This is a genomic window from Arthrobacter sp. GQ119 (genome assembly GCF_059759125.1).
The window spans coordinates 1-56,407 of the sequence record NZ_JCAXEA010000026.1 but is presented as its reverse complement, the minus strand read 5'-3'; the positions used below and the strand labels follow the sequence as shown (position 1 = coordinate 56,407).

The following is a 56,407-nucleotide window of genomic DNA, read 5'->3' as shown; positions in this document are numbered from 1 at the left end:
GGCGCGCGAGACGCCAACGCTGTTGAGGACATGGACCGGGCCGACTGCGATCCGGAGCGCCTCGACCGCACCTATCGCCAGTTCGCACTGGTCAACCGTGCCATTTCCGGCTGGCAGGGCCTCTACCGCAGCAGGCTCAGGCCGCTGCTGTCGCCTGCCGTCCCGGCCACGCTGCTGGACATCGGCTGCGGCGGCGGGGACCTGGCCCTGATGCTCGCCCACTGGGCGGCCCGGGACGGCTTCCGGCTCGACATCACGGGCATCGACCCCGATCCCCGCGCATACCGTTTCGCCGAGCACAGGATGCCCGTGCAGGGGGTGCGGTTCCGGCAGGCCACCAGTGCAGAGCTCGTCGCGGACGGCGAGACCTTCGACTTCGTGATTTCCAACCACGTGCTGCACCACCTGACCGACGGCGAACTCCAGGGCCTGCTCACCGATTCCGTGAAGCTAGCCCGGCGCCTGGCTGTCCACAACGACCTACGGCGCAACGCCCTCGCCTACGCGCTTTTTGCCGCCGGCGCACTGCCGATGACCGGATCGTACATCCGCCGCGACGGGCTGACCTCCATCAGGCGCAGCTACACCGTTGCGGAACTTGCCGCCGTCGTTCCGGCGGGATGGCGGGCTGAACGCCACTCCCCCTTCCACTGCGTGCTCACCCACAGCCCGGACGCCGACCGTGACTGACGTCCTCATCGTCGGCGGCGGTCCCGTGGGGCTGTACCTCGGCGCGCTGCTGCTGCAGGAAGGCGCAGAGGTCCGGATCCTTGAAAAGCGCACCGGCCGGAACGCACACACGAGGGCCATCGGAATCCATCCGCCGGCCCTTGCCGCACTGGACCGCGTCGGCGCCTCGGCTCCCCTGGTCGCCCGCGGGGTCTGCATCCGCCGCGGCCTTGCCGTCTGGGCCGGCCGGGAGATTGCTCACATGCACTTCGCGCCGGTATCGGACCGCTTTCCGTTTGTTCTGGCCGTACCCCAGCCCGTTACGGAGGCGGTCCTTGAGGCCCGGCTGCTGGAGCTGGACGGCAAGGCCCTGCTTCGCGGCGCTGAGGTGACGGACATGTACGACGACGGCGCCCGGGTGACCGTCGACGCCACCGTCGCGGGGACCCGGCAACGGATGTCCGCTGCGATTGCCGTGGGTGCCGACGGCGCCAATTCGATGGTGAGGCGGCTGCTGGGGCTGAGCGCCCTGGAGACACGCTACCCGGACCACTACCTGATGGGTGATTTTCCTGATTCCAGTCCATACGGCGAGGACGCTGCCCTGTTCCTCGAAGCCGGCGGGATTGTTGAGTCCTTTCCCCTGCCGGGAGGTGTGCGCCGCTGGGTGGTGAGGCTGTCCGGCCCGCCGCTCCGTCCCGACGCGCGCCTGCTGGCAGGCCTGGTGAAAGAACGGACGGGCATCACCGTGGACGCCGGCGCCAACACGATGCTGAGCAACTTCGGAGTCCGCTCACGCCTGGCCAGCCGCATGGTCGACGGAAGAACTGCCCTCATCGGGGACGCAGCCCACGAAATCAGCCCCATCGGCGGGCAGGGCATGAACCTTGGCTGGCTGGATGCCGAATCCTTGCTGCCCGTCATCATGGCCGCCCTGCGGGGGCGGCCATGCGGAAGCGACCTTCGCCGGTTCGATGCCTCACGGCGACGGGCGGCGGCTGGGGCGAAACGCCAGGCCGAGGTGAACATGGCCCTGGGCAGGCCCCTGTCCGGCGCCCGGCTTCGCGCACGGAACGCGGCCATCGCCCGGGCGGCTGCGGTGCCGGCCCTTAATGCCCTGGTGGCCAGGCGGTTCACCATGCAGTTGCCCCGTTAGGCTGGCTTCATGAGCCACGCATCCCCGCCCACGTCCTACAGTCCTGCCCGTATCCGGGAGACCGTGCAGGAACTGCTGGCGATGGACGCACTGCCGCCCATCGTCCAGGCCGGCCACCCGGTCCTGAGGCAGCGCTCCGCTCCCTTCGAGGGGCAACTGAACGCGACGGAGCTGTCCGAACTGGTCGGCCTGATGAGGAAGGTCATGCACGAGGCTCCCGGAGTCGGTCTGGCAGCGCCCCAACTGGGGATTCCGCTGCAGCTCGCCGTCCTCGAGGACCAGTTTGACATCGACAGGGATGCCGCGGCGGCACGGAGCCGGACGCCCCTCGAATTCTTCGCCATGTTGAATCCCTCGTACAGCCCACAGTCGTCCGGGACAGCCGCCTTCTTCGAAGGCTGCCTGTCCCTCTCCGGGCTGCAGGCCGTGGTGGAGCGTCCGGAAAGCGTCCGGCTCGAGTATCAGACGCCGTCGGGAGAAAGCATGACCCGGGAGTTCACCGGCTGGCAGGCGAGGATCGTCCAGCACGAAACAGACCACCTGCACGGAACGCTGTACATCGACAGGGCCGAGCTCCGGTCCCTCAGCACCAACAGCGAATATGCGGCGCGCTGGACTGAACCGGGAATCGACCGGGCACGCCGGGAGCTGGGGTTCCTGACGTAACCCCGCTAGTTCCCGGCGCCCGGATTCTGCCCGCCGCCGTTGGCCGCCGTCGGCAGGTACCGCGCCCACCACGCCAGGATGTTTTCGAACCGCTGGCGGCGGTGGTGCGGCGTGCCTGACCTGGACAACTCGTGGTTCTCGCCAGGGAAAACCAGGAAGGCAGAGTCGACGCCCTGCAGCTTAAGGGCGGTGAAGTACCGCTGACCCTGCTCCACCGGGCAGCGTAGATCGTCCTCGCTGTGGATCACCAGCGCGGGCGTCCTCACCTGGGTGATGGTGGCCATGGGGCTTTGAGCCGCCACCTGCTCAGGCAACGTGCCAGTGTATTCGCCGCCGAAGAACCAGCCGATGTCGGAGGAGCCGGCAAAGCTGACCGGATCCAGGAAGCCCCGCTCGACGATCGCGGCCCTGAAACGGTGGTCCTGGCTTATGGTCCAGGCGGTGAGGTACCCGCCGTAGGAACCACCCATTATCCCCAGGGCCCCGGCGTCCAGCGCAGAGAACTTCTCCAGGGCGCCCTCCAGGAAAGCGAGCACGTCCTGCATGTCCACAGTGCCCATCCGCTCCTTGATGGCCCTGCCATGAGCCTGGCCGTAGCCTGACGAGCCGCGGGGGTTGCACATCACCACCGCGTAGCCGGCCTCCGCATAGACCTGCGCCTCGTCAAAGAGCGCCACCGTGTACTGCGAAAACGGACCCCCGTGGATGTTCAGCAGCACCGGATGCGGGCCCTTCCCGGACGGCATCAGCACCCATCCGTGGACCTCGTAGCCATCGGGGGACGGGACAACCAGCGCCTGCGGCTCAATGATCCCGGCTTCCGTCCGGAGGGCCGCCGAAAAATCAGTCAGGAGCCGCAGCTGGCCGTCGTTGAGGCAGGCCACATCGCCGGCGGTCGCGGCGTCCGAGAAGCTGATGAACAAGGATTCCTCGGCTGCTCCGGCTCCGGTAACCACCCTGTCTCCGTGAACCAGGAGGGCATGGCTGCCGGTGGCACTGAACTCGAGCAGTTCCACCGTCCCCTGGGCGTTGTTCAGCACCAGGGCTGCATCCTTGCCCCGCAGGCCGATGAGGCTGCCCGGCGCGGCGACGTCCATGTTCTCTGCGTCACTGAGCGCCCGTGCCTCTCCGCCTGAAGCCGGCATGACGTGCAGAACCGTGTTTTTTGCGACGAAATCCAGGCCGGAGTCGCCCAGGTCCTGTGCGGTGAAGAACAGCCACTTCCCGTCCCGCGACTCCCGGACGCCACTGACAGTCTGGGGCCCCGTGTTGGACGCCTGCACCGGCACGGGCTCGCCGCCGCCGGCGGCGACCCGGTAGATCCCGCTGGCCAGATCCTCGTCGCTCGCGTCATGGAGCGCGGCCACGAAGTACACCCACCGGCCGTCGCTGCTGAAGGATTCACCGGTGTGGTCTGTGGCTGCAGAGGTGAGCTGCCTCGTCTCCGGCAGGCCGGCGGCCCCTGCTGCCTGGCCACCCGCGGCGCCGGACGGGTCGCTGTCCCCGGAGTCACTTCCGGTATTCCTGACCTGGCTGTCCTTTACCGCACGTCCTGCAGGCTGTACCTTCGGCTCGTCGCCCAGGTCGGGAACGTCCAGGACGAACAGCTGGAGCGGCTTGTCCTGCGTGTATCCCACGCCGTTCATCCGGTACTTGAAGCTCGTGATGAAGCGCGCATCCTCACCGCCGGCGGGTACACCGTCGAGGGTGCCGTACCGGCCGGCCTCGGGCTGCCGCGAGCCAAACACGAGGCGCTGCGAATCAGGAGACCAGGCGAAAGACGATACCCCCAGGGGCCGGTCCGTCAGCACCTGGGGTTCCCCGCCGGCCGCCTCCACGACATACAGCTGTGGCTTACCGCCAGGCACGGTCCGGAGGAAGGCGAGGACCCGGCCGTCCGGCGAAAAAGCCGGCGCCATGTCCCGGTATCCGCGGGTCACCCGACGTGCCGGTTTCTCGGGGTCCTGCGGAACGGTCCATAGCTGGCCCACGTAGTCATCGGCATCAAAATCGGGGCGGGTCACCGAGACGACGGCGCGCGTACCGTCCGGGTGGACGGCAGGGGCGGAGACGGATTTGAGCAGCGGCAGGTGTTCTGGCTTCACCCACGTGAGCCTAGCGCCTCGCCGCAGGCGTGTGAAACACCTCTCACCCAAGGCGCGGCGGGCGCCGGCAGTGACGGGCGCCAGAACTGACGCGCACCAGCATGTCAGGGCCGGCCGGCACACCCTAGGATTGTCAGCATGCCTTTCCGCCTGCCACCCCTGCTCTGTCCGGTATGCCGGGATCCGCTGTCACCTGTGCCTGCATCCGCGCCGGAAACCCGCAGCAAGGCACTCGCCTGCGGCAACGGACACAGCTTCGACGCCGCCAAACAGGGCTACTTCAACCTGCTGGTCGGCAAAGGAACCGCATTTGAGGCGGATACCGCCGAGATGGTGGCGGCCCGCACGGCATTTCTCGACGCCGGCCACTACCGCCTACTGGCAGCGGCAGTCGCCGCGGCGGCGGAGCCCGCGCTGCTGGGGCCGGAGCCGGCCGTGCTCGATTCCGGGACCGGCACAGGCCACTACCTCCGCGCGATACTTGACCTTCCGGGGCACGAGGACGGCATGGCCGCCGTCGGGCTGGACATCTCAAAGTTCGCCCTGCGCCGGGCCGCGCGGCTCAACGCCGAGGCCGTGAACCTGGTCGGTGATGTGTGGCAGCCGATCCCGCTGGCGGACGCCGCCGTCGACGTCGTGACGGTCGTCTTCGCGCCCCGCAACGCCGGCGAATTCGCCCGGGTACTTCGGCCGTCGGGGCGGCTGGTCGTAGTGACGCCCCGGCCAGGCCACCTCGCTGAGATCGCCAGCCAGGCCGGAATGCTCGGGATAGAGCCGGCCAAGGACGAACGGCTGGCCGGCTCGCTGTCGGGCCACTTTGAACTGTCGTCCACCCAGGACCTGGACCTTGGCCTGGAACTCTCTCCCGCCGATGTGGCCAATCTGGCCCTCATGGGTCCGGCCGGCCACCACACCGACCGCGCTGCACTGGCTAAGCGGCTGGCGGACTTTCCGGCCGTGACCGCCGTCAGTGCCAGGTTCCGCATCAGCGTCTTCCTCCCCCGCGATGGAGCCGCCGAATAACGTCTTGGCCACGTTCTGGTCCCGGGCGCCCCTCACCTGCCCAGGGCCGCTCCACCGGTCTAGGATGGAAGAAAGTCACTGAGGGTCTGCCTCGCAGCCCCCGGGATCAAGGGGGAATCGAATGTTCGAATGGCTTGGCCAAAACTGGTGGGCACTGTGGCTCACGGTCTTCCTCGTGTTCGCCGCCGTCGAGATGCTGACCCTCGATCTCTTTTTCATCATGCTGGGCGGCGGTGCACTTGCGGCGGTGGTAGCGGACTTTGCCGGCGCCGATTTCTGGCTGCAGATCGTGGTCTTCTGCGTCGTGTCCCTGCTGATGATCGGTTTCGTGCGGCCCGTCACGCTGAAGCACCTGCATAAAGGGCCGGCTGAACAGCGAACGAACATTGACCGGCTCATCGGTGAGACCGCACTGGTCATGGAACCCGTGACCGCCACCGGCGGTCGGGTGAAGATCGGTGGCGATATCTGGAGTGCACGCTCCGATTCCGGTGTCCTTGCGGAGGGCCAGAGGGTAGTTGTCGCTGCCATTGAAGGCGCGACGGCGGTCGTGGCGCCTCAGTCCGAATCCGCCGTTCAGTAGTTCCGGCAGTCTAGATTTCTGCTGCTGCCGTTCCGGCTGCAGTGGATCCGGCGGCTGAGCCGCCATGTACAGCTTCACTGAAAGTTGGGGACAAGGAGAAGTATGGATAACCCAGGAGGAATCGCCGTCACTCTCGTGATGGTGGTCCTGATTATTTTCGTCATCATCGTGTTGGTCCGTGCAGTGCGAATCGTGCCACAGGCCCGGGCCGGCGTGGTGGAGCGCCTGGGCAAGTACCAGCGGACGCTCAATCCTGGCCTGACCCTCCTGATCCCGTTCGTGGACCGGCTGCTGCCGTTGCTTGACCTCCGTGAGCAGGTGGTTTCGTTCCCGCCGCAGCCCGTTATTACCGAGGACAACCTCGTGGTGTCCATCGATACGGTGGTCTACTTCCAGGTGACCGACCCCCGCGCGGCGACGTACGAAATCGCCAATTACATCCAGGCCGTGGAGCAGCTGACCACCACCACGCTCCGTAACGTGGTTGGCGGACTTAACCTGGAAGAGGCACTGACATCCCGTGACCAGATCAACGGCCAGCTCCGCGGCGTGCTGGACGAAGCCACAGGGCGCTGGGGCATCCGCGTTTCACGCGTGGAGCTGAAGGCGATCGACCCGCCGCACTCCATCCAGGATTCGATGGAGAAGCAGATGAGGGCCGAGCGTGACCGGCGTGCCGCCATCCTCACGGCCGAGGGAACCAAGCAGTCGGCCATTCTGACGGCGGAAGGCCAGCGGCAGGCGGCCATCCTCAAGGCTGAGGGCGACGCCAAGGCTGCCATTCTCCGCGCGGACGGTGAGTCGCAGGCCATCCAAAAGGTGTTTGACGCCATTCACAAGGGCAATCCGGACCAGAAGCTCCTGGCCTACCAGTACCTCCAGACGCTGCCCAAGCTCGCGGAGGGCTCTTCGAACAAGCTGTGGATCATCCCCAGCGAGGTGGGCGAGGCGCTCAAGGGAATCGGCAACGCGCTGGGCGGAACCAATCCCGATCCGCGGTCCGGGGACCTGTTCGGACCGTCCGAGGACACCGAAAAGCAGCCGCAGCCCTAGGACGCTGACGCAAAGGGAGGTGCGCCGTGGGCGCGCCTCCCTTTGCCGCATTGCCGCCGGACCTGTGATTCCGTATAATGGGATATTTGTCCGGCCGGATCACTCCGTCCGGAACAACATTGCTTGGCAAAGCGTTGCATTTAGTGATGCTACGTAGAGCACAACGTAGTCCGGAGGCTGCTTTGAAACCTCCGGCTAGCGCGGAGTCCGCTCCGCGAACCGACCAGAGGGAGAAATCATGAGCGATCGCAGCCTGCGGGGCATGCGTCTTGGCGCCCAAAGCATGGAGACCGAGTCCGGTGTGGAGCCGGCTCCGCGTCAGCGGGTTGAGTACCGGTGCGAGGACGGCGAGCAGGTTTTTGTAACCTTCTCCTCCGAAGCCGAAATTCCCCCTGTCTGGGTTTCCAAGACCGGCAAGGAAGCGCTGCTCGTTGATGGCGAACGCCCCGACACCAGCAATGAAAAGGCTGTCCGCACACACTGGGACATGCTGCTGGAACGCCGGTCGCTGCCAGAGCTTGAGCAGATCCTCGAAGACCGCCTCACCATTCTGCGTGAACGTCGTGGCGAGAGGCGCTCAGCCTAGCCAGCCCAAACCGCAAACAAAAGGCCGGGCCCGCTGCACAGTGCAGCGGGCCCGGCCTTGCTTTGGCCGGCGGCTACTCCCGGCCGGCTGCAGGCTTCCTGCCGGTCAGCTTGTTCCAGCGGGCCGTGAGGCCCCACTTCGTCACGTTGAGCATGGCTTCGACCACGATGTTCCCGCTCATCTTCGAGGCGCCGAGTTCGCGCTCCACGAAGGTGATGGGGCGCTCCACAATCGTCAGGCCCATCTTGGCGACGCGCCAGGCCAGGTCCACCTGAAAGCCATAGCCGACTGACTCGATCTGGTCCAGGTTCAGCTTCTCCAGCGTGGTGCGGCGGAAGGCGCGGTAGCCGCCCGTCACGTCCTTGATCTTGACGCCGAGCATGATCCGGGAGTAGGTGCTGCCGATGCGCGAAATTGCCTGCCGGTACAGCGGCCAGTTCACGACGCTGCCGCCGCGCACCCAGCGGGAGCCCATGGCGAGGTCGGCCCCCTGTTCCACGGCGTCCAGCAGCTGGGGAAGCTGCTCGGGCTGGTGGGATCCGTCGGCGTCCATTTCGACCAGGACGTCGTACCCGGCCGCGAGTCCCCACTTGAAGCCGGCGATGTACGCGGCACCAAGCCCTTCCTTGCCCTTGCGGTGCAGGACGTGAACCTGGCTGTCTTCGGCAGCGATGCTGTCCGCCAGCTGCCCGGTCCCGTCCGGGCTGTTGTCGTCCACAACGAGGACGTCCGAGTCCGGCACCGCCGAACGCAGGCGACCCAGCGTTATGGGGAGCGACTCCAGCTCGTTGTAGGTGGGAATGATGGTGAGGACACGCACAGGGAGAGGCCTTTCCTGGATGGGAGCGGTCAGCACGCGTGGAGTGAGGCGGGACCGCCCGACTCGCAAAGCGCAACTCTCCATTATAGGGACGTTTCGCGGCCCGGTTTTCCGAAATGGTCCCGGCTGCCCGGACGGCCGTCTGCTGGCGCCGCGGAGATGGCCGGGCACGCCACGGGCGGGTCCAGGCGCCTCGGGCCAGTTCCGGATTACGCGGTGCCGGTAGGGGAACTGTTTTCTGTTGCGCCATGGACCCGCCCACGGAATGCCACCACCGCACATGGCCAGATGGCGTCCGCGCTCCGAATGACTCGGGAGTGGCCAGACAGACACCGGTCCAATTGCATCCGTCCGTTGATCCTCAATGCTACGGACGGCCCCTGACCTGTCAACCGCCACCTGACCTGCCGCTACGTGCATCGCCGCAGGTCAAAGACCGGTTTTCGCGGGGCTGCGCGGGGCAAATGAGAAGCTGCGCCGCCGTTTGTTGCGGCGTCCGACGGCGCCGTCAGGAGCGGAAGGCCCCAGCCGAAAACAGTTCCCGGCCGTTCCGCACGGTCTGGAGGCAACGCGGAGCGGTGCCCGTGTCCAGGGCGGGCAGCAGGGGCGTTCGGGCCCGCGGGTCGGTGCTCCAGGACTGCACCCTGCCGTCGGCGACCTGGACCATGAGCTCGTCGACCTCCCAGACCGCAAAGGTGGCGGGCGCACCCGGCACCAGCTGCCCCGCCATCGGGTTGGCGTGCCTGGCAGCGCGCCAACCCGCCCGCGTGTGGCCAAGGAAGGCCGCCCGTGCGGAAATGCGCTGTTCATGGCTGTTGTGCTCCAGGCACGCCTTCATGGCGGCCCAGGGCCGCAGCGGCGTCACCGGGCTGTCGCTGCCGAAGCAGACGGGAACGCCTGCCGAGTACAAGGACGCGAACGGATTCATGTTCCGGCTCCTGGAGCCCAGGCGTTGTTCATACATCTGTCCCGGACCTCCCCAGGCGGCGTCGAAGCCCGGCTGCGCGCTGACGGTCACGGAATACTTCGCGAGCCTGGCGATTGCTTCGGCGTCGGCCATTTCGACGTGTTCGAAGCGGTGCCCGGCGGCACGGATGCGTTGCTCCCCCACTTCGGCGGCGGCTTGCTCCAGGGCGTCCAGCGCGGCGTCCAGTCCGGCGTCGCCGATCACGTGGAAGCCGCCCTGGATGCCGAGGAGCGAACAGGCCGCGAGGTGTGCCGCTGCCTCGTCCGTGGAGAGATAGGCCGTCCCCCTCTCCCCCGGTGCATCAGCGTATGGTTCCCGGAGCGAGGCCGTGCGTGAACCGATGGAGCCGTCAATGTTGAGGTCGCCGGCCAGGCCGCGGACAGGAACACCAAGCTCGCTGAGCAGCGCCTCGGCCTCTGCAGCCGTCGCCGTCAGCTGCCCCCAGTAGGGCAGGACCTCTGGCAATTCCGCGCCGGAGTAATCGTTCCAGCCCGCGGCCAGCCGCAGGTCAAGCACGCTTCCGATATGGGGGGCGCCCATTTCCGCTACCGCGACGTAACCGTTCGCTGCTGCCTCGTCCAGGGCGCGGCGCTGGTACGCCTGGAGCGTGTCTGCCGGCAGGCTGCGGGCCGCCCGCCGGGCCGTGGCGTGCGCCTGGCGCCTGACTTGGCCGCCGGCGGCGAAGCCGTCCAGCCCTTCGACCCGCGCCGCAGTGGCGAGGGATGAGGATATGAGGGCGGAGTGGGCGTCCGCCCGGGAAAGGTAAACCGGCCGGCCGCCGGCTGCCCTGTCCAGCTCTCCTGGCCCCGGCAGAGTGGGGTCTGCCCACCGCGATTCGTCCCAGCCGTGGCCCAGGATGGGACCATCCCCGCCAGCCGCGGCAGCATCCGCAACAGCGTCAAGGAGTTGTCCCGCGGAACGGACTCCGCCCAGCTGCAGCGATTCCAGCGCAATTCCGGTTTCCGTCAGGTGGACGTGCGAATCGACGAAGCCAGGCGCCACGAGCGCTCCGTGGAGGTCGACGACGTTCATGGTGCCGTCCGCGATCGACGCCGCCGCCTGCTCCGACCCCACCCATGCGACGGTGTCACCGTCGACGAGGATGGCCGTGGCAAAGGGGTCAGCGGCGGTGTAGACGGAGCCGTTGCGGTACAGCGTGACTCCGGCTCTGCCGGCACCGGTCTTGCCGCTGGTGGTTGCGTCGGTCATGAGGGGGTGGAACTCCTTGCTGCTGGTTCGTGTCAGGCCGCGGCCTAGACGACGGTGGAATAGGCGACGACGCCGCGCCGGACAATCTTGATGGCCTGGCTGCACAGCCTGGCGAGGCGTGGATCCAGCCCGGGGATCTGGGCCAGCTGGTCGAGCAGGTCAATGACCTGTTTGACCCAACGGACGAAGTCGCCGGCGGCCAGGTCCGTACCACTGAGCACTTCCTGGAGGTGCCGGCCGCGGGCCCACTTGTAGATGGGCCAGACCAGACCCAGTTCCGGCTCGCCGGTCAGGGGGAGCTTGTTCTGCTCTTCCACGTCCTCCAGGGCCGACCATTCGCGGACCACGATGTCCACTGCTGTTTCCAGCGAAACACTGGGCATGCGGGGACGCAGGCCGCGATCCTCACGCTTGGCCTGGTACACCAGCACGCTGGCGAGGGCGGCCACCTCAGCGGCGTCGAGGTCGTCAAAGGCGCCCTGGCGCAGGGCCTGTGAAATCAGCAGGTCCTTTTCGCCGTAGATGCGGCGCAGACGCTGCCCGTCAGCGCTGATTCTGTGCTGCCCCGGTTCCGGTGACTCCAGGTAGCCATAGGCAGAGAGCACATCACAGACACGGTCGAAGGTCTTGGCGATCGTGTTGGTCCGGCCCTGGATCTGCCGGACCAGCCCGTCCGTTTCCTTGCGCAGTTTCCACCATCGTTCGGACCAGCGGGCGTGGTCCTCGCGTTCGCTGCAGCCGTGGCAGGGGTGCGCGCGCAAGGCACGCCGAAGCTCGGCGATCTTCTTTTCCTGATTAGGAGAGCCGGCGCCGAGCCCGAAGTCGGTGTTGCGCGGGTTGCCCGGAGCGGGCGGACGGTTCTCCCGCAGCGCATTGCGGACGGACGAGGCCAGATCACGCCGGGATTTGGGGACCTTGGCGTTGAAGGACTTGGGGATCCTGATCCGGGTCAGCGGGGAGATGGGTCCTTCAAGGTCGTCGATCCCGATTCGGCGCAGTTGGTTTTCGACGGTGAGCACGGCGGGCCGCGGTTCGCGAGAGCTGTGGTCCGAGCTCAGTACCACCGCGTACCCGGGGGCACGGCCGGCCGGGACGTCCACCACATCGCCAGGCAGGAGGCGGCTGAGTGAATCCTCGTTGAGCGACTTCCGCGCCCTGGACTTGGTGCGCGAGGTGAAGTTTTCGGCGTCGGAGAGTTCGCGCCGGAGCCGGGCGTACTCGGTGAAGTCGCCGAGGTGGCAGGTCATGGACTTGGCGTACCCGGCCAGCGATTCCTCCCGGCTGCGCACCTGCTTGGCCAGGCCCACCACTGAGCGGTCAGCCTGGAACTGGGCGAACGAGGATTCAAGGATTTCCCGGGCCCTTGTCCGGCCAAACTGCGCCAGGAGGTTGATGCTCATGTTGTAGGTGGGCCGGAAGCTGGAGTTCAGCGGATACGTCCGCCGGGACGCGAGGCCGGCGACTGCCGCCGGATCGGTACCCGGCTGCCACAAGACCACGGCGTGGCCTTCGACATCGATGCCGCGCCGGCCTGCCCGGCCGGTGAGCTGGGTGTATTCGCCTGCCGTGATGTCCACATGCGCTTCACCGTTGAACTTGTCGAGTTTTTCAAGGACCACGCAGCGTGCCGGCATGTTGATGCCGAGGGCCAGGGTTTCGGTGGCGAAGACAGCCTTGACCAGGCCGTCGGCAAAGAGCTTTTCGACGACTTCCTTGAAGGTGGGCAGCATCCCGGCGTGGTGGGCGGCGATGCCCCGCAGCAGCCCGTCGCGCCAGTTCCAAAACCCGAGCACTTCAAGATCGTCGGACGGGATGTCCTGCCCTGCCTCGTCGACGCGCTGGGCGATGACCCGCTGTTCCTTCTCGGTGGTGAGCCACAGGCCGGCCGATACACACTGGGTCACCGCCGCGTCGCAGCCGGCCCGGGAGAAGATGAAGGTGATGGCGGGCAGCAGGTCCTGCCGGTCCAGGCTGGCTATCACCTGCGGCCTGCTGGCCCTGCGCACGGCAGATCTGATCTCCTGCTGGGGCCTGTCGCCGTTGCGCTGGCGCTGCTGCCGCCGCTGGCTGCGGCCGCCATGGCCGAAGCGGCCCTGGAAGTTCAGCGTGCTTTCCTCCCTGGAAAGCCTCAGCAGCTCAGGGTTGACTTCGAAGCCACGCCGATCCGCGTCGTCGGGGGACGGCGCTGCGGGCACGGCAGAGACGGTGGCGGGATTGCCTGCGGGAGCTATTTCATCGAAGGTGGTTTCTCCGGCAAACAGGTCGACGATTTCCCTGCCCACCATCACGTGCTGATACAGCGGTACGGGACGGTGCTCGGACACGATGACATCGGTGTCGCCCCTGACGGTGTCCAGCCATGCACCGAATTCCTCGGCGTTGGAGACGGTGGCGCTCAATGAGGCCACCTGGACTTCGCTGGGGAGATGGATGATAACTTCCTCCCAGACGGCACCCCGGAAGCGGTCGGCCAGGTAGTGGACCTCGTCCATGACCACGAAGCCGAGGTCGTCCAGGGTAGCGGAATCGGCGTACAGCATGTTCCTGAGCACCTCGGTGGTCATCACCACCACGGGCGCATTGCCGTTGATGCTGGTGTCGCCGGTCAGCAGCCCAACATTGTCCGCACCATACTTGTCGGCCAGCTCGGTGTACTTTTGGTTGCTCAGTGCCTTGATGGGAGTCGTATAGAAGGCCTTCAGCCCGCGTTGCAGGGCAAGGTAGATGGCAAACTCGCCCACAATGGTCTTGCCGGCGCCGGTGGGCGCGGCCACCAGGACGCCCCGGCCGTCCTGCAGCGAACGGCAGGCGTGGCGCTGAAAATCGTCCAGTTCAAAGGCAAGCGTGCGCGTGAACGCTCCGAGGTGGGTTTTGGATTCCGCCGTGCGTTCGGCGCTGGCCCTGTATCGTTCGGCTGGCGACATAGAATCCGGTGATGTGGACATGCCTCAAGCCTAGCCGGGCGGACGCTAGAGATTCTTCAGTTCGCTGCCCGGGGTTGCGATATCGGCCGTGGCCTCGGTCTCAGCTTCGCGCCGGGCAGCCCGGCGGTCGCGCCGGCGGTCGTTGAGGACGCAGAGTCCGATTGCGGCGAAGAACAGGGCAAGCATGGGTCCCGCCAGATAGAACATGCTCATCGCGTCGCCCCCCGGCGCTGCCATCGCGGCGAACAGGCACACGAGAAACACTGTGATGCGCCAGCTCTTTACGAGCTGTTCGCCGCGGAGGATCCCGGCGAGGTTCAGTCCGAACAGAACCACCGGCAGCAGGAAGGCGATGCCGAACGCCAGCAGCAGCCGGAGCACAAACGACAGATAGACCTGGGCGCTGATGAAGTTGGAGCCGCCGGACGGCGTGAAATCCGTCAGGACCCGGACGGCATTAGGCAGGACGAGCCACGCCAGCGTGACGCCGCCGACGAAGAGGGGCACGGCCGCGGCGACGAACGACAGCGCCAGGCGCCGCTCCTTCTTGTGGAGGCCGGGCACGATGAAGGCCCACAGCTGATAAAGCCACACTGGGCTGGCGATGATCACGCCCAGGAATACCGACACCTGGATCATGAGGTCGAATGAACTAGCCACGCCGTCAAAGTTCAGCGTCGCCTGGCGGCCCTCGCTCTCATTGAGGTCGCGGATGGGCTTGATCAGGGCAGCAAGCATCGGCTGGTAGACCAGGAACCCTGCGACTGTGGCAAGGACTACCGCGATGGCGGACTTGAAAAGCCGGTTCCTGAGTTCTTTCAGATGGTCGAGCAACGCCATCCGACCCTCAGGATTGGATCGACGACCCATGGTTACTGCCATGTGTACTTAGGCGCGGTTAGGCGGCTGGGTTTCGTTACCCTCAGACGGATTGCTGTCCGGGGTGGTGGAGCGCGGGTGGTTCACGACTTTGCCTTCAACAGGACCGGAACCGTCCTTCGCATCAGCCGTGTCGTCCTTCTTCATTTCGCGGACTTCCGACTTAAAGATGCGCATCGACTGGCCCAGGCTGCGGGCCATGCCAGGGAGCTTTGGTGCTGCGAAAAGCACCAACGCCAGAACGATGATAATGATGAGATGCCAGCCTTCAAGCCTCATGGCGGGTGGTCCTTTCGTTTAAGTACATCCTACGTTTATCCCAATTCGATGTCGCGCAAGGCCTGGGGCTGTCCCCGCTCCGCCTTGCGCCGGATCCTGCGCTGGCGCCGGATCTCCACTCTGGCCGCCTTGGATGCGTGGTAATCATGGCGCATCTGCCGCGGTGAGGCAAAGACAGCGGCTCCGGGCAGGATGTCCGGCGCCGCCGGCTCGTCGTCCGCTGTGCCTGCCGCGGGGCCGGGGGCCGGCAGGTGGCCCAGCTTGTCGCCAGCGGCGCCAAGTTCCTTTACCGTTGTCATGAATTTCCGGAACAGTTGGATGCCCAGCAGAAGATAGAACAGCAGGGAAAGCGCTATCAGCGCAATCCAGATCAGGATCCATGTCCACCAAGGCATGCTTTGTAGTCTAGCGGGCGTACTGGGCCAGGGCCGCTTCGATCCACTCGCGGGACGCGTCGGCCAGCGCGGCAGGTTCGAGGATCCGTACCGCACCGCCGTGCTGCGCCACGAACATGGGCAGCCATGACGTGCTGCCGAACCGAATCTCGGCCACGATGCCACCGCCGGGCAGGGCGGCCGTCCGTTCCGCGTAGTAGTCGTCCGCCAGCCCGGCGCCCTGGGCGGTGAGCTGAACGCTCACCAGGGTGTCGTCGTCGTTCGGGGTGAAGAGCTTGGCGGGGAACCCGCCGTCGGGCAGTTCCGGCGTCGAAACGGGCCGCCCGTTTGGGCTGAGGTCCTCGATGCGGTCCAGCCTGAAGTTCCTCAGCCCTTTCGCCGAGTGGCAGTACGCCTCGAAGTACCAGGTGTTGTCCATGGAGTAGAGCCGGAGAGGGTCGACGTCCCGCTCAGACCGGGAATCCTTTTGCGCCGACAGGTAGACAAGGTGAAGCTGCCGGCCGGACACGATCGCCTGCCGGATCATCTCCAGATTGGCCGTGTTGCCGGGGCTCACCTCCGGGGACAACGCGCCTGCCCGGAGCCCCTCCTCCCCCGCCGCCGCCATGAGCTTTAGGGTGACGGACTCCAGGGTGCCTCCTTCGGTCAGGCCGGGCAGGCCGTTGAGGGTCTCCAGGCCCGTCAGCAGTGCACAGGCTTCGTCCACGGTGAACCTGACCGGCCTGTTGAGCTCCAGCGACTGGGTGATGAACACGTGGTCGTCCTCCCATTGGATGTCCAGCAGTTCATCGGGATAGCCCTGTGGGAGTCCGGAACAGATGAGGATCAGCAGGTCGCTTTCAAGTTCCTGCCGCGTGATGCCGAACTGGTCCGCCACGTCCTGGATATGGAGACCCTGGTTGTGCACCAGGAAGGGCACCAGTTGGAGCATGCGCTTGAGCTGGTCCTCCGAGGTGCGTTTGCGGGCGCGCTTCCCCCAGGCAGCGCCGGAGAAGGCGTATGAAGGCACTGGCTCTGCCTGGAACATAGCCGCGCCTTCCAGCCGGCGCCGCACGGCGGTGACAAGCTCTTCAGGCCCCACCACCCTGGCGTTCGGCCCGTAAGAGGCAAGTTCCTCGCCAAGCAGCTCGGCGTCCCGATAGGAAACCGCCAGCCGGTCCCACCCGTCGTCGGGCCTTCCGCCCGCTGTTCCAGCGGCGGCCGGCTCGGCCCGTTTCCGCAGCCCCAGCAGGCGGTCGCTTCGGACATCGACGACGGCGGACCGGAGCGGGAGTTCCGGGAGGCTGTCCAGTTCGGCGCGGACATTGAAGCCGGTGGGCGGCGTGAAGGTTTCCTTGGCCAGCACCGATACCGCGGACGTGAATCGTGAGAGCCGGAAGAACCGCTCCGCTCCGCGGCCACGGTCATAGCCCACCAGATACCACTGGCCGAACCGGCTGCCCAGGCCCCAAGGCTCAACCACGCGCTCCTCTTCCTTGCCGGTGCTTCCGGCAAGGTAGCGGAACCGGACCGGGTGCTGGGCGTGCATGGCCGCCACGAGGTCCTCAAAGGCCTGGCCGGCCGGCTTGATCCTGGGCTGCACACCGGCAGGCAAGGCAACGTCCGCCAGGCTGCCCGAGGCCTGCAGCTTGCGCATGGCGTTGGTGGCGGCGGGGCCAAGGGCGGCCTGCTCCCACAGCTGGGAGGCCAGCAGCAGGACCGTCCATTCGTCACGGGTGAGCTCCACGTCCGGCAGACGGTTCGACTCCTTGCCGATCCGGTAGCGCGTGGTCGCGGGATCGTCCGAACTCCATCCGAGGTCGGTCACCGTTTCGACGTCGAAGCCGAAATCCCGGAGGTCGTTCTTGTCCCGCTCAAACATCCGGCCAAAGGCCGCGTCGCTCGCCGCACTGTCATAGATCTTGTCCCGAAGCTCGCTGCGCCTCATCCCGTATCTGGAGTTCAGGAGGGCGATCAGGAGGTTCAGCAGACGTTCAGTTCGTTGCGCGGACACTCTGGCTACGTTACTAAAGCTGTGCTCGGAAAAATGCCAAAGCGCGGCAACAAAGCGGAAATTCCTTCCGATTGTTACCGCGCCTTCGGCTGGTGGGGATTAGCGGACGCCCACGAGATCCACAACGAAGATCAGGGCCTCGTTCGGGCCGATGGCTCCGCCGGCACCGCGTGAGCCGTAAGCGAGTTCCGAAGGAATCTCAAGCCGGCGGCGGCCGCCGACCTTCATGCCCAGCAGACCCTGGTCCCAGCCCTGGATGACCTGGCCGACTCCGACCCTGAAGTCCAGCGGCGCGCCGCGGCCCCAGGAAGCGTCGAACTCCTCGCCGGTGGACCAGGCAACGCCGACGTAGTGGGTGGAGACGGTGTCGCCGGCCTTGGCTTCGGGACCGTCGCCTTCGATGAGGTCCGTGATGACCAGTTCCGTGGGGACGGGGCCCTCAGGGAAGTCAATTTCCGGCTTCTGGCGGTCGAGGTTTCGCTGACCAAATGACATGGTTGCTCCTTCTGCTAAGTAGGTGAACTGCTCGGGAAAACTTACTTGGCGCCGAGAATGTCGACGACGAACACGAGGTCGCCCTTGGCTTCGCCCTGGCCGGCGTCACCGTAGGCGAGGGCCTTGGGGATGACGAGGAGCACGCGGGAACCGACGGTCTTGCCGGTCAGGCCCTGGGTCCAGCCCTTGATGACGTTGTTCAGCGGGAAGGTGGCCTTCTCCTTGCGGTCGAAGCTCGAGTCGAACTTCTTGCCGCTGGCGAGGGCGACGCCCACGTAGTTAACCGTCAGGGTATCCGTCGCCTTGACCTCGGGACCCTTGCCCTTGATCAGGTCCTGGGCGATGAGCTCCTTGGGGGCTGCGACGCCCTTGACGTCCAGCTCAGGCACGCCGTCCTTTTCGGTGACCTTCGGCAGGTCGGCCGGCGGGGTGACACTGTCACCTTCAGGCTTGTCCAGCACCTTCGGCGCGTCCTTGGCGGAAAGCACCTTGATGATGAGGAGCTGCGACGGCTGCGCTTCTCCGCCCTGCGCCGCTGCCTGTCCCGGGGCTGCCAGGGCCAGGTGCGAACCGATCTTCGCGCCCACGAAGGCGTTGTAGATGATCGGGCTCTGGGTTTTGAGCTCGTCGTTCAGCTCAACGGGCTGCGGATCCTTGGGGAAGCTGTCATCAAGGGTGGCACCGTCTTTGCCGTTCAGTGCCAGGACGGAGACCTCGGCGACCTGGTTGGCCTTAACCCGGTCTCCGCTGCCTTCAGTCACCACCTTCACAGTGGGCTCGGTGACATCCAGGGGCTTCGTAAATTCGACCGTGGGAGCCTTCTTGTCTCCGTTTTCAGTCAGCTTCAGGGAGTCCAGCTTTGCTGTCTCACCCGCGGACTGGCTGGTCGGCTCCGGGGCTGCAGGCTCTCCGCCACAGGCGGTCAGCAGCAGCAGTCCGGGAATGAGAATTGCTAATAGTCGGCGCACTTAAGAACTTTCGTCGGGGCAAGATGGATGCTGCCGGGGCGTGGAATGCGCCCGGCAAAGCAGTCGCGACCGCAAAACGGCCTATTCCAGAGTAACGCCTGAACCTGAATATCAGCCCATAGAGTCAAGAAGCGCATCCACACGCTCGTCGACGCTGCGGAAGGGGTCCTTGCACAGGATGGTCTGGTGCGCGCGGTCATTAAGCTTCAAATGGACCCAGTCCACGGTGTAGTCCCGTCCCAGTTCCTGCGCCCGCCGGACAAAGTCACCGCGCAGTTTCGCCCGGGTGGTCTGCGGCGGCGCGTCCACGGCGTCCTTGACGGACGTCTCCTCGGTGACGCGGCGGACGGCCCCGCGCGACTGCAGAAGGTAGAAGAGGCCACGGCTGCGGGAAATGTCATGGTAGGTCAGATCCAGCTGGGCAATGCGGGGGGCGTCAAGCCCCAGACCGTGCCGGTTCCGGTAGCCGTCCATAAGCTTCTTCTTGATGGCCCAGTCGACCTCGGTGTCGATGGTGCTCGTGTCGCCGCTTTCAATGGCTCTCAGGGTCCTGCCCCACAGATCCAGGATCAACGGGACGTGCGGATTGTGCGCGCCGTTCTCCTGCACGAAAGCGGTGACCTTGTTCAGGTACTCCTGCTGGATTTCCAGCGCTGTCAGCTGGCGGCCGTTGGCGAGCCGGACCAGGGCACGCCCGCTCAGGTCATGTGAAATCTCGCGGATGCTTCGGATCGGGTTCTCCATGCGCATGTCACGCATGATGACACCGGCCTCGATCATCCGCAGGATCAGGTCAACCGTGCCGACTTTGAGCAGGGCGGTGGTTTCGGACATGTTCGAATCCCCGACGATAACGTGGAGCCTGCGGTAGAACTCCGCGTCGGCATGCGGTTCGTCGCGGGTGTTGATGATCGGGCGTGACCGCGTGGTGGCCGACGAGACGCCTTCCCAGATATGGTCCGCGCGCTGGGAGAAGGCATAGGTTGCGCCGTGCGGTGTCTTGAGGATCTTGCCGGCGCCGGCAATGAGCTGGCGGGTGACCAGGAACGGGATGAGTATTTCCGCGAGCCTGGTGAATTCGCCGCGCCGGGGAATCAGGTAGTTCTCATGGCTGCCGTAGGAGTTGCCGGCGGAATCGGTGTTGTTCTTGAACAGGTAAACCGTGCCGTTGAAACCTTCGGCCGCGAGCCGGGACTGGGCCTCGTCCACGAGGTCGTCCAGGATAAGTTCTCCGGCGCGGTCGTGGGCGATCAGCTGCGCGAGGTCGTCGCATTCGGCTGTGGCGTACTCCGGATGTGAGCCGACGTCCAGGTAGAGGCGGGAACCGTTGGTGAGGAACACGTTGGACGACCGGCCCCAGCTGACAACCTTGCGGAAGAGGTACCGTGCCACTTCCTCGGGGGCCAGCGGGCGGGAGTCCGGACTCGAATATGAAATGCCGAACTCGGTCTCGATGCCGAATATTCTCTTATCCATCTCAGCTCTCCTCTGCCAGAAGGTCCATGACATCGGCGTCCGTCAGCCGTCGGAAAGCGCGCCGAGTGCCCCTGCTGCTTTCCGACACCCGGTCCAGCACCGCAACTTCGAGGGCTTTCGCAGGAAGGTCGGGCGTCTCATTGTCCGTTGCGAGACCTTTGACGGCGAGCCGGATGGCCCCGGCAAAGGACAGGTCGCGCTGCCACCCCGTCTCCACCGCTCCGGAGACTCTGTCGGCCTGCCCGCCCATCACGATAAAGCCGTGTTCATCCGCGATGGAGCCGTCAAACGTGAGGCGGTACAGATGGTCCCGGTCCTGGGAGGCGCCCACCTCGGCCACGGCCAGCTCCACCTCAAAGGGCTTCTGCTCCGCGGTGAAGACGGCACCCAGGCTCTGCGCGTAGACGCTTGCCAGCCCCCGGGCGGTGACATCCTCGCGGTCATAGGAGTACCCGCGGACATCCGCGTAGCGCACCCCTGCCTGGCGGAGGCTCTCAAACTCGTTGTATTTGCCGACGGCGGCGAAGGCGATTTTGTCGTAAATCTCACCGATTTTGTGAAGGGACGGTGACGGGTTTTCCGCCACGAGGGCAATGCCGTCCTCGCAGCTCACCACCACCACAGACCGTCCCCTGGCAATGCCTTTCCGTGCGAAGTCCGCACGGTCCTTCATCAGCTGCTCGGGGGAAACATAAAACTGCTGGGTCATGTCAGGCCTCCCGCCGGGCAGCAGCCCTGGACTCGATGATGGTGCCGGCGATGTCCGCGAGTTCCCGCTCAGCGACGCGCCGGGCGCCCGCGCGGTTGACGGTGTAGACCACCGGCCACAGCTGCCGGACGGGGTCGGGGCCGCCTGTGGCGGAGTCGTCGTCGGCCGCGTCATAGAGGGACTCGACGGCCACGGCGATTGCCTCGTCTTCGGTCAGGTTTGGCCGCCAAAGCTTTTTCAGCGCGCCGCGGGCGAACATGGAACCGGAGCCCACCGCGTGATGCTCCTGCTCCTCGTACCGTCCGCCGGTCACATCATAGGAGAACAGCCTGCCCAGTCCCGCCGCAGTATCAAACCCCGCGAACAGGGGAACGACGGCGAGACCCTGCATGGCCATGGGCAGGTTTCCGCGGATCATTGCGCCGAGCCTGTTGGCCTTGCCATCCAGGCTCAGCAGCGTCCCTTCTATTTTTTCGTAGTGTTCGAGTTCAACCTGGAACAGCCGCGTCAGATCGATAGCGATTCCGGCCGTCCCGGCGATGCCGAGAACCGAGTACTGGTCCGCCGGAAAGACCTTCTCGATATGGCGGCTGGCGATGATGTTGCCCATCGTGGCCCGGCGGTCACCGGCCATCACGACGCCGCCGGCGTGTGTCATGGCCACGATGGTGGTGGCGTGCGGCACCTGCAGGGGCTGGCCGGCTGGACTACTGCCTGCGAGCTGCCTGTTGAAAGGAAGCAATTCCGGACGGTCGCGTTGGAGATGCTCAGTGAACGATGAGGTCGCGTTGGCGGCTACCTTGTTGGCTGTTGTCTCCTGCACTGGTGCACTCCTTCAACGTGAAATTCAGCGGCGGTCCGGTACCTCAGGCTTCCGTGCCCGGTGCGGGGTGGGGCGGCTGCCGGGTTACTGTCCGCCCTTTTGCACGAACGCCCTGACGAACTCTTCGGCGTTGGATTCCAAAACGCCGTCGATCTCGTCCAGGAGGTCATCGACACCCTGTGTGGATGCAGATGCCTGTCCCTCTGCCGGTGCGGGCGGCGCGGGGACCTCTTCCTCAACCTCGGTGTCGCGTGGCTGCGGCTGCTGTTGCTCCTGCCCTGCCATGTTCATCTCCTTCTTCAGGTCCCGCCGTCTTCGATGGGACATCCTGTATGCCCATATTGCCACGCAAAGCGGCACTTCGGGGGTCTTTATGCCGGGGGCGGAGCCGGTGTCGATCCGAGCAGTTCCGCAAGAAAGGAACCAGCGTCGCGGTGCCGCGCAAACAGGGCCCCGGTCAGTGCTTTCGTGCCCCGCAGCGGCTCCCGGGTCGGAACACGCTGGAGCCTTCCATAGCCGGGAACATCGAAGATGACGGAATCCCAACTGGCCCCCACCACGTCCTTGCTGAAGCTGCTCACGCAGCGTCCGCGGAAGTATGCCCGCGTGTCCGACGGCGGTTCGGTCACCGCGGCGGCGATGTCGGCGTCGTCGACGATGCGTTGCATTCGGTCCCGGGACAGCAGGCGGTAATACAGTCCCTTTTCCGGTCTGATGTCTGCCCACTGCAGATCCACCAGGCCCAAGCGGGCGTCGCCCCACTGGAGACTGTCCCGCTGCCGGTATCCCTCGAGGATGGACAGCTTGGCGAGCCACTCGACCGAGGAGGCCGCGGCGGCGCGGTCGCTGTCCAGCTGGCTCAGGGTGGTTGCCCACCGGTCCAGCACGGCGTGGGTGTGCCCGTCACCGTCCACCGCATCGGCCACGCCAGTGTCCTGGGCGAGCTTTGCGGCGGCCTCGTGATAGATCCACTGGAGGTCCAGTGCAGTGACGCGGCGGCCGTCCACCAGCCTGATTGTCGCGGTAAGCGAAGTGTCGTGGCTGATCGTCTGCAGCGCCGCAATGGGTTCGTGCACCTCAATCCGGGGCGCCAGCCCGGCCTCGATCAGGCTCAGCACCATGGCGGTGGTCCCGAATTTGAGGTAGTTGGACGCCTGGCTGAGGTTGGCGTCGCCGATGATCACGTGGAGCCGGCGGTACTTGTCGGCCGTGGCGTGCGGCTCGTCGCGGGTGTTGATGATGGGCCGGCGGATGGTGGTTTCCAGGCCCACTTCCGCCTCGAAGAAGTCCGCACGCTGGCTGATCTGGTAGCCCGGGCGTGAACTGTCCTGCCCGATCCCCACGCGGCCGGACCCGCAGATGATCTGGCGCGTCACGAAGAACGGCGTCAGCCCCCTGACAATGTCGTTGAAGGGAACCGAACGCGGCATGAGGTAGTTCTCGTGGGAGCCGTAGGAGACGGCCTTGTTGTCCGTGTTGTTCTTGTACAGATTGACCGGGGGAAGGTCGGGGTCGGCGGCCAGCCGCCGGACGGCTGCCAGCGCCACGAGATCGCCGGCAGCGTCCCACGCCACGGCGTCAGCCGGATTGGTTACTTCCGGGCTGGAGTACTCCGGGTGGGCGTGGTCCACGTACAGCCTGGCCCCGTTGCCGAGGACCATGTTCATCAGGAGCGAGCCTGACTCATCCTCGCCGTCCAGTTCCAGCTCTTCCCGTCCGTACGCCAGCGCCACCGCCTCGGCATCCAGCACGGGAGGCTGGTCGGTCAGCTGGCTCGGGTGGGCCTGCCCGCGCTCCAGCGTCCAGCCACGGGCATCGTGGAGCGGCTCCTCGTCCGTGTAGTCCCACCGGGTTTCGGCGCCCCCCGCTGCGCGCAGCCGGGTGACCTGGGCATATGCCTGGACCACCCGCGCGGACATCATGGTGGCGTTGGCCCCCGGGGCCGAGGGAGCATGGATGCCGTACTCGGTTTCGGACCCCATAACGCGCATGGCGCCTCCCTGGGGCAGTGCTCCCCCGGGAGTCGCCTCGGAGCCGGCCGTCACAGGTACTGGCCCGTGTTGGGCATGGTCTCAATGGACTTGCCTGGCTCCTGCCCCGCCTTGCCCTGGACGATCGTGCGGATGTAGGTGATGCGCTCACCCTTCTTACCCGAGATGCGTGCCCAGTCATCGGGATTGGTGGTGTTCGGCATGTCCTCGTGCTCGCGGAACTCGTCGACGACGGCGCGCAGCAGGTGGTCGATGCGCAGGCCCTTCTGCTGCGTGGTCAGGAGGTCCTTGATGGCGTACTTCTTGGCCCGGTCCACGACGTTCTGCACCACAGCCCCGGAGTTGAAGTCCTTGAAGTACAGCATCTCGGTGTCGCCGTTGGCGTAGGTGACTTCCAGGAACTCATTGGATTTCTCCGTCGAGTACATCGACTCCACAGTCCGCTGGACCATGGCGTCGACAGTCTCCTGGACATCGCCGTCGTGCTCCGCCAGGTCGTCCTCATGGAAGGGCAGGTCCGTGGTGATGTACTTCCTGAAGATGTCCGCTGCGGCTTCGGCGTCGGGACGCTGGATCTTGACCTTCACGTCCAGGCGGCCGGGGCGCAGGATGGCGGGGTCGATCATGTCCTCACGGTTGGACGCGCCGATGACAATCACGTTGTCCAGCCGCTCCACGCCGTCGATCTCGCTCAGCAGCTGGGGCACAATCGTGGTTTCGACGTCGGAGGAGATGCCCGTGCCGCGGGTGCGGAAGAGCGAATCCATCTCGTCGAAGAACACGACGACGGGGCTGCCGTCCGAGGCCTTCTCCCGTGCCCGCGAGAAAATCAGCCGGATGTGGCGCTCGGTTTCGCCGACGTACTTGTCGAGGAGCTCTGGCCCCTTGATGTTGAGGAAGTAGCTCTTCAGGTCGATGTTGCCCGAGCGCTCGGCGGCGCGGGCCGCCAGCGAGTTGGCCACCGCCTTGGCGATCAGCGTCTTGCCGCAGCCGGGAGGCCCATAGAGCAGGATGCCCTTGGGCGCCTTAAGACCGTGTTCGCGGTACAGGTCCGGGTGCAGGAACGGCAGTTCGATGGCGTCCCGGATCTGTTCGATTTGCGGGCCAAGGCCGCCGATGTCCTCATAGGTGATGTCCGGCACTTCCTCAAGCACGAGGTTTTCCACCTCGGACCGGGGGACCTTTTCGAGGGCGTAGCCGGTCCGGGAATCGATGGACAGGGCGTCGCCGACACGCAGCTTTTCCGCCAGCAGCGGACCTGCCAGCCGGATGACGCGTTCCTCGTCTGCGCGACCGAGGACCAAGGCGCGGTCAGGGCCGAGCATTTCCTTGAGGGTGACGAGCTCGCCGGCGCGTTCGTAGCCCAGGCCTGCCACGACCAGGAGCGCCTCGTTGAGGAGCACCTCCTGGCCCACCGCAAGCTGGTTCATGTTGACGAGCGGGCTGATGCCCACCCTCATCTTCCGTCCGGCGTTGAAGATGTCCACCGATTCCTCCGTGGCAGCCTGCCCGCTGCTGCCGGCAGTGGGCTGCCGCCGCGGATTCAGCTGGAGGATGGTTCCGAAGCTGTACGGCGGCTGGCCCTCCTGGTCCAGGGCGTTTTTCAGCCGGAGGATTTCGGATTTGGCCGTTTCCAGCATCGCCACGAGCTTGGAGTTATTTTGCGTGGCAGCTGCCAGCTGACGGTCGATGTGCCGTAGCTTATCCCGGAGGATATTGACCTGTCGGTCTGCGACAGACAGCTCATTGGCCGCCTGCTCGGACGGCGTAGGTACAGAGTCGTTGTTCGGCGTCTCCATGATGCATCAGCCCTTCCTGCGCTTCTCTTAAGACCATAGCCCCAAGTTGGCGAGTACTGCTGAAGACATCCGAAATACGGACTAGTTTGTGATCTCCGGATCGTCTTTGACGTTGGTGCCCGCGATCGCGTCCCGGGCGGCACGCCGCAGTTTCTTGTCGGACACCAGCCGCTCCCCCACGGCACCGGGAGTCCAGGCGTTGACGTCTTCCTCGTTGAAGTCGGTCTTTGAAGGCCGGCGCTTCACGGAAATGCCGGTGACGCCGTCGGCGAGCCGACGGGTGACGAGCAGGAAGCCGGTGTGGGCAACCATCCGGTGGTCGGGCCGGACGGCGAGGCCTTCCAGGTGCCAGCCCCGGACGAGGGACTCCCAGGCGTCCGGCTCCGTGAAGCGGCCGTCAGCGCGGATGGCCTCGGCCGTGCGTGAGAGCTGCGTGACGGTGGCGACGTAGTTGATCCACACCCCGCCCGGTGCCAGGACTGTGGCGACGGCGTCCAGGCATTCCCACGGGGCCAGCATGTCCAGCACCACGCGGTCAATGGATCCGGGCTCTTCCGTGCGGACCACTTCATCCTGGAAGTCACCCAGCGAGATCTTCCACGCCGGGTGCGGTCCGCCGAAAATGGTTTCGACGTTGCCGCGGGCAATGGCGGCAAATTCCTCGCGGCGTTCAAAGGAGTGCAGGTAACCCTGGTCGCCGACGGCGCGCAGCAGCGAGATGGACAGGGCGCCGGAGCCCACGCCGGCCTCCACCACCCGTGCCCCGGGGAAAATGTCGGCCATGGTTACGATCTGTGCGGCGTCCTTGGGATAGACGACCGCAGCGCCTCGGGGCATGGAGAGGACAAAGTCGGAGAGAAGGGGCCGCAGGGTCTGATACTGCTGCCCGACGTTGTTGACCACCACGGAGCCGTCGACCTTGCCGATGATGTCGTCGTGGTTAAGGAAACCCCGGTGCGTGTGGAAGGCTCCGCCTGCTTCGAGGCTGATCGTGTTCATGCGCCCGCGTTCGTCGGTGAGCTGCACCCGCTCGCCCTCGCGGAAAGGGCCCCGCCGCCGTGCAGCGCCGACCGGCTGGTCCCTTGTGCCCTGGGCAGTTGTGCCCTGGGCCGTGACGGAAGGGTCCGTGCTGGTTCCGATGGCGGCAGATTCGCTGCTCATGAATGTTCCTCGCTCCTGTAAAGCTGTGTCGTCGTGCTGCATGGCGGTCCGGACAGGCTCACGCTGGGACCTGTCTGCCGATTTCACGACCGGCAGGTAACTCTACCGGTTCTGGCCTTGCGGCCGCCTGTTTTCGGGCGGCCATTTGCCTGTAATGGCGGTCACGACGGCGGACTGCCGCAGCAGGCCTGTCACCCGTCCATTGTGGTCGATCACTGCATAGTCGTGACCCTCCAGCTGGGAGAGATACTGGAGGAGCTCCTGGCCCTTGGACCATTCGGGCACATAGGCCCCGGCCCCCAAGGCGTGGGCTACCGCGCTTGCAGGGGTGACGGCAGCCGCCGAAGCGGGAACCGTAGCCAGGGTTCCCGGGTCAACGACGCTGCCGGGCCGGCCGTCCGGCCCGCAGAGCACGACGGCGGTCCCGCCGCCCGCGGTGAGCTGCAGGACGTCGGCCACTGTGGCGCTGTCAGGGATGCCGACGGCTGGTTCGGCCAGCGCGGCAGCATTCACCAGGTGCAGCCTGCTGCGAAGACGGCCCTGCTGGATCGACGCGGACGCCCCCATCCATAGGAATCCGCACACCAGCACTGTGATGAGCAGCAGGCTCGTGTCCGGGCTGCCCCCGCGCAGCAGCGGCAGGGCGACGAAATAGAGGACCAGTGCGATGACGATGACGCGCCCGCCCCAGCCGGCGGCGATGGTGCCCTTGGCGTGGCTGCCGGTGGCCTTCCAGACGGCCGATTCCACCAGCCTGCCGCCGTCGAGCGGCAGCCCGGGCAGGACGTTGAATATGCCGATCACCAGGTTCGCCCAGAGGAAGATGTTGGTCAGGATGTCCGCCACCCCCGTCGGGTTCACGGCAGACACAACCAGCCAGGTCGCGCCGGCAAGGAGGAAGTTTGACGCAGGACCTGCAAGTGCGACGAGCACGGAACGTCCCGGAGTGGCGGTGAAGCTCTCGAACTGGGTGTGGCCGCCCCAAAGATTGAGGACGATCTTCTCGCTGGGCCAGCCGTACATCTTTGCCGTCAGGGCGTGGGCCAGTTCGTGGATCAGCACGGAGACCAGCAGCAGCAGGGCGTAAGCGAACGCCACAAGATATGCTGCTGGACCGAGGGACGGGTTATTGTACTGCAGGACCGGACCGTAGACGGCCACCGTGAAGGCGGCAATGACGAACCAGGAATACGCGAGGATGACGGGAACGCCGGCGATTCTGCCCAGTGGTATTCCTTCGCGGCGGCTGCGGCCGGTGGGCTCCTGGCCGGTGGAAGCGGGGTCAGACACCTGCGGGGCCCCGTTAATTGGCGCTGTCCAGCGTCGTTGCGGCCGGGGCAAGCCCTTGGCGGGCCGCGACCAGTTCCTCCAGGTCGGCCACCCCCCGGCCTTCCAGCGTGTCCCACATGGCCCGGCGCGGATCCTCGGGAAGCGGCACGATGTGGGGAATGGCGACGGTGACCGCTCCGGACGCTACGGCGGCGGCGACGCCCGGGGCAGAATCCTCCAGGGCGACGCACTGGTCCACCGTGAGTTCCGGGTCTTCGCGGCGGAGCAGTTCGATCGCCTTGATGTAGGCCTCGGGGTCAGGCTTGCCCTTGCTGACGGTGTCGCCCGTGACTAGGAACTCGAAGTAAGGCCGGGGAAGGCTCGCAACAATCTCCCGGGCGAGCGGCGTTTCTGACATTGTCACAAGGGCACAACGCACACCGGCGTTGAAAAGTTCATCCAGCAGTTCACGCGCCCCGGGACGCCACGGGACGTGCTGCCGCACCCTCCTGATGACCTGGGCCGTGAGCGTGTCGATGATGTCCCGGCTTTCGAGTTTTACCCCCGCCCGCTGGAGGATGCCCGCTGAATAGACGAGGGACTGCCCGACCAGCTGCATGGCCTGTTCGTGGGACCATGTCCCGCCGTGCGCGTGCACGAGCTCGTGCTCGGCCTCAATCCAGTAGGGTTCGGTGTCGACTATGGTGCCGTCCATATCCCACAAAACGGCTTTGAGCATGGGCTGGGCGGCTGAAGATTGCATGGTGTCCAGTCTACTGGTCCTGTTCCGCCGCGCCTTCCCGGAGCTGCCTGCTACGCCGTCGGCGAATATCTTGGCCCTGCCGGCAGCGGCAGGGCCGTTATAAGGGGGCCGGACCACATGTGCGGCGGTTCATTGACTGCACTGGGAACGGACTTGGACGTAGGGTGAAGGGATGAATAGCTTCGACGGAGATACCACGGAACCGGCTGCCACCCCTGCAGCCGAGCCGGAGCAGCTGCTGCAGCCCGTTCCGGAGGGACAGCGCATTACCGTGATGCTCGCCGCCTTCGAAGGCTGGAATGATGCGGGGGAAGCAGCCAGCGACGCCTTGCGGTATCTGAACAAGCTGTGGGGCGGCAAGAAGGTCGCCTCCATCGATGCCGACGAATACTACGACTTCCAGTTCACGAGGCCCACCGTGAGGCGCACGGCCTCCGGCGAAGGCAAGATCAAGTGGCCGTCCACCCGCATCTACAAGGCGAGTGCCCCGGGGACGAATGTGGATGTGATCTTCGTCCAGGGAACCGAGCCGTCCTACAAGTGGCGGGCCTACACCGCCGAACTCCTTGTCCATGCGGAGGCGCTCCATGTGGACTATGTGGTGCTGGTGGGAGCATTGCTGGCGGACGTCCCCCACAGCCGCCCCATCCCGGTGAGCACGTCAACGGACGACAGTGCCCTGCGTGAACGGCTGAATCTGGAGGCCTCACAGTATGAGGGGCCCGTGGGCATCGTCGGCGTCCTCGCCGAGGTTGCCATGCTTGCCGGCATTCCCGCCGTGTCCCTGTGGGCCGCCGTTCCGCACTACGTGGCGCAGGCGCCGTCCCCGAAGGCGCAGCTCGCGCTGCTGCACCGCATCGAGGAGCTGCTGCAGGTGCCGCTGGACACGCACGAGCTGGCCGAGGAATCCGACGCCTGGGAACGCGGCGTCAACGAGCTGGCAACCGAAGACCCGGAAATAGCAGCCTACGTCCGGCAGCTGGAGGAGGCGAAGGACACCGCGGAGCTTCCCGAGGCCAGCGGCGAGTCCATAGCCAGGGAGTTCGAGCGGTACCTGAAGCGCAGAGGCAAGGACAAGCAGTAGCCTGGCCTGCCGGGCCTACAGTTCGACGCCGAGCAGCGCCTCGACGGCGTTGCTCACCAGCGTCCGGTCTGCTCCGGACGCTTGACCGCCGCCGCCGGCCAGCGCCAGCTCCGCCCACCGGTCGACGGCGGCCAGGGCCGCGGGCGCGTCCAGGTCGTTCGCCATGGCTGCCCGCATGTCCTCCAAGAGCGTGGCTGCGGAGTTGACCGGTGCAGCGGACAGCGCCGCGCGCCAGCGCTCGAGCCGCTTCTTGGCCTCCGAGAATCCCTCGTCGGTCCAGGACCAGTCGGAGCGGTAGTGGTGGGCAAGGATGGCAAGCCGGATGGCTGCCGGCTCCTCGCCCGAAGCCCGCAGCTTGGACACCAGGACAAGGTTGCCCTTGGACTTGCTCATCTTCTCGCCGTCCAGCCCCACCATTCCGGCATGGGAGAAGTGCTTGGCGAGCGGTAGTCCGGACAGCGAGTAGGCGTGGCCCGCCCCCATCTCGTGGTGCGGGAAGACAAGGTCGGAGCCGCCGCCCTGCACCGTGAACGGCGTGGGAAGGTATTCCTGAGCAATGACCGTGCATTCAATGTGCCAGCCGGGGCGCCCCTCTCCCAGTTCTCCGCCTTCCCAGCTGGGCTCCCCGTCGCGGGCGACGCGCCACAGCAGTGGATCCAGCGCCTGGCGCTTGCCGGCGCGGCCGGGATCCCCGCCCCGCTCGGCGAACAGTTCGAGCATTTCGGGTTCGGGCAGGCCGGACACGGCCCCGAGCGTCCATGCGTCGACGTCGACAGCGTGTTTCCCGGCGGCTTCCACGTCGTAATAGACGTCCCCGTCAGGCTCGCCGGGGGTGCCGTTGACGCGGTAGGCGAGCCCCTGGTGGAGCAGCCGCTCGATGGCCGGCACGATCAACGGCATGGCTTCGACGGCGCCGATGTAGTGGTCAGGGGCCAGCACGTTGAGTGCTGCCATGTCTGTCCGGAAGAGTTCAATCTGGCTGGCGGCCAGGTCGCGCCAGTCGACGCCGGTGGCTGTTGCGCGTTCCAGCAGCGGGTCGTCCACGTCGGTGACGTTCTGGACGTAGGAAACCTGCTGGTCGCCGTCCCGCCAGGCTCGGTTCAGGAGGTCAAAAGCGACGTAGCTGGCGGCATGGCCCATGTGGGTGGCGTCGTACGGGGTGATCCCGCAGACGTACATTGACTGCTCACCGACCGCCTCAAGGGTAACGACTTCGCCGGCTGTTGTATCGAACAGGCGCACGGCGGGCATGGCGCCCGGGAGTTCAGGAACGGGGCGGGATATCCAGGACTTCACAGCCCAAGCCTAGTGCTAGGCGCTGATGACATTGAAACCGAGCAGCAGATAGAGGGCGAGGCCAAGGAAGATGCGGTACCAGACAAAGAGCCGGTAACTGCGGGTGGAAACGAACTTCAGGAACCAGCCGATGATGACGTAACCCACAACGAACGCAATGGCCGTGGCGAGGGCTGTCTCGGGGAGGCCGTACGGCCCGCCGACGCCCTCCTTGGACACCACCTTGTACAGCTGGAAGAGGCCGCTGCCGAACACGGCAGGAATGGCCAGCAGGAATGAATAGCGTGCCGCCGCTTCACGTGTGTACCCCATGAGAAGGCCGGCGGTGATGGTGCCGCCGGAGCGGGACACACCCGGAATCAGTGCCATGGCCTGGGCAAATCCGTACAGGATGCCGTGCTTGTAGGTGAGCCGGGTTAGGTCGCGGTCCTGCTTTCCGACTGCGTCCGCCACGGCCAGGATGAGACCGAAGACAATGAGCATGGTGGCAACAAGCCACAGGCTGCGCAGCACCGACTCGATCTGGTCCTGGAACAGCACCCCCAGAACAACGATGGGCAGGCTGCCGAGGATCACCAACCAGCCCATCCGGACGTCCGGATCCTGCCGCGGGACGCGGCCGGCGAGAGCTCCAAACCACGCCTTGGCGATCCGGACGATGTCCCGCCAGAAGTAGACGATGACGGCGGTTTCGGTGCCGAGCTGCGTGATGGCTGTGAATGCCGCCCCGGGGTCCGCGGCGTTGGGCAGGAAAGAGCCCACAATCCTGAGGTGGGCGCTCGATGAAATCGGGAGGAATTCGGTCAGTCCCTGCACAAGACCCAGCAGGGCCGCTTCAAACCAGTTCACGCTAAGACCCTACGTCATGGCATGGGTGGTTTCCCCGTAAGCTTGCTGCTATGCAGCAGCGTTACGTCGGCAACAGTGGGCTCCGTGCCTCGGCAGTCTCCCTCGGCACCATGTCATGGGCCCGTGAAACTGATGAGCAGGATGCCTCCGAGCTGCTGAGGATGTTCGTCGACGGCGGCGGCACCCTCGTGGACACGGCCGCCTCATACGCGGACGGCCTCGCGGAAGCCATGTTGGGGGAAATGCTGGGCGACGTCGTCTCCCGCGCGGAAGTGGTGATCTCCACGAAAGCCGGCCTGTCGGCGTCGGACAAGCGGCAAAAGGTCGACACATCGCGGAACGCGATGCTGTCCGCCCTTGACGCCAGCCTGGCCCGCCTCGGGACCGACTATGTGGACATCTGGTTCGCCCAGGCGTGGGACCACAACGTTCCCCTGGACGAGACCCTCTCAGCCCTTGACCTTGCAGTGCGCAGCGGACGGGCCCGTTACGCGGGGGTTGCGAACTACAACAGCTGGCAGACCGCTAAGGCAGCCGCCACCGCCGGATTCCCGCTCGTGGCCGTCCAGTCGGAATACTCGCTGCTGCGGCGCAAGCCGGAGGAGGAACTCATCCCCGCGGTCGAGGATGCGGGAATGGGACTGATGGCGTGGGCTCCCCTGGGCCGGGGTGTGCTGACCGGAAAGTACCGTGGGCATGTTCCAGCCGACTCGCGCGCCGCCGGAAGCCGCCTTGCCACGTACGTGGAACCCTATCTGGAACAGTCCGCCGCACAGGTTGTCGAGGCAGTTGCGATGGCGGCACGAGGACTGGGCCGGTCTCCGCTCGATGTTGCACTGAGCTGGCTCCTTGCACAGCACGGCGTGGCCACCGCCGTCGTGGGGCCGCGGACGCCGGTGCAGCTCAAGGAGATCCTGCATTCACAGCTGACGCCGCTGCCGGCGGAAATTGCCCGGGCACTCGAGGACGTCTCAAGCCCGTTGGTCTAGGTTTGCCTCCGCCTGCGCGCGGACGTCAGTCTGGCCTGCGGGCAGAGCCGACGCATGTCACTCGTCGACGATCTCCAGGTCCTCGTCGTCCACCTCGCGGTCTTCGTCTTCGTCGCCCTCCTCGTCGTCGAAAACCTGGAGTGGCGTGACTTCGTTGTACGCCTCGTACAGCGCGTCCTCGTAGACTTCGAAAGCATCAGCAACGGCGAAGAATGCCGCTTCCACCGCGGGGTCGCCATCGCCCCTTCGTGTCGAGGCTGCAACCAGATGTTCTTCCAGGGCGGAGGTCAGGGACTGAAGCGCGACACGCGGATCGATGCTCATGCCTTCACGTTAGCGGGAAAAGGACGAAAATGGAGAGCAATGAAGGAACATTTTCTGACCGGCTCGGTCCTCCGGGAACGGGACTATGTGAGGCAGTACGAGTACCTCGTGCTGACGGTCGGTCCTGACGATTCCCTGCCCGAAGCCCGCCGCCTCCTCGTGGAACACTCCGAGTACGGCAAGTGGGAGCTGGAGCGCAGCCGGCTCTATGTTGGCGGGGGCCGCCGCTTCTGGCTGCGGCGGCGCGTCACGCAGGTCCAGAGGACCGTCTAGGAGTCTTACGTCCAGAGGACCGTTTAGGACTATTCCGTCTCGAGCGGGCCCAGCCAGGCGTTGGCCACCGTGTTGTGGGCGGACTCGTCGTCGGATGGGTGGAACATGCCCGCGAGGACATCACGGTAGAGCCGCTCGAGTTCTGTTCCCCGGAAGTAGCTTGAGCCGCCGGAGACGCGAATGGCCACGTCCACCGCCGTCCGGGCCGTTTCCGTGGCATGCACCTTGAGCCCCACGAGTTTGGGGAACCACTGGCTGCCGTGGTCGGCCAGCAGGTCCACGTCCCTGGCCACCTGCGCCAGGTGAGGGTAGAGGGCGTCCATGGCCATCGCCGCTTCCGCGACCTTCCAGCGGATGTCAGGGTCCTGGGCATAGCTACGGCCGCCGTTTTTGTAGGATGTCCTGCGCGTGGCCGCCTCGACGCCGAGGACGAGGGCCCGCTCCCCTATCCCTGTGTATACGGCCGCCAGGAGTGTTTCGAAGCAGGCGAAGATGGCGAAGATCAGCGGATCCGCATTGGGCCCCACCGGCAGCTTGCGGAATATCCGGTCTGCCGGCACGGTAACGCCGCGCAGCACGGTGGTGTTGGACTGGCTGGCGCGCATCCCGAGCGTGTTCCAGTCGTCGACGATTTCATAGCCGGGAGTCGCGCGTTCGATGAAGCCGTGCACAAGTTCGCCGTCGCCGTCGTGTGCCGTACTGTCCTTGCCAAAGATCCCCAGCCGGGTCCAGGCCGGCGAGAGGCTCGTGAAGATCTTGGTGCCCGTGAACTCGTAGCTGCCATCGGGCAGGGCCTTGGCGTTCGTGAGGGAGTCAAAGAGGACGGCGTCGTTTCCGGCTTCGGAGTTCCCGAAGGCAAAGATCTCCCCGCGGGCCGCTTCCTGCAGCACAAAATCCAGCGAGGTGTCCCCACGGTCCGCCAGGACGCGGGCCACTCCGGTCCAGACCAGGTGCATGTTCACCGCCAGCGCGGTGGCTGGAGCCGCCGTCGCCAGCCGCCGCTGGCAGCCGGCGACGCCTTCGAGACCAAGCCCCTGACCGCCGTCGGACGCCGGAACGAACGCTTTCAGGTACCCGGCTGCGATGAGTTCCTCGAGGTCTTTGTCGAAGAACTCATTCCTCTCGTCGTAGCCGGCCGCCCTTCCCCGTATGCGTTCCAGGAGGGAGTCGGGCAGCAGCTGTTCCGGGTCCATATTTGTCCTCAGTAGGTGGTCAGCAGCCTGTTGAGCACACGGGCGCCGAACTTCAGCGAGTCCACGGGAACGCGTTCGTCCACGCCGTGGAACATGCCCGTGAAATCGAGCTCGTCTGGCAGCAGCAGCGGCGCAAACCCGTAGCCGGTGATGCCGAGCCGGCTGAGGGACTTGTTGTCGGTGCCCCCGGACAGCGTGTACGGCAGGACCTTCGCGCCCGGGTCCTCGGAATGCAGGGCATCGATCATCGAGTCCACGAGGTTGCCGGCGAAGGGAACCTCCAGTGAGACGTCGTTGTGCACGTAGCTGACTTCGACGCCGGTTCCTGCGAGTTCGCGGACGATCTCCAGTACCTGTTCCTCCTGGCCGGGAAGCGTGCGGCAGTCGACCAGCGCCTCGGCGGACTCGGGGATGACATTGTGCTTGTAGCCACCCCTGAGCAGCGTGGGGTTGGTGGTGTTCTGCAGGGTCGCCCCAACAAACCGGGCAACGGTTCCCAGCTCCTTGAGGAGCTTGTCCGGATCATCGGGATCGAACTCGACGCCGGTCAGTTCTGTCACGCCGTCGAGGAACTGTCGGGTGGTGGGCGTCAGTTCCACGGGCCACCGGTATTCACCGATCCGCGATACGGCGCTGGCGAGCCGCGTTATGGCGTTGTCTGTGTTGATCTGCGAGCCGTGCCCGGCTCGGCCGTGAGCCACCAGCCGAAGCCACGAGAGTCCCTTTTCCGCGGTCTGCAGCAGATAGGTGCGCTGACCGCCGATGGTGGCGGAGAAGCCGCCCACCTCGGATATCGCCTCCGTCGCGCCGTCGAAGAGTTCGGGGCGTTTGTCGACGGCGTGGCGGGCCCCGTAGGTGCCGCCGGCCTCCTCGTCCGCGAAGAAGGCGAAGATCAGGTCGCGCTTTGGCTTGCGGCCCGTACGCGCGAAGTCCCGCATGACCGACAGGATCATGGCGTCCATGTCCTTCATGTCCACGGCACCCCGGCCCCAGATCAGCCCGTCTATCATTTCGCCGCCGAAGGGGTCCACCGTCCATTGGTCCCGCAGGGCGGGCACGACGTCCAGGTGCCCGTGCACCACAAGAGCGCTGGCTGACGGGTCCTCCCCTGCCAGGCGTGTGACCACGTTCGCCCGTCCGGGCTCGGATTCGAAGATTTCAGTGTCCAGCCCCACCTCCGAGATCAGTGCCGCCGTGTACTCGGCTGCCGCGCGTTCGCCCGGCCCGGATCCGTCCCCATAGTTGGACGTGTCGATGCGGATGAGCTCCTGGCAGATGCTGACGACTTCATCCTCGGGCCGGATCTGAGACATTGATCACTCCTTGGTGCTTGGCGGATGGCATTAGGCGCTTATTTCCGGGGTCCAAGCCGCCGGAACACGTAGGTTCAGCCTACCCATTCCGCCCGATTCCATCTTTCAGCGAAAGTCGTGTTAGAGTTTTTCTCGCTGCTTCGGAGAGAAGCGAACCGCTGAAGGGCGGATCGGAACCTCCGAAATACCACCTGCGCGGGTGGCGGAATGGCAGACGCGCTAGCTTGAGGTGCTAGTCCTCGAAAGGGGGTGGGGGTTCAAGTCCCCCTCCGCGCACAAGGGAAAACCCCTGGAATCCACGGATTCCAGGGGTTTTTTGTGCCATAAACCACGTGGGCAGGGATTTCAACCACGCGAGTATCGAAATGCGACACCTGGCAGCGGGAGCGCGGATAGTGAGCTCTGAAGCAATTGCACTAGGATCCGCGCCGCGGATAAGGTCGCGCGCTCGGATTTCTTGATCCAACCTTTAGGAAAGGCCGATCGGCTCTTGAGCCACGGGAGGAACACTGGGCTAAGGCCGTGCAGCAGCGACGCGGCCACCAGGATTAGAGGCGGAAAACTGAAATGACACCTGCAGCGTCTCTGGCGCTCAGCTCCTTCGGTCCGCACCAAGGATGGTGGGGCTCGTGTTCGACCGGTCCGTTCCCGTTTATGACCCAGTGCAGCTGATGGAGCTCGCGCACCAGGCTGGCGAAGCAACCACGCAGAGGTTCCTCCATGAATATCTGGGGTTACTTCCACGGCGCCAGGAGCGGATCCTCGGAGAACTCGCCAATGGCGATGTGGAAGAGGCGATGGACGCGATCCTCAGCCTGAGGGTCACTTCGGCAATGGTGGGGGCGGTGCGCCTGAGTGCGTACTGCCAGCATCTGCAGGACCAGCTGACCCGGGGAAACATTCCCGACATGGCAGACGTAACAACAGAACTGGCCGTTCTGGTGGCGGCGTTTGTCCGCGCGGTGAACGGAAAGTAGCAGGAAGTAGTATTCATTTACGAAAGCCGGATGAGTTTCGGCTGGAGGCCAGGGGGACGAGTAATGCCATTGCAGTCAGACACGATCACTAGCAATCTGTTGGGAGACAAGCCCACAGCTGCTTTCCAGACCGTCGGTGTGTCGCCGAACGACCCCACCCCACTGACGGCCCAGTCAGGGGCAGCACCAGTTGCTCCAGGGAGCGGATTGCTCCCTCCGGCCATCTTCCCGGTTTACCCCTTCATATAGCACGACTGTCTTGGGAGGGCGGTCCCCTCTCGCTCGGCGTTCCCGAGTACGGCTCGCGAGACTTCCTGTTGCCCATGGTTGTGTTCCTTCCAGATGGGTGGGGCGGCGTAGATGACCGGCCAGCTTCCCTTCTCCCCCGTTGTTTTTGCCTGCTGGCGGAGCGGGCACGTACGATCCGCAGGAATCTCAATGATGTTGTCAACGGACTCCTGCGGGTCAGTTAGAGGGCGGCCCCCGCCCGGTCGGCGTTCCCGAGTAGGGCTCGCGGGACTTCCTATCGCTCATGGCTGCGTTCCTTCCAGGTTGGCGGGGGCGGCTCAGGTGACCGGCCAGCTCCCCCTCTCCCCCGTTGGTTTTTGGCTGCTGGCGGAGCATCGCGTAGCTGTGCCCGACGGAGCCGGGGCAACCCGAAAGGGCAAGCAGCGGATGGGTTGTGGGAGGAAATAAGCGAAGCGCCGATACAAGGCATCGGCTGTGCAGCCGTCCGCAGGACGGTTGAGCCGGTGGAGCGGGCACGTACGATCCGCAGGACAGCAGCAAAAAACAGAAAACGCTTCTACAGCCCGAGCGAAGCGAGGACCTTGTTTGTGCGCGGCCGCGACGGCGCTGGATCAACACTCGAAGTGACGGTTTGGATGAGGGCTGCAATCTCCGGGACATGCGTCCGTTCGGTAATTCCGTGACAGTAACCGACGAGGTCCTTAACTCAGTTGTACTGTGGATCAGGGCCATCATGGCGGAACGGGCTTATCTGGGGAGCGAATGCATGCAACCACTTAAGGTTGAAGGTGGCAAAGGTGTGGTGGGTCTGGAGCCCTCCGGTTTAATTCACCTTGCGTGGGATCCTGACGTTCATATTGAAGAAGTGGATGCCAAGGCAGCTATGGCCGCCGTCAACGAAATCGCGGACGGCGTGGAGTACCCGCTCCTTGTTGATATGGCCAGGACCAGTTCGGTGTCCAGACAAGCGCGTGCTGTGTTCTCCATTCCTTGCGCCGCCTCCCGTATCGCACTTCTTGGCGCCAGTCCCGTGGACCGGGTTTTGGCGAATTTCTTCCTAGGCGTTCACATCCCAACATGCCCCACCCGGTTCTTCACTTCCCGGACGCAGGCGCTGAGCTGGGTGATGAGCGACAAGCCCTAAAGCCAGCCGGACCTGGCGCTGGAGCAGGACGTACGATCCGCAGGACAGCAGCGAAAAACAGTACCTACTACTCGGCGGTGTCCGCGATGTTGTCCGTGGTTCGGCGAACTGTCTAAACAGCAAGCAGATACGGCCGCTTCCGCGAATGTTAACGGCAGAAATCAGTGCAAGCCGCCGGTGGAAGGCGCGCGCCGACCTGGCCGGCGGCACACTGCTGCCGCCCTGGGTGAAGGCGGCAGCAGTGTTAGGTCGAACTGAGCCTCACTTTCGGAAGGCGAACAGTGCCGCGTGCACAGTGCCGTCATCCAGCCGCAGCTCGAATTGCCGACAGGATCCCGCCCACGTTTTCTGTGTTTTCCACACGAAGGTGTAGGTATCGGAGTCAGCGCTGTAGCTGAGGGAACTCTTTTCCGTGGCGACAGTTTCCTCCACCGCGGCCGTACTGGCCCCGCCTGGGCAGGCGATGACAGTCGATGTCGGTGCTCCCGCCAGTATGTCCAGGCCTCGGTCCCCGCCAAGCCCGAACTTCAGAGGCACTGCAGCTCCGGCTTTCATGGCGTTGAGGACGCCGTCGTTATCCACCGGCTGCTGGAATCCCACGAACGGCCAGTTGGGCTGGCCTACTGCGAAGGGTGAGAACGAATCAGTGATTCCACACACCTTGCCGTGGCTGCTGCTGGTGGTGATGTCCTTCCAGGCTCCGTCGGAGTAGTGGTACAGGTGCTGTCCCGTGGCCTGAGCCTCGGTCATGCCAGTGGTGTCAAAGGTGATGCAGATTTCAACGCCAAGCGCCGGGTCGAACTCCGCGGTGGTTTGAATGTCGTAGTACAACGGAGGGTCGGTCAGGGAAGTGAACCCTTCAGGGGGATAGTCACTGTCAGATTCGAGCCTTGTAACGGTGGTTGTCCCGGACGCGGTTACATTCTCAAACGTCAGGGTGACGTCCGTCCCTCCGGTGTTGTCGATAGGAATGACGACACTCTCGCCGAGCAGTGTGAGGCCCGGATCCACTGTTATGGCGTCGCTGTCCAATTCCCAGTACGTGCAGACGATGCCGGCCGTATTCAGCCGCGCATGGATAGCCTTCCCGCCGGCGTCAAGAGGTACTACAAACGTAGGGCCGAAGGCGCCCTCCACCCGTGTCCCATCAACAAACCAGCTGTAGCGCTGCAGGCAATCCTCACCTGCAGGGCTCAGCTCGACAGGCACGGTGGATGTTGCGGTCAGTGTGGCACCCAGCGCGGGCTCACCTGCGAGAGCAAGGCTGTATGACGGATCCGCTGCTGCGTACCCTGCAGGGAAGACTGCATAGGCGAGGTTGAAGTGGTTGGTTCCATTCAGGGATATCGCTTCGGCTTCGGCGCGATGAGGTGTTTCGGGCCACCAACGCTCAACCTCCCCGGCGAGGAAACGCACCAGGTATGAACCTGGAGCAAGGTTTTCAAAGGTATAGTAGCCGTTTGCGTCGGTAACGGTTCCAGCCAGGCGACCTGCAACCGGGTCCGCTGCAGCGTAAAGCTCAACTGCAACACCTGGCAGCATTGATCCCATCGATATAGTGGCGTCATTTCCAACCGCACCGGTTATTGATGATGCAGTGCGGTGCAGGACAGTAAAAGCCCCGGTGACCCAGCTGGAGTTTCCCGGGTTAAGGGAATCCACCACAATCGTTTCCGCTGTCTCGGCGGTATACCGCTCCTGGTAGCCAAACAGCTGGGTGAAAACAGCATTACCTTCTTCAGCTCCTGACGACTCGGTAAACCAGCTTTCCACAAAGCCGGGGGCCGATACTTTGATCTTGTAGCTCCCGTCCTCCAAGTCGAAGGAGGCGCTTGCCACATCCCAAGAAGAAGTTACTTGAGCCGCCTCAGCGACCAAGGCTCCGTCGCCGGCGTTGAACACCTCGAACGTGACTTGTGGTTCCATGGAGGGGGCGGAACCGCCGTTGACGTTCGCTAGAAGTCCTGGGGAATCCAAAACCGCGCTGACATTGATGTGGCCGGGATCCGCTGAGGCAGTCGTCCCCAGCGGTACGGCTAAAAGAAGGAGTAAAGCGGCAAAAACTGCTGTAAAACGCCGGGACGTGCTGACTTCAGACATCAATGCCTTCTTCCGGGCAAAGATTTGAGGGGCCAAAATAAGCAACGTCCGCCGACGCCCAACCCACCACCGGCTAACCTCTGCCTGAGCATCCGGTAATGGGCCCAAGGGTACGCCCGGAGCCTATGGGCGGCAAGAGTACGCGTTGACTCGTAAATAACCTCCGCGAAGGGGGATACGTTGCCTCATCAATAATCCTCCGGCTGGGTCGTCGGGTTGCCGGGGTGAGCGGTTGGGGTTACGCCGGGTGGATGGGATTGACGATGGCTGAGCGCAAGGCCGTGACGAAGCAGCTGGCGAGGTCCTATCAGGCTGGTGACAGGGTCCGGAAGGGAAGGATCCTGGACGAGGTCGTTGAGCTGACCGGCTGGCACCGGGATCATGCCCGGGCGGTGCTGCGGCATGCCCTTGAGCCTCCCAGGCCCAGGCGGGTGAGGCCGGTCAGGGCACCGGTGTACGGCGCAGATCTGCAGCCTGCTCTGGTGCTCTGCTGGGCGGTGCTGCGCGCCCCTGCCGGAAAGCTGCTGGCGAGACGATGAATGGTGGGACGAGTTTTCGAGACGAGCGGCTGGCCGGGTACCCGCCGCTCCGGCCGGCTCATCCCTGCCCCGGAGGGGTGTCTTGAAAAGCTGTTGTTTTCCAAGACAGCAGTGCGTTTTCTTCCTGATACGGGTATACGTCAGGTGGCTTCTGCCCTGACGGTGTTGGTGATTGTGCCGACCCCCTTCCACGGTCACGGTGATGATGTCACCGTCTTTGAGGAACAGTTGGGGGTCTCGGCGGTATCCAACTCCGGCTGGTGGGCCGGTGAGGATGACGTCCCCTGGCTCCAGTGTGGTGAATTGAGTAATTGTGGCGATGAGAGTGGGGATGCTGAAGATCAGGTGGGAGAGGTGCGATTTTTGTACAACTTCCCCATTCAGGGCTGTGCTGATGCCTGCCTTGCTGATGTCGGCTTCTGTAGGGGCGACGACGTAGGGGCCTATCGGGGTGGTGTTGTCCCAGATCTTGCCCTGCAGCCACTGGTGGGACTTGTTCTGGAAGTCGCGCATGGTGACGTCGTTGGAGACGCGATAGCCAAGGATGTGGTCCATGGCGTCCTGTTCGGCGATGCGGCGGCCTACCTTGCCGATGATTACGGCGAGTTCGCCCTCGAAGTCGACCTGGGTGGATTCCGGGGGAAGGATGATGTCGTCGGCATGGTCTTTGTAGTTCAGGCCCACGCAGAGGATCTTGCCGGCCCGTGGTGACGCCGCGCGCAGGGTGACTTCGGATAGGGGAACGCGTGATTCCCCCAGACGGGCGGCACTGGCAAGGAGATCGGCGGATGTTTCCGGTCCAACCTCGGTAAGCCCGGCCAGCGGGATGATGTGTTCGCCGTGAACTTCGCCAAGGTAGTTCTGACCCTTGTATCGGTAGTTTGCGTAGGCCATTCGTTCTCTCTTCATGATCTTGGTTGCTGATTACGGCAGCGCGCGGACGCGCGAAGGGCGTGGTTGTTCGCCTCGGCCGTCCACTCAGGCGGCCGGGTGGGTGCTACAGCGCGGGCTGCACCCCAAAGGCAACGGCGAGTTTCATGATCTTTTCGGCGCGGCCCAGGCGGGGCAGGTCCGAGCCGTCACGGATCACCCGGCCGTTGGCTTCGAAGTCGGCCATGAAGGCAGTGGCCCAGGCGACGTCGGACGGCGTGGGGCTGATGACCTCGTTGATGACGGGGGTCTGGTCGATGGCCAGGCAGAGCTTGCCGGTCATTCCCATCATCACCGTAATGCCTGTCTGCTCGCGCAGGATGGGGTGGTTGGTGCCGACGGTGGGGCCGTCGATGGGGCCGGGGAGGTTGCCGACGCGGCTGGCTACTACCAGTTTGGCGCGCGGGTAGGCCATGGCCTCGGCCGTGGCGGCCATGCCGGTGTCGCGGCGGAAATCACCGGAGCCGAAGGCCAGGCGGAACGCGCCCTGGGCCTTCGCGATGTGGTTGGCTTCCTCAATGCCGACGGCGGATTCCACCAAAGGAATAACGGGGGTCTTGCCGTCCATGCGGTGGAAGCTCTCCGTCACCTGGTCTGCGGATTCGGTCTTGGCTAGCATCACGCCGAGCAGCCCCGGGGTGCCGCGCAGCCCTGCAAGGTCATCGGCCCAAAAGGGGCTGGTGGCATCGTTAATCCGGACCCAGGCCTTGCCGCCGGCGGTCAGCCAGTCCACCACGTTGTTCCGGGCCTGGTCCTTCTGCGACGGGTCAACAGCGTCTTCGATGTCCAGGATGATCGAGTCGGCGCGGGAGACCGCGGACTGGTCAAAAAGCTCAGTCTTCATGGCATTAACAAGGAGCCAGGAGCGTGCAATCTCGGCGGGGATATTGCGTTCCCGAAAGGGATTCTGAAGGGCTTCATTGAGGGGTGTGGTGGTGTCTTGGGTGTTCCGGGGCAGGTAGGTGTGCTGTGTCATGGGTCTCCGTGCTAGCTCAGTTGGGTGATGGTGCTGTTGATGTCATGCGGTAGCAGAGCCCGTCTTCGGCTTCCTCAGGTTCGCTCCACACTTCGATCCCGCGGGTGGCTTCGTACATGGCGCGTGACTGGGTGGAGTCGCCTGCGATCCAGAGTGCTGTGGAGTCTGCCATGGCATCGTCAACTGTCCCGGTGCGGATGATCTGGCCGTTCTGGCGGATCTGAACGGTTGTTCCGATCAGCCGGCGCCAGTGGATGTACTGGCGGAGGATGATCCGCGCTCCGTTGGCGGATGCGTGCCGGTTTCCCGGTCCGGTTGATGGGGTCATGGTGCGATCAAGGCCGATGCCACTGCTTTACCCAGGTCTTTGGTGGTGGCGTTGCCCCCCATATCGGGGGTGAGGGCGTGGGGTCCGCGGGCCAGCACGGTTTCCATGGCGGTGGTGATGGAGGTCGCGGCTTCGGGTTCTCCGAGGTGGTCGAGCATCATCGCGGCACACCAGATCTGGCCGATGGGGTTGGCGATACCCTTGCCGGCGATGTCCGGGGCGGAGCCGTGGACCGGCTCGAACAGGCTGGGGAATTTGCGCTCGGGGTTGATGTTTCCGCTGGGTGCGATGCCGATGGTGCCGGTGCAGGCAGGTCCGAGGTCGGAGAGGATGTCACCGAAGAGGTTGCTGGCGACCACGACGTCGAACCAGTCTGGATGCATGACGAAGTTCGCTGCGAGGATGTCGATGTGATACTTGTCGACCTTCAGATCGGCGAAGCCTTTGGCCATCTCTTCCACGCGTTCGTCCCAGTAGGGCATGGTGATGGAGATGCCGTTGCTCTTCGTGGCGGAAGTCAGGTGCTTCTTGGGCCGGCTCTGGGCGAGGTCGAAGGCGTACTTGAGGATCCGGTCCACGCCGGTGCGGGTCATGACCGTTTCCTGGACCACTGTTTCGCGGTCGGTGCCTTCGAAGATTTTACCGCCGATGCTGGAGTATTCGCCTTCGGTGTTCTCCCTGACGACGTAGAAGTCCACGTCGCCGGGGACCCGGCCTGCGAGGGGGCTCGGCACGCCTGGGAGGAGCTTGACGGGGCGGAGACTGACGTACTGGTCGAAGTGGCGGCGGAATTGCAGCAGGCTTCCCCAGAGGGAGATGTGGTCAGGGACGACGTCGGGCCACCCGACGGCGCCGAAGAAGATGGAATCGAACTGGTTCAGCTGGTCGAACCATCCGTCGGGCAGCATTTTCCCGTGCCGGGTGTAGTAGTCGGCGGAGGCGTAGTCGAAGTGCTCGTATTTGAGGTTCAGGTCGAAGGCTGAGGCTGCGGCGTCCAGGACGCGCAGGCCTTCGGGTACGACTTCGGTGCCGATTCCGTCGCCGGGGATGACTGCGATGCGGTGGGGTTTCGACATCTGGGTTTCCTTCTTGTCTTTGCTTTGGTGTTAGCGGTCGACCGGGTGTGCCGGTTCGCGGTTTTCGAGGACGTCGATGACTGCCTGCGCGGCTGCCAGGCCGGCCCGTGTCCTGGCTCCGGCGGTCTGGCCGGCGAGGTGGGAGGTGATGAGCACGTTGTCCAGTCCCCGGAGGGGGCTGTCGCTGGGCAGGGGTTCGTACTCGAGCACATCCAAGGCGGCGCCGGCGATGGTGCCGTCGTACAGGGCCTTGGCCAGAGCCTCTTCATCCACGAGGGAGCCGCGGGCGGTGTTGATGAGGACGGCGTTGGGTTTCATTTCTTGGAGCCGGGGCGCGTCGATGAGCGGGCCGGTGCTCTGGCCTGCGCGGGTGTGCAGGGAGAGGTAGTCTGCATCGGCGATGACGGTGTCGAGATCGGTGAACCGGACGGTGTTGTTGCTGTCAGGGTCGGGGTGGGCGGTGCTGACCAAGACGTTCATGCCGAGGGCTGCGCCGAGGCTTGCGGTGGCGCGTCCGCTGGGACCGTAGCCGATGATGCCCAGGGTTGAGCCGCGCAGTTCGGTGCCGGCTTCACGTGGCCAGTGGCCGTTACGGACGGCGGTGGTGACGTGCAGGAGGCGGCGGGCGGCCATGATGATCAGTCCGATGGTGAGTTCGGCGACTGAATGGTGGTTAGTTCCCGGGGCGTTGCAGACCCGGATCCCTTGTGCGGCTGCGGCCGGGACGTCGATGGAGTCGTACCCCACGCCGCTGCGGGCGATGACTTTCAGGGAGGCAGCGCCGGTGAGCATGTCGGCGGTGACTGGTTCGCTGGCGAGGATTACCCCGGATATGCCCTCGAACAGTGAGCGTCGTTCCTCCAGCGTGCGTGGGCCCCGGGAGGGTGCGTAGACCGGTTCCAGACCGTGTTCGCGCAGGAGTTGGTCAACGGTGTCTCCCGGGCGGAGGTAGTCGGTGGTAATCAGGATGCGTCCCATGATCAGGTGCTCTCCATTTGGTTGTGTTCGGTGGCTGGTTCGTTCCGGCTGGGGAGGCCCTGCCGGAGCTCCAGGGGCATGGATGGTCAGCCTTCTTTGCCTCGACTAACGCACGCCTTGCGCTGGGTCCTGCATCGTCTGAGAAGACGATCTGATTTTTGCGTTCCGGCCGCGGCCCATTTGTTAGTGAGTCAGGGCGATGACTGATCAGGCCTTGGGTAGCCGGCGCACCTTCCATGATTTGTCGTCTTCCTGCGACCTCGGCGCCCGGGTTGCCGGGGTGCCGAGGTCGCAGGAAGGCGGGTCTACCGTTCGCCGCCGCGTCCTATGGGCGGCCGTTGTCTGGCGGCTGTCGGTGTCCTCGGACGAAACATCCGCTTATAGGAAGGCTGGGGGCGTTGACATGAGATCGATTCCCCAGAGGGGCGGCAATAGGTAGAGAACTGCTGCAACGATGAGGAAGAGCGCAGCGATGTTGAGCCAGAATCCCGCCTTCACCATTTCCAGGATCGTCACCTTCCCGGTTCCGAACAGGATTGCGTTCGGGGGTGTGCCGACCGGAAGCATGAAAGCGCAGTTCGCTGCCATGGCGCAGGGCACCATCAGCGCGAGTGGGTGGATGCCTAAGGCGATCGCGAACGCTGCCATGACCGGCAGGATCATGGTCGCGGTCGCCGCGTTTGAGGTGATCTCAGTCAAGAACAGCACGAGCGCGGTTGCCAGAAGGATGATGAGGATGACATTGGCCCCGTCGAGAACTCGCAGCTGCTCGCCGATCCATCCGGACAGGCCGGTCTTCACGAACCCCGCCGCAAGGGCGAGGCCTCCGCCGAACAACAGGAGGATCCCCCACGGGATCTTTTTCGAGTCCTCCCACTGCATGATTCTTTTCTCATCGGCGCGGCGAGTTGGGAGCGCGAACAACACCACGGTCGCCATGACAGCAATGATTCCGTCGCTGATGCCCGGAAGGACGTTTTCCCAGATGAAGGACCGGGTTATCCACAAGAAGGCGACGCCCAGGAAGACCGCGAGTACAGCCTTTTCCTCGTGGGACATACCACCGAGGGCTTTCCTCTCGCTTCGGATGAGTTCCGCGCCGCCGGGGAGATGTTTGAACCGCACCTTGAAAGCGACGTTTGTCAGGTAGAACCAGGCGAACGAGAGCAAGATGACGACAATGGGAATCCCGAACAGCATCCATTGGCCAAAGGAGATGGTCTCTCCGAAAAGTTCCCCGACCGTCGCGGCGAGAATTGCCAGCGGTGGTGTGCCAATGAGGGTGCCGAGACCGCCAATGGTTGCCGCGTAGGCGATGCCGAAGACGACGGATTTTTCGAACTTCGGCAGTTCTCCCGCATGTTCTCCACCTTTCAGCGCGTGGGATGCCTGATACACCACGGCGAGACCGACGGGAATCATCATCATCGTGGCTGCTGTATTGGAAACCCACATGGACAGGAAGGCTGTCGCGACCATGAATCCGAGGACGATGCGCCGAGGACCCGTCCCGATGGCTGAAACGATCGCTAGGGCGATGCGCTGGTGGAGGTTCCATTTCTCCATCGCGATCGCAAGCGAGAAGCCACCGATGAACAAGAAGATGATGTCGTTACCGTACGCCGAGACGACCGCGGACCCCTCCAGTGCCCCGGTTAGAGGCAGGAGCACGACGGGAAGCAAGGAGGTTACCGGGATGGGTATTGCCTCGGTGATCCACCAGGTGGCGACCCACAGGGTGGTGGCGAAGACTGCCTGTCCTTCAGAGGAAAGACCTTCCGGGTTGAAGAACAGCATTGCCGCCACGAACAGGGCCGGGCCGAGGATCAGGCCGGTGATACGTGCGGGCGTATAGCCAGAACCCGGGCCTCCGGAGGCCTGAGGCGACTTGGCCCCCGCAGGCGCTTCCTGGACTATCACGGAGCCGGGTTCCTTATCCTGCTCGGTGGTAATGGAGTCTCGCCTTGAGAACTGCCTGATTTTTGAAAACGTCAAGAGACTCTTGGTCTCTCGGTGCGATGTCCATAGGCCTTCCCAAAGGGAGTGCAGGGCAGATGTTGCCATGGCATGACTTTCTTGGGTTATTTTGCTCAGCATTGTCGTCTGCGTAAAACTCGAGGTGGATGCCATATGGGCCACTATCCGCCATAGGGTTTGCGACAGAGGAAGCAAGGCGGAGGATCTCGGTGGTGGGACCGTCTTCCTTGGCGGTCGCCACTCGAAGGACGCTTCTTTGCGCTATTTCAGGGAGCCGTATGAGTGCCAAGGTCGGCAGTTCCTGTTCCCAAGACCGGTGAGGGAACTGCCGACCTTCAGTGGTTAGTTGTGCAGTTCGCGCAGGACTTTGTAGAACTCGGCTTTGCCTTCGAGTCCGATGCCGGGCAGGTCCCCGGGGGCCACGCGGCTGTTGACGATGACGGCGTCGTCGGTGAAGCCGCCGGTGGGCTGGAACTCGCCCGGGTAGGACTCGTTGCCGCCGAGCTTGAGGGCTGCCGCGATGTGCAGGGAGAACTGGTGTCCGCCGTGGGGGATGCAGCGGCGTGAGGACCAGCCGTGCTGGGCGAGCATGTCCTGGATCCGGCGGTATTCCGTCAGGCCGTAGCTCAGGGCTGGGTCGACCTGGATGAAGTCGCGGTCCGGGCGCATGCCGCCGTAGCGGATCAGGTTGCGGGCGTCCTGGAGGGAGAAGAGGTTCTCTCCGGTGGCGATCGGGTTCCTGTAGTGCTCGGAGAGGGTGGCGTTCAGGGCGTAGTCCAGCGGATCGCCGACTTCCTCGTACCAGAACAGCCCGTACTGGTCGATGGCTTTGCCGTATTCCAGCGCCGTCTCAAGGTCGAACTTGCCGTTGACGTCCACCATCAGACGGGAAGCGTCGCCGTCGAGGACCTCGATCACGGCTTCGATGCGACGGAGGTCTTCGGCCAGGTCGGCGCCGCCGATCTTCATTTTGACCACGTTGTAGCCCTTGGCGAGGAAGCCGCGCATTTCGTTCTGCAGGTCCTCGAGGCTCTTTCCGGGGGCGTAGTAGCCGCCGGCGGCGTAAACGAAGACGTCCTTGTCCGGGTTGCCGTCACCGTAGTGGTCCGAGATCCATCGGTACAGCGGGACGCCGGCGATCTTCGCGGCCAGGTCGTGCAGGGCCATGTCGGCAACGCCGACAGCGACGGAACGTTCGCCGTGGCCGCCGGGCTTTTCGTTGGACATCATCAGGTCCCACGCCTTCTCCGGCGAAAGCTGGCCGTCCTCATCCAGAAGGTCCTCGGCAGGGGCATCCAGGATGCGCGGAAGAATGCGGTCTTTCAGGATGCCTGTCGCGTTGTAGCGGCCGTTGGAGTTGAAGCCATAGCCAACTAGAGGCTTGCCGTCCACGAAAACATCGGAGACGAGCGCGATGATCGTGCAGTCCATCTTGGTGAAGTCAATGAAGGCGTTCCTGATCGAGGAACTGATGGGAATGGTGCCGACGTGGGCGGAAACGATTTTCATCTTAGAATCTCTCCTGAATAGATCTTATTTCTTATAAGACTCGGGTCGGAGGTCGACCTGAGGTGCGAGGGCAAGCAGGCCATTTCGACAAATATCTTATAAGACCTGCGATCAAGGCTAGCTGGGAGTGACGGGACGCACAAGCCTTCCGCTGGAATTTCTTATAAGATGGTCTTTCAAGGGAGCAAGGTGTCCCCCGTTCAGTAAGAAATTCGGAGCGTCAGATGAGCACCACGAACGTCTTTTCCAGTAAGGGCAGTCTGGCGTACAGCGAACTCCGCCAGCTGATACTCTCGGGTGGCCTTGCCCCTGGCTCACGCGTCTCCCAATACGAACTGGCGGACAACATGCAGATGAGCATTACTCCTCTGCGTGAAGCGATCCGGCGACTCTCAAGCGAGGGCCTGATCATCATGGATACCCACAGGGACTCCCGTGTGGCTGACGTGAGTGCTTCCGAGGCCCGCGAGCTGCTGGAGGTCCGACTCTCGCTGGAGCCGTCAGCGACCGAGTTGGCGGCACACCGCAGGACCGACGCTGACATCGTCGCCATGCGGACTGCAGCCGAGAAGCTGCTGCCGGTCACCCGGGTCTGGGGCGAGGATGCTATTACGGCACACCGCGATTTCCACCGAGCCGTCTATACCGCTTCCCACAACGCCAGCATGATCAAGCTTCTGGATGACCTGTGGGATAAGTCCGACCGCTACCGCCGCCTCGGCCTGGAACTTCCCTCCGGTGATGAGCCCCGGACTATAGACCTGAACCAGCACCACCAGATTCTTGAGCTTGTAGCCTCCGGCGATGGTCCCGGCGCAGCCGAACTAGCCCGCACTCACATCGCCAACAGCCTCACAGCCTCAGTAACCGGAGCCTTGGAGGAACGCGAGAACGTCCAGCCAGTAACCATGGAGAAGACCGCCTAGCATCCCCCAGCGACGGATTCTCTTCGGCCGTCAGAAGCCGGCAACTGCCGCCGCAATGGACCGTCCTTGTGCGCCAACCCAGCTATGCAGCGCAGCACCGAAGGCCGTTCACAGCCCGGGTTGGTCTATCCTTCAGGCTGCCAAAGGTACAGTCTGTGTCAGGGCAGGGGTGTATGTAGTGCCGTCGCGGAGCATGGCCCAGAGGATTTGAGTCGACGTCTGGCCAGCGAGAGCATCGCCTGGATGTGGGATTTTCCTTCCACACGTTTGCGGTCGTAATAGCCGCGCGAAGCGGAGCAGGACTTCAGCGCGGAGAGCCCAGAAAGGTAGAAGACGCGGAGGAGCCTGCGATCGTAGCGTCTGGGCCTGTGGTGATTGCCGCTGATCCTTCCGGAGTCCCGGGGTGCCGGGGCCAGTCCGACAACTCCGGCGAACCGGTCAGCGGACTGGAATACGGTGAGATCCCCGCCGGTGGCACCGAGGAATTCGGCGGCGAGGACGGGTCCGAAGCCTGGCATGCTCAACAGCACCTCGGTGTGCTGGTGTTCGGTCACTTTCTCGCTGATCAGCGCATCGAGTTCGGCCAGTTCATCGTTCAAGGTGAGGATTTCCCGGGCGAGTGCTGCCACGATCTCCTCCCCCATGTGCTGGGCGGGAACGATAGTGTGCTGGGATTTCGCGGCCTCTACCGCAGCTGCGGCAACTGCCGCCGAGGACCGGGCACCATGTTTCTTCAGCCAGGCGTGGATCCTGGCTTGGCCGGCGCGGCGGATCCCGTCCGGCGTGCGGTGTTTGGTCAGCAGTAACAGCGCGGCTTTGGATCGGCTGTAGTCGAAGGCCCGTTCCAGCGCGGGGAAGTACTCCAGCAGTTGGGCCTGCAGGCGGTTGATCGCCCGGACGCGATCCGCGGACTTGTCGGCTCGCCGGGCAGTGAGGAGCCGCAGGCCGGTGCTGATCTCATCCCCGGCACTCAGGGGTTGCAGGTCGCGGCGCATCCGGGCCTGGTCAGCGATAACGGCCGCATCTTTGGCATCGGTTTTCCCATCACCGCGGTAGATACGCGAGGCATGGTGCACGGTACGACCGGGGATATACAGAAGATTCTGTCCGTGGCCGATGAGCAGTGCGATCAGCAGTGCAGGTCCACCGTGATTCAGGTCCGTCGCCCACACCACGTCATCGCCGTTTGCCATTTCAAGGACGGTGGCGAGGAGTTGAAGCAGGGCTGGTTCGTCGTTGGTGATTCTTTGTGAGAGCAGCCGGTTTCCGTCGGCGTCGATCACCACGCAGTGGTGGTGGGCTTTGCCGGCGTCGACGCCGGCCCATAGGTGTACCAAGAACAGCCTCCAGTCTGTTGGATGGGTAGAGCCCAGCAGATAACCGCGCCGTCGTGTCCTTATCCGGCGATCATGTCGCGTCTCTCAATCAGCGGTCGGGTCATCGCGGGGTGGCAGGCGGCCCAATCCTTCGAAGCCGTCACGCACGAGCCGTCCGGCCACAGCAACCAAGCCATACCCACCTCCCCTGGGTAGCCACGACCCTACAACGGCCGCGGAACTTAGCCCGGTAACAACATAAGGACAGCAGCTAAAAACAGAAAAACGCTTCTACAGCCCGAGCACATCGAGATCCGAGAATCGGAAGAGTGCTGAGAGAGTGAGTTGGTGAGCGGCCGGCGGGATATCGCCCCAACGGGTAAAGCAGTAGCCTTCACGGGCTCTTCCTTATGGCCTTTAGAGAAATGTTCTACTGTTATACGCTTCCTGTATGCGTCTTACTGATCACATCGACACCGCGGGGACGAGTGTGAGCCAGAAGGTGGCAGACGGGCTGGTCCGGATGATTCTGGACGGCACCTTGAAGCCTGGAGAGCGGGTACGGGAGGCAGTGATCGCCGCTGATCTTGGCCTATCGAGGAACACTGTCCGCGAAGCTGTCCGCCTGCTGGAGAATACGGGTCTTGTGCGGTACATCTTCAACAAGGGTCTGGTGATCTGGAACCCGGACGATGCTGACGTGGTCGATGTCTACAAGGCCCGGTTGCAGCTTGAGCTGGCGGCAGTCGCATCTGTGGACGACGCCACCGACTTCTCATCCGTTCACGAGGCGTTTGATCAATTTCTGGAGGCACTCAAGACTCATGATGTGCGGTCCATCGTTGAGGCGGACCTTGCCATCCACCAAGCCATCGTCGGGCTGATGGGCAGTGAAAGGCTCAACGGCTATTATGCCCAGCTCATGAATGAACTCCGGTACTTCCTGCTGGTGCTCTCAATCGACCATCGGGAATACGAGGACACTGCGGCCCTGGAAGAAGAGCATCGGACCATCGTCGACGCCCTCACGCTCAGGGACCCGGCGCATGCCCGCGAAATCCTGTCAGGGATCATAGAGGAAAACCGAGACGCCGTCCGAGAGATTCTGGAGAAGCGGACTAAGGCATAGGCCTCCTGTTTCTTCAGCCTGCCGCTATATACAGTCAGTAATGCCTGCAGCATGCGTGGATTGAAGTCGGGCCTGCACTACGCTTCGTTAGTGTTGACCCCGAGCGCATTGCGGAACCGATGGTTTGCTTTAACCGAAGCCGTTCAGGACCGCGCAACGTCGTGGCCGATAGCTCCGCAGCGTAAGCTCGACAAGTAAACGGATTGATGCGATCTCGGCGACGTCGCTGGCACTCACCTCCACAACAAACGATCCCCGGAAGGGGATCTTCACGACCAGCCCTCCTCCTCAAGCCGGGTCAGCGCCTCACGCAGCGGGGACCGACTGATTCCGAGATCGGGAGCAATGTGCGTCTCGCGCAGCTGTTCCCCTGGAGGCACAGTTCCGTCCAGGATGGCTGTTCGAAGCACGCGGTACACGCCGTTCGGCGTCGTCGTCCGCTGTTCTTGCCACTTGAGCTTGCGGTCCATCGTGCCGGCCTCTCTTGTCGATTGTTATTCGGGGCGGTACCTAAGTATTCAGGGCGTCGCACCCTGGTGAGTTGCCGTGAGGTCCTCAACGGCTTTTTGCATATGCCGCTTGATGGCCTTGAGGAGAGCTTCCCTGTCGCCGGCCTCCAAGAGAGCCAGGATATTTTGATGTTCCTCTACCAGAGCCTCCAGCCGTGCACGGGAGAATTCCATGTCGAGGTTACACATTCTTGATTCAGCCGCAAGCGTTTTGTAGATACGGTTGAAGCGGGAATTGCCTGCGCCGGCAACGAGGGTTGAGTGGAACTGCAGCTCCAGGCCAGCAGCTCTCTGCTGGTCGGCTGCGGACACTTGCTTGGCCATTTCATTCACAATTTCCTTCAGCGCTTCACAGGTTTCTTTGATCTGCCTGGGGCTGCCATCCAATAGCCTGCCCGCCGCGGCGGATTCGAGGGACTCACGGACCTCATTAATCTCTCTACGGTCATGCTCATCAACTTGGGAAACGAACAATCCGTGGTTGCGCCGATAGACGAGGATTCCTTCCTGACACAAGCGTTGTAGTGCTTCCCTGAGAGGACCTCTGGACATGTTGAGCTGGCTCGCCAAGACGTATTCGTTGATCTGTTGCCCTGGGCGGATGGATCCTTGGACGATTTGTTCGCGCAGATGATCAGCGATCCGCTGCGCTGTGGGTATTCCCTCCAGTGCGAAAAGTCCTTCTGGTGCCACCTTTGACATCCCGCTCATCTCACGTTTCTTCATACCCATAGTTCTGGCTGACAGGTTGGTCTAGCTCGTCTTGAAGCGTTCGGGCCTGACGAAATCCAGACCATCGACAGTCCCCTTGCCGAGGGCTTCGTATGCGGCAATGTGGCCGTAGCCGGTGGCGTTTTTGAATCCTCCGCCGGAGAAGCCTGTGGCGCCGTAAATCTTGCTTGTCTCGCCGAACCAACCCAGCAGCGGGTTCCGGTCATCGGTGTAGAGGTCCGGGAAGGCGTCGGAGCGGACGATCGTCGGGATGAGGCCGGGGAAGAACTCTGAGACCGCTTCGATGGTCTCGGTGACTTCGGCTGTTGAGAGTTCCCTAGGGAAACCGTTGGGGTCGGTTGTTACCGTGCCGCGGCCGTCAAGGGTGGCTTTGACGGTGACCCCGTCGACGGCGGGTGCACCGTACATGGATCGGTCCTCGTACATCCGGTTGAAAGTGGGGAACGTTTCCGGGGTGAACTGGGCTGCGTCGTTGGCGACGAACCAGGTCAGGAAGACGCGCTTTGTCTGGGTTGCGGCTTTGAGGTAGTCGGGCATCAGCTTTTGGGACCAGCCGCCGGAGGCGACGATGACGTTCTCGAAGGTCCAGGACTTCTCACCTGAGGTGATGAGGACGCCGTCTTCGGTTTCGGTGATGCTGTCGATCGGGGTGTTGGTGTAGACGGTCGCGCCGTTGGCCTCCGCCGCAGCAATGGCGAATGTGACGGCATGGTCGGTGCGCAGGACCCCGGCGTTCGGGTCGTAGACGGCGCAGTCATCTGGGCGGAGGTTGTGCTGCGGGTAGCGTTGTGCCATCTCTTCGCGGCTGAGGCGTTCGTGGGCGGCCCCGTTGGCTCGGGCAGTTTCCAGGAGGCTGCGGATGTAGGGGCCGTCGGCGGTGCCGATGGACAGGCCGCCGCAGCGGGTCAGAATGTCCTGCCCTGTTTCTGCTTCCAGTTCAGCCCAGAGATCACGTGAGCGTTCCAGAATGGGGTACAGGTCAGGTACTCCGCTGTAGATCATCCGAAAGAGCCTGGTGTCACCTCCCACGGCACTTCTGCCGTGAGCAGGTGACTGCGCCTCGAATCCCGTGACGGAGTCAGTCAGGCGCGATGCCTGCCACAACGCCATGCTTCCGATGCTGCCCAGGCCTATGACAGCCAGTTTTCCGTCCATGGTTAGAGCACCTCTTCCTGTCCACTTTTCCGAATGTTATTTGCTGCATGGACGCCCCTTAGCGGATTGTGGCTTCGGTGATGGCTGATTCGCCCAGGCCCCAGTACTCCAGGGATTCCTTGTATTCCGGGGTTTCCAGGACGGACTGGATGGCCTTCTGCAGGGCCGGTGTCAATGGTGAGCCCTTCTTGACCCCCATGGCGACGTTGGTGTTCGTGCGGGTATCCATCCTCGGCTCCAGGGTGGTGAAGTGGTTGGGCTGCTGCTCGTCGGCCCAGGCGAGGCCACTGGCGTCGTAGAAGACGCCGTCGATCCGCTTGGAGTCCAGCTGCGTTAGGGCTTCCTGGACGTTGGGCAGTGTCACGCCGTTGATGGCCGGCTTGCCCTTTTCCTCGCAGGTCCACTTCGAGACGTTCGGCAGGTGCTTGAGCTGCTGGGTGGAGCCCTTGGTCACGCCGATGTTCTTGCCACAGAGCGCGTCGTTGGCCAGATTGTTCGGGTTGCCGTGGGGCACCGCAATGGCCGAGCCGCCCTTAATGTAGTTGATCATGTCCAGGACCTTCAGCCGCTCTTCGGTGGCGGACATGGTGGTGGCGGTGAAGTCGTAGCGGCCGCGGTCGATGCCGGGAATGATCGTGTCGAACGCCGTGTTTTCGAACTTCAGCTTCAGGCCCAGCTTTTTCGCCACCAGGCGGGCGAGGTCCGGGTTCACGCCAATCGGGGTGGTGTTGTCCTCGGCGAGGAACGTCATCGGCGGGGAGCTCAGATCCATCGCCACCGTGATTTCTCCCTTGGTCTTGTAGGGCTCCGGCAGCAGCGCCACCGCGGCCGCATCCGGCTGGACACCCTCGGAGACGTCACGGGTGTTCTGCGTCTTGGGAATGTCCGCTCCCTGGGTGCCGGTGGCAGCGCCGCCACAGGCACTCAGGGCCAGCAGGACAGCAAGCCCGGCAGCCGCGGTCTGGACTTTGTTGATGGTCTTCATGGTGCTTCCCTTCAAGGGGGTTCAGGTGCAGGTTTTGGGTGAGGACTATTCGTGTAGTCCGGCGAGTCTGCTGCCGAATTTGGCCAGGAGTGAGGTTTTGGTGGAGTCCCTGCGTTCTTCCCATTGGTCGGCGATGCCGAAGAGCCGGTACATGCCGTGGACACCGAGCCAGCGGAGGGGTTCGGGTTCCCACTTCCGTGCGCGGTAGCCAACCCAGGGAAGTGCCGTGCGTTCTGTTTTTTGTTCGAAGGCGAGTTCCACGAGGGTTCGGCCGCCGACGTAGGCTGCCGTGACGCCGTGTCCGGCGTAGCCGGTGGAAGATCCGATTCCGGATGCCTGGTCCCAGTGCACGCCGCCGTTCCAGTCACGGGTAACGCCCAGGACTCCGGACCAGGCGTGGTCCACTTCGAAGGGGATACCGGGGAAGAAGGAGCGGAGCTTGGTGGAGATCAGGTCAATGGTGGACCGTGGTGTTGAACCATCGCCTCCTGTGCCGGAGCCGTAGCGGTAGGGCATGCCCCGGCCGCCGATGGCGATGCGGCCGTCCGCTGTCCGCTGGGCGTAGATGAAGGTGTGTGCGGAGTCGCTGAGGCACTGCGGCCCGTTCCAGCCGATCTGCTGCCATGCCTCCTCCGAGAGTGGCTTGGTTACGATCATCGAGGAATTGATCGGGATCAGGGTCCTGCTGCCCAGCAGCTCCCCGGAATACCCTTCGGTGCAGATGAACGTTTTGGCCGCGGAGACGCGTCCGTTGGCCAGGGTGAGGGTCTTGTTCTCAACGCTGCCTACG

The 56,407-nt window shown here is 64.2% G+C and carries 51 protein-coding genes, 1 tRNA gene and 1 pseudogene (1 of these 53 cut by a window edge); 15 read left to right on the top strand and 38 right to left on the bottom strand.

Translation table 11 applies throughout. From position 1 onward, the window contains the following. The 3 genes in view from AC6CH3_RS20135 to AC6CH3_RS20125 are tightly spaced (at most 9 nt apart) and all read left to right on the top strand, a layout consistent with a single transcriptional unit that may run on beyond the window. On the top strand, nt 1-690 hold the 3' portion of the coding sequence (locus AC6CH3_RS20135) for a class I SAM-dependent methyltransferase (protein ID WP_498134107.1). The gene continues 6 nt to the left of window position 1, outside the view; only the last 690 of its 696 coding nucleotides appear in the window; its start codon lies off the left edge, out of view; the stop codon is at nt 688-690. Further along, nucleotides 683-1,825 carry an FAD-dependent oxidoreductase gene (locus AC6CH3_RS20130; RefSeq protein ID WP_498134106.1) on the top strand — a complete coding sequence of 381 codons (1,143 nt, stop codon included), beginning with the start codon at nt 683-685 and terminating at the stop codon, nt 1,823-1,825. Before AC6CH3_RS20135 ends, AC6CH3_RS20130 begins: the two co-directional genes overlap by 8 nt. 9 nt (nt 1,826-1,834) lie before the next feature. Then, nucleotides 1,835-2,491: a peptide deformylase gene (locus AC6CH3_RS20125; protein WP_498134105.1), complete on the top strand. Its 657-nt coding sequence runs from the start codon at nt 1,835-1,837 to the stop codon at nt 2,489-2,491. 5 nt (nt 2,492-2,496) lie between these two features. On the opposite strand, the gene AC6CH3_RS20120 is transcribed toward AC6CH3_RS20125, so the two are convergent. Then, nucleotides 2,497-4,596, bottom strand: a complete 2,100-nt coding sequence (locus AC6CH3_RS20120) for a S9 family peptidase (protein ID WP_498134104.1) — start codon at nt 4,594-4,596, stop codon at nt 2,497-2,499. 138 nt (nt 4,597-4,734) lie between these two features. Here AC6CH3_RS20120 and AC6CH3_RS20115 point away from each other — a divergent pair, with 138 nt between their 5' ends. The 4 genes from AC6CH3_RS20115 to AC6CH3_RS20100 all read left to right on the top strand — a co-directional run bounded on the left by AC6CH3_RS20115 (nt 4,735) and on the right by AC6CH3_RS20100 (nt 7,841). Then, nucleotides 4,735-5,619, top strand: a complete 885-nt coding sequence (locus tag AC6CH3_RS20115) for a putative RNA methyltransferase (protein ID WP_498134103.1) — start codon at nt 4,735-4,737, stop codon at nt 5,617-5,619. A 121-nt stretch (nt 5,620-5,740) separates the two neighbouring features. Further along, nucleotides 5,741-6,202: an NfeD family protein gene (locus AC6CH3_RS20110; RefSeq protein ID WP_498134102.1), complete on the top strand. Its 462-nt coding sequence runs from the start codon at nt 5,741-5,743 to the stop codon at nt 6,200-6,202. A 102-nt stretch (nt 6,203-6,304) separates the two neighbouring features. Beyond that, entirely contained in the window at nt 6,305-7,255 is a 951-nt protein-coding gene (locus tag AC6CH3_RS20105) for an SPFH domain-containing protein (protein WP_498134101.1), read from the top strand. A 238-nt stretch (nt 7,256-7,493) separates the two neighbouring features. After that, nucleotides 7,494-7,841 carry an RNA polymerase-binding protein RbpA gene (locus AC6CH3_RS20100; protein WP_003802221.1) on the top strand — a complete coding sequence of 116 codons (348 nt, stop codon included), beginning with the start codon at nt 7,494-7,496 and terminating at the stop codon, nt 7,839-7,841. 73 nt (nt 7,842-7,914) lie between these two features. Here the strand turns inward: AC6CH3_RS20100 and AC6CH3_RS20095 are convergent, their stop codons facing one another. The 18 genes from AC6CH3_RS20095 to AC6CH3_RS20010 all read right to left on the bottom strand — a co-directional run bounded on the left by AC6CH3_RS20095 (nt 7,915) and on the right by AC6CH3_RS20010 (nt 28,761). Then, nucleotides 7,915-8,661, bottom strand: a complete 747-nt coding sequence (locus tag AC6CH3_RS20095; RefSeq protein WP_498134100.1) for a polyprenol monophosphomannose synthase — start codon at nt 8,659-8,661, stop codon at nt 7,915-7,917. Nucleotides 8,662-9,169: 508 nt separating this feature from the next. Next, nucleotides 9,170-10,837: an amidohydrolase gene (locus AC6CH3_RS20090; RefSeq protein ID WP_498134099.1), complete on the bottom strand. Its 1,668-nt coding sequence runs from the start codon at nt 10,835-10,837 to the stop codon at nt 9,170-9,172. A gap of 44 nt (nt 10,838-10,881) precedes the next feature. Further along, entirely contained in the window at nt 10,882-13,782 is a 2,901-nt protein-coding gene (locus tag AC6CH3_RS20085) for a DEAD/DEAH box helicase (protein WP_498134098.1), read from the bottom strand. Between the two features lie 24 nt (nt 13,783-13,806). Beyond that, nucleotides 13,807-14,643: a twin-arginine translocase subunit TatC gene (tatC, locus tag AC6CH3_RS20080; protein ID WP_498134097.1), complete on the bottom strand. Its 837-nt coding sequence runs from the start codon at nt 14,641-14,643 to the stop codon at nt 13,807-13,809. 6 nt (nt 14,644-14,649) lie between these two features. Further along, complete coding sequence (gene tatA / locus AC6CH3_RS20075; protein ID WP_400576299.1) at nt 14,650-14,919, bottom strand: Sec-independent protein translocase subunit TatA; 270 nt, start codon at nt 14,917-14,919, stop codon at nt 14,650-14,652. 35 nt (nt 14,920-14,954) lie between these two features. Further along, nucleotides 14,955-15,314: a hypothetical protein gene (locus tag AC6CH3_RS20070; RefSeq protein WP_498134096.1), complete on the bottom strand. Its 360-nt coding sequence runs from the start codon at nt 15,312-15,314 to the stop codon at nt 14,955-14,957. Nucleotides 15,315-15,324: 10 nt separating this feature from the next. Then, entirely contained in the window at nt 15,325-17,307 is a 1,983-nt protein-coding gene (locus tag AC6CH3_RS20065; RefSeq protein ID WP_498134095.1) for a helix-turn-helix transcriptional regulator, read from the bottom strand. A gap of 99 nt (nt 17,308-17,406) precedes the next feature. After that, the gene (locus AC6CH3_RS20060; RefSeq protein WP_205653293.1) at nt 17,407-17,802 is read right to left on the bottom strand and encodes an FKBP-type peptidyl-prolyl cis-trans isomerase; all 396 of its coding nucleotides are present in this window, start codon (nt 17,800-17,802) and stop codon (nt 17,407-17,409) included. Between the two features lie 41 nt (nt 17,803-17,843). Next, nucleotides 17,844-18,770 (bottom strand): FKBP-type peptidyl-prolyl cis-trans isomerase, encoded by a 927-nt coding sequence (locus tag AC6CH3_RS20055; protein WP_498134094.1) that lies wholly within the window; start codon nt 18,768-18,770, stop codon nt 17,844-17,846. A gap of 111 nt (nt 18,771-18,881) precedes the next feature. Beyond that, complete coding sequence (pafA, locus tag AC6CH3_RS20050) at nt 18,882-20,246, bottom strand: Pup--protein ligase (protein WP_498134093.1); 1,365 nt, start codon at nt 20,244-20,246, stop codon at nt 18,882-18,884. Between the two features lies 1 nt (nt 20,247). Continuing rightward, entirely contained in the window at nt 20,248-20,955 is a 708-nt protein-coding gene (gene prcA / locus AC6CH3_RS20045) for a proteasome subunit alpha (RefSeq protein ID WP_498134092.1), read from the bottom strand. 1 nt (nt 20,956) lies between these two features. Further along, entirely contained in the window at nt 20,957-21,778 is an 822-nt protein-coding gene (prcB, locus tag AC6CH3_RS20040) for a proteasome subunit beta (protein WP_498134091.1), read from the bottom strand. Nucleotides 21,779-21,862: 84 nt separating this feature from the next. Beyond that, complete coding sequence (locus tag AC6CH3_RS20035) at nt 21,863-22,063, bottom strand: ubiquitin-like protein Pup (protein WP_104138540.1); 201 nt, start codon at nt 22,061-22,063, stop codon at nt 21,863-21,865. Nucleotides 22,064-22,149: 86 nt separating this feature from the next. Continuing rightward, the gene (dop, locus tag AC6CH3_RS20030; RefSeq protein ID WP_498134090.1) at nt 22,150-23,769 is read right to left on the bottom strand and encodes a depupylase/deamidase Dop; all 1,620 of its coding nucleotides are present in this window, start codon (nt 23,767-23,769) and stop codon (nt 22,150-22,152) included. A 50-nt stretch (nt 23,770-23,819) separates the two neighbouring features. Continuing rightward, nucleotides 23,820-25,568 carry a proteasome ATPase gene (gene arc, locus AC6CH3_RS20025; RefSeq protein ID WP_498134089.1) on the bottom strand — a complete coding sequence of 583 codons (1,749 nt, stop codon included), beginning with the start codon at nt 25,566-25,568 and terminating at the stop codon, nt 23,820-23,822. 81 nt (nt 25,569-25,649) lie between these two features. Further along, on the bottom strand, nt 25,650-26,729 hold the full coding sequence (locus AC6CH3_RS20020) for a tRNA (adenine-N1)-methyltransferase (RefSeq protein ID WP_498134088.1): 1,080 nt from the start codon (nt 26,727-26,729) through the stop codon (nt 25,650-25,652). 102 nt (nt 26,730-26,831) lie between these two features. Then, entirely contained in the window at nt 26,832-28,019 is a 1,188-nt protein-coding gene (locus AC6CH3_RS20015; protein ID WP_498134087.1) for a site-2 protease family protein, read from the bottom strand. 13 nt (nt 28,020-28,032) lie between these two features. Continuing rightward, nucleotides 28,033-28,761: an HAD family hydrolase gene (locus tag AC6CH3_RS20010; protein ID WP_498134086.1), complete on the bottom strand. Its 729-nt coding sequence runs from the start codon at nt 28,759-28,761 to the stop codon at nt 28,033-28,035. 172 nt (nt 28,762-28,933) lie between these two features. On the opposite strand from AC6CH3_RS20010, the gene AC6CH3_RS20005 reads away from it, so the two are divergent. Next, on the top strand, nt 28,934-29,845 hold the full coding sequence (locus tag AC6CH3_RS20005; protein ID WP_498134085.1) for a PAC2 family protein: 912 nt from the start codon (nt 28,934-28,936) through the stop codon (nt 29,843-29,845). Between the two features lie 15 nt (nt 29,846-29,860). On the opposite strand, the gene mshC is transcribed toward AC6CH3_RS20005, so the two are convergent. Both mshC and AC6CH3_RS19995 read right to left on the bottom strand, forming a co-directional pair. Beyond that, nucleotides 29,861-31,141, bottom strand: coding sequence for a cysteine--1-D-myo-inosityl 2-amino-2-deoxy-alpha-D-glucopyranoside ligase (gene mshC, locus AC6CH3_RS20000; RefSeq protein WP_498134084.1), 1,281 nt, complete (start codon nt 31,139-31,141; stop codon nt 29,861-29,863). A gap of 15 nt (nt 31,142-31,156) precedes the next feature. Then, complete coding sequence (locus AC6CH3_RS19995; RefSeq protein WP_498134083.1) at nt 31,157-31,990, bottom strand: undecaprenyl-diphosphate phosphatase; 834 nt, start codon at nt 31,988-31,990, stop codon at nt 31,157-31,159. 50 nt (nt 31,991-32,040) lie between these two features. On the opposite strand from AC6CH3_RS19995, the gene AC6CH3_RS19990 reads away from it, so the two are divergent. Then, a complete protein-coding gene (locus AC6CH3_RS19990; protein WP_498134082.1) occupies nt 32,041-32,979 on the top strand; it encodes an aldo/keto reductase in 939 nt (312 codons plus the stop codon). A gap of 57 nt (nt 32,980-33,036) precedes the next feature. Here AC6CH3_RS19990 and AC6CH3_RS19985 read toward each other — a convergent pair whose 3' ends face one another. Next, nucleotides 33,037-33,303 (bottom strand): hypothetical protein, encoded by a 267-nt coding sequence (locus AC6CH3_RS19985; RefSeq protein ID WP_498134081.1) that lies wholly within the window; start codon nt 33,301-33,303, stop codon nt 33,037-33,039. 39 nt (nt 33,304-33,342) lie between these two features. Between AC6CH3_RS19985 and AC6CH3_RS19980 the strand changes: the two genes are divergently transcribed. Then, on the top strand, nt 33,343-33,576 hold the full coding sequence (locus tag AC6CH3_RS19980) for a DUF5703 family protein (protein ID WP_400576333.1): 234 nt from the start codon (nt 33,343-33,345) through the stop codon (nt 33,574-33,576). Between the two features lie 29 nt (nt 33,577-33,605). Here the strand turns inward: AC6CH3_RS19980 and AC6CH3_RS19975 are convergent, their stop codons facing one another. Together AC6CH3_RS19975 and AC6CH3_RS19970 are read right to left on the bottom strand one after the other, a co-directional pair. Further along, nucleotides 33,606-34,769 (bottom strand): acyl-CoA dehydrogenase family protein, encoded by a 1,164-nt coding sequence (locus AC6CH3_RS19975; RefSeq protein ID WP_498134080.1) that lies wholly within the window; start codon nt 34,767-34,769, stop codon nt 33,606-33,608. Between the two features lie 8 nt (nt 34,770-34,777). Beyond that, nucleotides 34,778-36,082 carry a M20/M25/M40 family metallo-hydrolase gene (locus tag AC6CH3_RS19970; RefSeq protein ID WP_498134079.1) on the bottom strand — a complete coding sequence of 435 codons (1,305 nt, stop codon included), beginning with the start codon at nt 36,080-36,082 and terminating at the stop codon, nt 34,778-34,780. 193 nt (nt 36,083-36,275) lie between these two features. On the opposite strand from AC6CH3_RS19970, the gene AC6CH3_RS19965 reads away from it, so the two are divergent. From AC6CH3_RS19965 to AC6CH3_RS19955, 3 genes are all read left to right on the top strand, one after another. Continuing rightward, nucleotides 36,276-36,358: transfer RNA gene (locus AC6CH3_RS19965), tRNA-Leu, on the top strand. A gap of 353 nt (nt 36,359-36,711) precedes the next feature. Continuing rightward, complete coding sequence (locus AC6CH3_RS19960) at nt 36,712-37,059, top strand: Hpt domain-containing protein (RefSeq protein WP_498134078.1); 348 nt, start codon at nt 36,712-36,714, stop codon at nt 37,057-37,059. Nucleotides 37,060-37,987: 928 nt separating this feature from the next. Beyond that, nucleotides 37,988-38,452 carry a DUF7793 family protein gene (locus AC6CH3_RS19955; protein WP_498134077.1) on the top strand — a complete coding sequence of 155 codons (465 nt, stop codon included), beginning with the start codon at nt 37,988-37,990 and terminating at the stop codon, nt 38,450-38,452. A gap of 261 nt (nt 38,453-38,713) precedes the next feature. On the opposite strand, the gene AC6CH3_RS19950 is transcribed toward AC6CH3_RS19955, so the two are convergent. The 8 genes from AC6CH3_RS19950 to AC6CH3_RS19915 form a co-directional block, all read right to left on the bottom strand. Continuing rightward, nucleotides 38,714-40,378: a PxKF domain-containing protein gene (locus AC6CH3_RS19950; RefSeq protein WP_498134076.1), complete on the bottom strand. Its 1,665-nt coding sequence runs from the start codon at nt 40,376-40,378 to the stop codon at nt 38,714-38,716. A 362-nt stretch (nt 40,379-40,740) separates the two neighbouring features. Continuing rightward, complete coding sequence (locus tag AC6CH3_RS19945) at nt 40,741-41,985, bottom strand: fumarylacetoacetate hydrolase family protein (RefSeq protein ID WP_498134075.1); 1,245 nt, start codon at nt 41,983-41,985, stop codon at nt 40,741-40,743. Between the two features lie 103 nt (nt 41,986-42,088). Then, nucleotides 42,089-42,997 (bottom strand): HpcH/HpaI aldolase/citrate lyase family protein, encoded by a 909-nt coding sequence (locus AC6CH3_RS19940; protein WP_498134074.1) that lies wholly within the window; start codon nt 42,995-42,997, stop codon nt 42,089-42,091. Between the two features lie 16 nt (nt 42,998-43,013). After that, the gene (locus AC6CH3_RS19935; RefSeq protein ID WP_498134073.1) at nt 43,014-43,325 is read right to left on the bottom strand and encodes a hypothetical protein; all 312 of its coding nucleotides are present in this window, start codon (nt 43,323-43,325) and stop codon (nt 43,014-43,016) included. Then, a complete protein-coding gene (locus tag AC6CH3_RS19930; RefSeq protein ID WP_498134072.1) occupies nt 43,322-44,401 on the bottom strand; it encodes a tartrate dehydrogenase in 1,080 nt (359 codons plus the stop codon). The genes AC6CH3_RS19935 and AC6CH3_RS19930 overlap by 4 nt, the downstream gene beginning before the upstream one ends. 30 nt (nt 44,402-44,431) lie before the next feature. After that, entirely contained in the window at nt 44,432-45,379 is a 948-nt protein-coding gene (locus AC6CH3_RS19925; RefSeq protein ID WP_498134071.1) for a phosphoglycerate dehydrogenase, read from the bottom strand. Between the two features lie 378 nt (nt 45,380-45,757). Beyond that, nucleotides 45,758-47,443, bottom strand: a complete 1,686-nt coding sequence (locus tag AC6CH3_RS19920; RefSeq protein ID WP_498134070.1) for an SLC13 family permease — start codon at nt 47,441-47,443, stop codon at nt 45,758-45,760. 255 nt (nt 47,444-47,698) lie between these two features. Beyond that, nucleotides 47,699-48,865 carry a mandelate racemase/muconate lactonizing enzyme family protein gene (locus AC6CH3_RS19915; protein ID WP_498134069.1) on the bottom strand — a complete coding sequence of 389 codons (1,167 nt, stop codon included), beginning with the start codon at nt 48,863-48,865 and terminating at the stop codon, nt 47,699-47,701. Nucleotides 48,866-49,089: 224 nt separating this feature from the next. On the opposite strand from AC6CH3_RS19915, the gene AC6CH3_RS19910 reads away from it, so the two are divergent. Then, nucleotides 49,090-49,791, top strand: coding sequence for a GntR family transcriptional regulator (locus tag AC6CH3_RS19910; protein WP_498134068.1), 702 nt, complete (start codon nt 49,090-49,092; stop codon nt 49,789-49,791). Between the two features lie 132 nt (nt 49,792-49,923). Here the strand turns inward: AC6CH3_RS19910 and AC6CH3_RS19905 are convergent. Continuing rightward, nucleotides 49,924-51,128: pseudogene (locus AC6CH3_RS19905) on the bottom strand (IS110 family RNA-guided transposase). Nucleotides 51,129-51,558: 430 nt separating this feature from the next. On the opposite strand from AC6CH3_RS19905, the gene AC6CH3_RS19900 reads away from it, so the two are divergent. After that, nucleotides 51,559-52,236: a GntR family transcriptional regulator gene (locus AC6CH3_RS19900; protein WP_498134067.1), complete on the top strand. Its 678-nt coding sequence runs from the start codon at nt 51,559-51,561 to the stop codon at nt 52,234-52,236. A gap of 269 nt (nt 52,237-52,505) precedes the next feature. Here AC6CH3_RS19900 and AC6CH3_RS19895 read toward each other — a convergent pair whose 3' ends face one another. From AC6CH3_RS19895 to AC6CH3_RS19875, 5 genes are all read right to left on the bottom strand, one after another. Further along, nucleotides 52,506-52,706 carry a GntR family transcriptional regulator gene (locus AC6CH3_RS19895; RefSeq protein ID WP_498134066.1) on the bottom strand — a complete coding sequence of 67 codons (201 nt, stop codon included), beginning with the start codon at nt 52,704-52,706 and terminating at the stop codon, nt 52,506-52,508. Between the two features lie 48 nt (nt 52,707-52,754). Continuing rightward, nucleotides 52,755-53,471 carry a GntR family transcriptional regulator gene (locus AC6CH3_RS19890; protein ID WP_498134065.1) on the bottom strand — a complete coding sequence of 239 codons (717 nt, stop codon included), beginning with the start codon at nt 53,469-53,471 and terminating at the stop codon, nt 52,755-52,757. Nucleotides 53,472-53,498: 27 nt separating this feature from the next. Continuing rightward, nucleotides 53,499-54,632: an FAD-dependent oxidoreductase gene (locus AC6CH3_RS19885; protein ID WP_498134064.1), complete on the bottom strand. Its 1,134-nt coding sequence runs from the start codon at nt 54,630-54,632 to the stop codon at nt 53,499-53,501. A gap of 58 nt (nt 54,633-54,690) precedes the next feature. Further along, nucleotides 54,691-55,617 (bottom strand): ABC transporter substrate-binding protein, encoded by a 927-nt coding sequence (locus AC6CH3_RS19880; RefSeq protein ID WP_498134063.1) that lies wholly within the window; start codon nt 55,615-55,617, stop codon nt 54,691-54,693. Between the two features lie 45 nt (nt 55,618-55,662). Next, nucleotides 55,663-56,407, bottom strand: a 745-nt coding sequence (locus AC6CH3_RS19875) for an NAD(P)/FAD-dependent oxidoreductase (protein WP_498134062.1), incomplete at its 5' end; no start/stop codon positions are given.

Bases quoted from the DNA above. Each gene is read 5' to 3' on its own strand.
- AC6CH3_RS20125 (WP_498134105.1), top strand. From the start codon at position 1,835: ATGAGCCACGCATCCCCGCCCACGTCCTACAGTCCTGCCCGTATCCGG.
- AC6CH3_RS20115 (WP_498134103.1), top strand. From the start codon at position 4,735: ATGCCTTTCCGCCTGCCACCCCTGCTCTGTCCGGTATGCCGGGATCCG.
- AC6CH3_RS20110 (WP_498134102.1), top strand. From the start codon at position 5,741: ATGTTCGAATGGCTTGGCCAAAACTGGTGGGCACTGTGGCTCACGGTC.
- AC6CH3_RS20105 (WP_498134101.1), top strand. From the start codon at position 6,305: ATGGATAACCCAGGAGGAATCGCCGTCACTCTCGTGATGGTGGTCCTG.
- AC6CH3_RS20100 (WP_003802221.1), top strand. From the start codon at position 7,494: ATGAGCGATCGCAGCCTGCGGGGCATGCGTCTTGGCGCCCAAAGCATG.
- AC6CH3_RS20090 (WP_498134099.1), bottom strand. From the start codon at position 10,837: ATGACCGACGCAACCACCAGCGGCAAGACCGGTGCCGGCAGAGCCGGA.
- AC6CH3_RS20085 (WP_498134098.1), bottom strand. From the start codon at position 13,782: ATGTCCACATCACCGGATTCTATGTCGCCAGCCGAACGATACAGGGCC.
- tatC (WP_498134097.1), bottom strand. From the start codon at position 14,643: ATGGCAGTAACCATGGGTCGTCGATCCAATCCTGAGGGTCGGATGGCG.
- tatA (WP_400576299.1), bottom strand. From the start codon at position 14,919: ATGAGGCTTGAAGGCTGGCATCTCATCATTATCATCGTTCTGGCGTTG.
- AC6CH3_RS20070 (WP_498134096.1), bottom strand. From the start codon at position 15,314: ATGCCTTGGTGGACATGGATCCTGATCTGGATTGCGCTGATAGCGCTT.
- AC6CH3_RS20060 (WP_205653293.1), bottom strand. From the start codon at position 17,802: ATGTCATTTGGTCAGCGAAACCTCGACCGCCAGAAGCCGGAAATTGAC.
- pafA (WP_498134093.1), bottom strand. From the start codon at position 20,246: ATGGATAAGAGAATATTCGGCATCGAGACCGAGTTCGGCATTTCATAT.
- prcA (WP_498134092.1), bottom strand. From the start codon at position 20,955: ATGACCCAGCAGTTTTATGTTTCCCCCGAGCAGCTGATGAAGGACCGT.
- AC6CH3_RS20035 (WP_104138540.1), bottom strand. From the start codon at position 22,063: ATGGCAGGGCAGGAGCAACAGCAGCCGCAGCCACGCGACACCGAGGTT.
- dop (WP_498134090.1), bottom strand. From the start codon at position 23,769: ATGCGCGTTATGGGGTCCGAAACCGAGTACGGCATCCATGCTCCCTCG.
- arc (WP_498134089.1), bottom strand. From the start codon at position 25,568: ATGGAGACGCCGAACAACGACTCTGTACCTACGCCGTCCGAGCAGGCG.
- AC6CH3_RS20020 (WP_498134088.1), bottom strand. From the start codon at position 26,729: ATGAGCAGCGAATCTGCCGCCATCGGAACCAGCACGGACCCTTCCGTC.
- AC6CH3_RS20010 (WP_498134086.1), bottom strand. From the start codon at position 28,761: ATGCAATCTTCAGCCGCCCAGCCCATGCTCAAAGCCGTTTTGTGGGAT.
- AC6CH3_RS20005 (WP_498134085.1), top strand. From the start codon at position 28,934: ATGAATAGCTTCGACGGAGATACCACGGAACCGGCTGCCACCCCTGCA.
- AC6CH3_RS19990 (WP_498134082.1), top strand. From the start codon at position 32,041: ATGCAGCAGCGTTACGTCGGCAACAGTGGGCTCCGTGCCTCGGCAGTC.
- AC6CH3_RS19985 (WP_498134081.1), bottom strand. From the start codon at position 33,303: ATGAGCATCGATCCGCGTGTCGCGCTTCAGTCCCTGACCTCCGCCCTG.
- AC6CH3_RS19980 (WP_400576333.1), top strand. From the start codon at position 33,343: ATGAAGGAACATTTTCTGACCGGCTCGGTCCTCCGGGAACGGGACTAT.
- AC6CH3_RS19975 (WP_498134080.1), bottom strand. From the start codon at position 34,769: ATGGACCCGGAACAGCTGCTGCCCGACTCCCTCCTGGAACGCATACGG.
- AC6CH3_RS19970 (WP_498134079.1), bottom strand. From the start codon at position 36,082: ATGTCTCAGATCCGGCCCGAGGATGAAGTCGTCAGCATCTGCCAGGAG.
- AC6CH3_RS19950 (WP_498134076.1), bottom strand. From the start codon at position 40,378: ATGGAACCACAAGTCACGTTCGAGGTGTTCAACGCCGGCGACGGAGCC.
- AC6CH3_RS19945 (WP_498134075.1), bottom strand. From the start codon at position 41,985: ATGGCCTACGCAAACTACCGATACAAGGGTCAGAACTACCTTGGCGAA.
- AC6CH3_RS19940 (WP_498134074.1), bottom strand. From the start codon at position 42,997: ATGACACAGCACACCTACCTGCCCCGGAACACCCAAGACACCACCACA.
- AC6CH3_RS19935 (WP_498134073.1), bottom strand. From the start codon at position 43,325: ATGACCCCATCAACCGGACCGGGAAACCGGCACGCATCCGCCAACGGA.
- AC6CH3_RS19930 (WP_498134072.1), bottom strand. From the start codon at position 44,401: ATGTCGAAACCCCACCGCATCGCAGTCATCCCCGGCGACGGAATCGGC.
- AC6CH3_RS19925 (WP_498134071.1), bottom strand. From the start codon at position 45,379: ATGGGACGCATCCTGATTACCACCGACTACCTCCGCCCGGGAGACACC.
- AC6CH3_RS19920 (WP_498134070.1), bottom strand. From the start codon at position 47,443: ATGGCAACATCTGCCCTGCACTCCCTTTGGGAAGGCCTATGGACATCG.
- AC6CH3_RS19915 (WP_498134069.1), bottom strand. From the start codon at position 48,865: ATGAAAATCGTTTCCGCCCACGTCGGCACCATTCCCATCAGTTCCTCG.
- AC6CH3_RS19910 (WP_498134068.1), top strand. From the start codon at position 49,090: ATGAGCACCACGAACGTCTTTTCCAGTAAGGGCAGTCTGGCGTACAGC.
- AC6CH3_RS19900 (WP_498134067.1), top strand. From the start codon at position 51,559: ATGCGTCTTACTGATCACATCGACACCGCGGGGACGAGTGTGAGCCAG.
- AC6CH3_RS19895 (WP_498134066.1), bottom strand. From the start codon at position 52,706: ATGGACCGCAAGCTCAAGTGGCAAGAACAGCGGACGACGACGCCGAAC.
- AC6CH3_RS19890 (WP_498134065.1), bottom strand. From the start codon at position 53,471: ATGAAGAAACGTGAGATGAGCGGGATGTCAAAGGTGGCACCAGAAGGA.
- AC6CH3_RS19885 (WP_498134064.1), bottom strand. From the start codon at position 54,632: ATGGACGGAAAACTGGCTGTCATAGGCCTGGGCAGCATCGGAAGCATG.
- AC6CH3_RS19880 (WP_498134063.1), bottom strand. From the start codon at position 55,617: ATGAAGACCATCAACAAAGTCCAGACCGCGGCTGCCGGGCTTGCTGTC.